51 protein-coding genes (1 of these 51 running past the window's edge) are annotated in these 57,671 nt (G+C 63.2%); 18 read left to right on the top strand and 33 right to left on the bottom strand.

Annotated features, from left to right (window positions below; translation table 11 throughout):
• From OZ411_RS23585 to OZ411_RS23525, 13 genes are all read right to left on the bottom strand, one after another.
• Window positions 1–119: the beginning of a GMC family oxidoreductase gene (locus tag OZ411_RS23585; RefSeq protein ID WP_130581498.1), read on the bottom strand. The gene continues 1,480 nt to the left of window position 1, outside the view; the window shows 119 of its 1,599 coding nt (coding positions 1–119); the start codon lies at window positions 117–119; its stop codon lies beyond the left edge, outside the window.
• Between the two features lie 199 nt (window positions 120–318).
• Window positions 319–714 (bottom strand): hypothetical protein, encoded by a 396-nt coding sequence (locus OZ411_RS23580; RefSeq protein ID WP_282529870.1) that lies wholly within the window; start codon window positions 712–714, stop codon window positions 319–321.
• 152 nt (window positions 715–866) lie between these two features.
• Complete coding sequence (locus tag OZ411_RS23575) at window positions 867–4,178, bottom strand: carboxyl transferase domain-containing protein (protein WP_282529869.1); 3,312 nt, start codon at window positions 4,176–4,178, stop codon at window positions 867–869.
• Window positions 4,179–4,201: 23 nt separating this feature from the next.
• The gene (locus tag OZ411_RS23570; RefSeq protein ID WP_282529868.1) at window positions 4,202–5,086 is read right to left on the bottom strand and encodes an ABC transporter permease; all 885 of its coding nucleotides are present in this window, start codon (window positions 5,084–5,086) and stop codon (window positions 4,202–4,204) included.
• Window positions 5,083–6,039, bottom strand: coding sequence for an ABC transporter permease (locus OZ411_RS23565; RefSeq protein ID WP_282529867.1), 957 nt, complete (start codon window positions 6,037–6,039; stop codon window positions 5,083–5,085). The genes OZ411_RS23570 and OZ411_RS23565 overlap by 4 nt, the downstream gene beginning before the upstream one ends.
• A gap of 5 nt (window positions 6,040–6,044) precedes the next feature.
• Window positions 6,045–7,592: an ABC transporter substrate-binding protein gene (locus tag OZ411_RS23560; protein WP_282529866.1), complete on the bottom strand. Its 1,548-nt coding sequence runs from the start codon at window positions 7,590–7,592 to the stop codon at window positions 6,045–6,047.
• A 24-nt stretch (window positions 7,593–7,616) separates the two neighbouring features.
• Window positions 7,617–8,618 carry an ABC transporter ATP-binding protein gene (locus OZ411_RS23555; RefSeq protein WP_282529865.1) on the bottom strand — a complete coding sequence of 334 codons (1,002 nt, stop codon included), beginning with the start codon at window positions 8,616–8,618 and terminating at the stop codon, window positions 7,617–7,619.
• Complete coding sequence (locus OZ411_RS23550) at window positions 8,618–9,634, bottom strand: ABC transporter ATP-binding protein (RefSeq protein ID WP_282529864.1); 1,017 nt, start codon at window positions 9,632–9,634, stop codon at window positions 8,618–8,620. The genes OZ411_RS23555 and OZ411_RS23550 overlap by 1 nt, the downstream gene beginning before the upstream one ends.
• 62 nt (window positions 9,635–9,696) lie before the next feature.
• Window positions 9,697–12,123, bottom strand: a complete 2,427-nt coding sequence (locus OZ411_RS23545; protein ID WP_282529863.1) for a CoA transferase — start codon at window positions 12,121–12,123, stop codon at window positions 9,697–9,699.
• 141 nt (window positions 12,124–12,264) lie between these two features.
• Window positions 12,265–13,713 (bottom strand): amidohydrolase family protein, encoded by a 1,449-nt coding sequence (locus OZ411_RS23540; protein ID WP_282529862.1) that lies wholly within the window; start codon window positions 13,711–13,713, stop codon window positions 12,265–12,267.
• Window positions 13,714–13,727: 14 nt separating this feature from the next.
• Window positions 13,728–14,753, bottom strand: a complete 1,026-nt coding sequence (locus OZ411_RS23535; RefSeq protein ID WP_282529861.1) for an ABC transporter substrate-binding protein — start codon at window positions 14,751–14,753, stop codon at window positions 13,728–13,730.
• A gap of 36 nt (window positions 14,754–14,789) precedes the next feature.
• A complete protein-coding gene (locus tag OZ411_RS23530) occupies window positions 14,790–15,566 on the bottom strand; it encodes an ABC transporter permease (protein WP_282529860.1) in 777 nt (258 codons plus the stop codon).
• Between the two features lies 1 nt (window position 15,567).
• Window positions 15,568–16,425 (bottom strand): ABC transporter ATP-binding protein, encoded by an 858-nt coding sequence (locus OZ411_RS23525; RefSeq protein WP_282529859.1) that lies wholly within the window; start codon window positions 16,423–16,425, stop codon window positions 15,568–15,570.
• A 198-nt stretch (window positions 16,426–16,623) separates the two neighbouring features.
• Between OZ411_RS23525 and OZ411_RS23520 the strand changes: the two genes are divergently transcribed.
• From OZ411_RS23520 to OZ411_RS23510, 3 genes are all read left to right on the top strand, one after another.
• On the top strand, window positions 16,624–17,382 hold the full coding sequence (locus OZ411_RS23520) for a GntR family transcriptional regulator (protein ID WP_282529858.1): 759 nt from the start codon (window positions 16,624–16,626) through the stop codon (window positions 17,380–17,382).
• A gap of 5 nt (window positions 17,383–17,387) precedes the next feature.
• Window positions 17,388–18,623, top strand: coding sequence for an amidohydrolase family protein (locus OZ411_RS23515; RefSeq protein ID WP_282529857.1), 1,236 nt, complete (start codon window positions 17,388–17,390; stop codon window positions 18,621–18,623).
• Window positions 18,624–18,724: 101 nt separating this feature from the next.
• Window positions 18,725–19,945 (top strand): mandelate racemase/muconate lactonizing enzyme family protein, encoded by a 1,221-nt coding sequence (locus OZ411_RS23510; RefSeq protein WP_282529856.1) that lies wholly within the window; start codon window positions 18,725–18,727, stop codon window positions 19,943–19,945.
• Between the two features lie 130 nt (window positions 19,946–20,075).
• Here the strand turns inward: OZ411_RS23510 and OZ411_RS23505 are convergent, their stop codons facing one another.
• From OZ411_RS23505 to OZ411_RS23495, 3 genes are all read right to left on the bottom strand, one after another.
• Window positions 20,076–21,200: an ABC transporter substrate-binding protein gene (locus OZ411_RS23505; RefSeq protein ID WP_282529884.1), complete on the bottom strand. Its 1,125-nt coding sequence runs from the start codon at window positions 21,198–21,200 to the stop codon at window positions 20,076–20,078.
• A gap of 14 nt (window positions 21,201–21,214) precedes the next feature.
• Window positions 21,215–22,369: a CaiB/BaiF CoA-transferase family protein gene (locus tag OZ411_RS23500; RefSeq protein ID WP_282529855.1), complete on the bottom strand. Its 1,155-nt coding sequence runs from the start codon at window positions 22,367–22,369 to the stop codon at window positions 21,215–21,217.
• Window positions 22,370–22,564: 195 nt separating this feature from the next.
• Window positions 22,565–23,341, bottom strand: a complete 777-nt coding sequence (locus OZ411_RS23495; protein WP_282529854.1) for an IclR family transcriptional regulator — start codon at window positions 23,339–23,341, stop codon at window positions 22,565–22,567.
• 201 nt (window positions 23,342–23,542) lie between these two features.
• On the opposite strand from OZ411_RS23495, the gene OZ411_RS23490 reads away from it, so the two are divergent.
• From OZ411_RS23490 to OZ411_RS23480, 3 genes are all read left to right on the top strand, one after another.
• Window positions 23,543–24,016 carry a MaoC/PaaZ C-terminal domain-containing protein gene (locus OZ411_RS23490; protein WP_207234550.1) on the top strand — a complete coding sequence of 158 codons (474 nt, stop codon included), beginning with the start codon at window positions 23,543–23,545 and terminating at the stop codon, window positions 24,014–24,016.
• Window positions 24,017–24,061: 45 nt separating this feature from the next.
• A complete protein-coding gene (locus OZ411_RS23485) occupies window positions 24,062–25,408 on the top strand; it encodes an MFS transporter (protein ID WP_282529853.1) in 1,347 nt (448 codons plus the stop codon).
• Window positions 25,409–25,588: 180 nt separating this feature from the next.
• Entirely contained in the window at window positions 25,589–26,359 is a 771-nt protein-coding gene (locus tag OZ411_RS23480) for an SDR family oxidoreductase (protein WP_282529852.1), read from the top strand.
• 176 nt (window positions 26,360–26,535) lie between these two features.
• Here the strand turns inward: OZ411_RS23480 and OZ411_RS23475 are convergent, their stop codons facing one another.
• The 10 genes from OZ411_RS23475 to OZ411_RS23430 form a co-directional block, all read right to left on the bottom strand.
• Entirely contained in the window at window positions 26,536–27,771 is a 1,236-nt protein-coding gene (locus OZ411_RS23475; RefSeq protein WP_282529851.1) for an ABC transporter substrate-binding protein, read from the bottom strand.
• Between the two features lie 173 nt (window positions 27,772–27,944).
• Window positions 27,945–29,201: an MFS transporter gene (locus tag OZ411_RS23470; protein ID WP_282529850.1), complete on the bottom strand. Its 1,257-nt coding sequence runs from the start codon at window positions 29,199–29,201 to the stop codon at window positions 27,945–27,947.
• 84 nt (window positions 29,202–29,285) lie between these two features.
• Window positions 29,286–30,131, bottom strand: coding sequence for a CmcJ/NvfI family oxidoreductase (locus OZ411_RS23465; RefSeq protein ID WP_282529849.1), 846 nt, complete (start codon window positions 30,129–30,131; stop codon window positions 29,286–29,288).
• A 331-nt stretch (window positions 30,132–30,462) separates the two neighbouring features.
• Window positions 30,463–31,404 carry an ABC transporter substrate-binding protein gene (locus OZ411_RS23460; RefSeq protein WP_282529848.1) on the bottom strand — a complete coding sequence of 314 codons (942 nt, stop codon included), beginning with the start codon at window positions 31,402–31,404 and terminating at the stop codon, window positions 30,463–30,465.
• Window positions 31,401–32,501 (bottom strand): LLM class flavin-dependent oxidoreductase, encoded by a 1,101-nt coding sequence (locus OZ411_RS23455; RefSeq protein ID WP_282529847.1) that lies wholly within the window; start codon window positions 32,499–32,501, stop codon window positions 31,401–31,403. Before OZ411_RS23455 ends, OZ411_RS23460 begins: the two co-directional genes overlap by 4 nt.
• Before the next feature lie 29 nt (window positions 32,502–32,530).
• Complete coding sequence (locus OZ411_RS23450; protein WP_282529846.1) at window positions 32,531–33,703, bottom strand: acyl-CoA dehydrogenase family protein; 1,173 nt, start codon at window positions 33,701–33,703, stop codon at window positions 32,531–32,533.
• Complete coding sequence (locus tag OZ411_RS23445; RefSeq protein WP_130583165.1) at window positions 33,697–34,494, bottom strand: ABC transporter ATP-binding protein; 798 nt, start codon at window positions 34,492–34,494, stop codon at window positions 33,697–33,699. Before OZ411_RS23445 ends, OZ411_RS23450 begins: the two co-directional genes overlap by 7 nt.
• Entirely contained in the window at window positions 34,488–35,519 is a 1,032-nt protein-coding gene (locus tag OZ411_RS23440; RefSeq protein ID WP_282529845.1) for an ABC transporter permease subunit, read from the bottom strand. Before OZ411_RS23440 ends, OZ411_RS23445 begins: the two co-directional genes overlap by 7 nt.
• Window positions 35,497–36,597 carry an ABC transporter substrate-binding protein gene (locus OZ411_RS23435; RefSeq protein WP_130583167.1) on the bottom strand — a complete coding sequence of 367 codons (1,101 nt, stop codon included), beginning with the start codon at window positions 36,595–36,597 and terminating at the stop codon, window positions 35,497–35,499. Before OZ411_RS23435 ends, OZ411_RS23440 begins: the two co-directional genes overlap by 23 nt.
• Window positions 36,598–37,499: 902 nt before the next feature.
• A complete protein-coding gene (locus OZ411_RS23430) occupies window positions 37,500–37,799 on the bottom strand; it encodes an HU family DNA-binding protein (protein WP_027579467.1) in 300 nt (99 codons plus the stop codon).
• Between the two features lie 426 nt (window positions 37,800–38,225).
• Between OZ411_RS23430 and OZ411_RS23425 the strand changes: the two genes are divergently transcribed.
• The 4 genes from OZ411_RS23425 to OZ411_RS23410 are packed head-to-tail and all read left to right on the top strand — an operon-like array spanning window position 38,226 to window position 43,301.
• A complete protein-coding gene (locus OZ411_RS23425) occupies window positions 38,226–39,842 on the top strand; it encodes an ABC transporter substrate-binding protein (RefSeq protein ID WP_282529844.1) in 1,617 nt (538 codons plus the stop codon).
• A 24-nt stretch (window positions 39,843–39,866) separates the two neighbouring features.
• The gene (locus tag OZ411_RS23420) at window positions 39,867–40,844 is read left to right on the top strand and encodes an ABC transporter permease (protein WP_282529843.1); all 978 of its coding nucleotides are present in this window, start codon (window positions 39,867–39,869) and stop codon (window positions 40,842–40,844) included.
• A 1-nt stretch (window position 40,845) separates the two neighbouring features.
• Entirely contained in the window at window positions 40,846–41,676 is an 831-nt protein-coding gene (locus tag OZ411_RS23415; RefSeq protein ID WP_282529842.1) for an ABC transporter permease, read from the top strand.
• Window positions 41,673–43,301: an ABC transporter ATP-binding protein gene (locus tag OZ411_RS23410; RefSeq protein ID WP_282529841.1), complete on the top strand. Its 1,629-nt coding sequence runs from the start codon at window positions 41,673–41,675 to the stop codon at window positions 43,299–43,301. Before OZ411_RS23415 ends, OZ411_RS23410 begins: the two co-directional genes overlap by 4 nt.
• On the opposite strand, the gene OZ411_RS23405 is transcribed toward OZ411_RS23410, so the two are convergent.
• Both OZ411_RS23405 and OZ411_RS23400 read right to left on the bottom strand, forming a co-directional pair.
• A complete protein-coding gene (locus OZ411_RS23405) occupies window positions 43,298–43,885 on the bottom strand; it encodes a phasin family protein (RefSeq protein ID WP_282529840.1) in 588 nt (195 codons plus the stop codon). The two genes, OZ411_RS23410 and OZ411_RS23405, sit on opposite strands and share 4 nt — an antisense overlap.
• A 416-nt stretch (window positions 43,886–44,301) precedes the next feature.
• Entirely contained in the window at window positions 44,302–45,603 is a 1,302-nt protein-coding gene (locus OZ411_RS23400; RefSeq protein ID WP_282529839.1) for an FAD-dependent oxidoreductase, read from the bottom strand.
• Window positions 45,604–45,723: 120 nt separating this feature from the next.
• On the opposite strand from OZ411_RS23400, the gene OZ411_RS23395 reads away from it, so the two are divergent.
• From OZ411_RS23395 to OZ411_RS23380, 4 genes are all read left to right on the top strand, one after another.
• Window positions 45,724–46,578, top strand: coding sequence for a VOC family protein (locus OZ411_RS23395; protein ID WP_282529838.1), 855 nt, complete (start codon window positions 45,724–45,726; stop codon window positions 46,576–46,578).
• 114 nt (window positions 46,579–46,692) lie between these two features.
• A complete protein-coding gene (locus OZ411_RS23390; RefSeq protein ID WP_282529837.1) occupies window positions 46,693–48,015 on the top strand; it encodes a sugar ABC transporter substrate-binding protein in 1,323 nt (440 codons plus the stop codon).
• Complete coding sequence (locus OZ411_RS23385; RefSeq protein ID WP_282529836.1) at window positions 48,012–48,950, top strand: sugar ABC transporter permease; 939 nt, start codon at window positions 48,012–48,014, stop codon at window positions 48,948–48,950. The genes OZ411_RS23390 and OZ411_RS23385 overlap by 4 nt, the downstream gene beginning before the upstream one ends.
• Complete coding sequence (locus OZ411_RS23380; protein WP_165421174.1) at window positions 48,947–49,771, top strand: carbohydrate ABC transporter permease; 825 nt, start codon at window positions 48,947–48,949, stop codon at window positions 49,769–49,771. Before OZ411_RS23385 ends, OZ411_RS23380 begins: the two co-directional genes overlap by 4 nt.
• A gap of 165 nt (window positions 49,772–49,936) precedes the next feature.
• On the opposite strand, the gene OZ411_RS23375 is transcribed toward OZ411_RS23380, so the two are convergent.
• The 5 genes from OZ411_RS23375 to OZ411_RS23355 form a co-directional block, all read right to left on the bottom strand.
• Window positions 49,937–50,638 carry an isochorismatase family cysteine hydrolase gene (locus OZ411_RS23375; RefSeq protein WP_282529835.1) on the bottom strand — a complete coding sequence of 234 codons (702 nt, stop codon included), beginning with the start codon at window positions 50,636–50,638 and terminating at the stop codon, window positions 49,937–49,939.
• Window positions 50,639–50,733: 95 nt separating this feature from the next.
• Complete coding sequence (locus OZ411_RS23370; protein ID WP_165421173.1) at window positions 50,734–51,792, bottom strand: putative sulfate exporter family transporter; 1,059 nt, start codon at window positions 51,790–51,792, stop codon at window positions 50,734–50,736.
• Window positions 51,793–51,985: 193 nt separating this feature from the next.
• Window positions 51,986–52,204 carry a hypothetical protein gene (locus OZ411_RS23365; protein ID WP_130579654.1) on the bottom strand — a complete coding sequence of 73 codons (219 nt, stop codon included), beginning with the start codon at window positions 52,202–52,204 and terminating at the stop codon, window positions 51,986–51,988.
• A 204-nt stretch (window positions 52,205–52,408) separates the two neighbouring features.
• Window positions 52,409–53,509, bottom strand: coding sequence for a BMP family ABC transporter substrate-binding protein (locus OZ411_RS23360; RefSeq protein ID WP_282529834.1), 1,101 nt, complete (start codon window positions 53,507–53,509; stop codon window positions 52,409–52,411).
• A 70-nt stretch (window positions 53,510–53,579) separates the two neighbouring features.
• Complete coding sequence (locus tag OZ411_RS23355; protein WP_282529833.1) at window positions 53,580–54,332, bottom strand: GntR family transcriptional regulator; 753 nt, start codon at window positions 54,330–54,332, stop codon at window positions 53,580–53,582.
• A 242-nt stretch (window positions 54,333–54,574) separates the two neighbouring features.
• Here OZ411_RS23355 and OZ411_RS23350 point away from each other — a divergent pair, with 242 nt between their 5' ends.
• From OZ411_RS23350 to OZ411_RS23335, 4 genes are all read left to right on the top strand, one after another.
• Entirely contained in the window at window positions 54,575–54,739 is a 165-nt protein-coding gene (locus OZ411_RS23350) for a hypothetical protein (RefSeq protein ID WP_165421172.1), read from the top strand.
• Window positions 54,736–55,668, top strand: a complete 933-nt coding sequence (locus tag OZ411_RS23345; RefSeq protein ID WP_282529832.1) for an urea carboxylase-associated family protein — start codon at window positions 54,736–54,738, stop codon at window positions 55,666–55,668. The genes OZ411_RS23350 and OZ411_RS23345 overlap by 4 nt, the downstream gene beginning before the upstream one ends.
• Before the next feature lie 3 nt (window positions 55,669–55,671).
• Window positions 55,672–56,349: a flavin reductase family protein gene (locus OZ411_RS23340; protein ID WP_130579650.1), complete on the top strand. Its 678-nt coding sequence runs from the start codon at window positions 55,672–55,674 to the stop codon at window positions 56,347–56,349.
• Between the two features lie 76 nt (window positions 56,350–56,425).
• Window positions 56,426–57,439 (top strand): formamidase, encoded by a 1,014-nt coding sequence (locus OZ411_RS23335; protein ID WP_282529831.1) that lies wholly within the window; start codon window positions 56,426–56,428, stop codon window positions 57,437–57,439.
• The last annotated feature ends 232 nt before the right edge of the window (window positions 57,440–57,671 follow it).

The raw sequence follows: 57,671 nt of genomic DNA, 5'->3' as shown, positions 1-57,671 counted from the left end.
TTCATCCAGCCGCCTTGCTCAAGGCAAAGGATGTGCATTTTCGTCTCAGCCAGCGACCATGCCACCGCAGCGCCGGACGCGCCGGCGCCGATGATCAGGACGTCAACGGGATCGTTCATTGGGGTTTCCCCTGGGATTATTTATCCGTCATTGCGAGCCACCGGGTCGGCGCGAAGCGCCGCCCGATGACAGGCTCCGCGAAGCAATCCACGCCTCAGCGGGCGGAGAGATGGATTGCTTCGCCACGCTCGCAATGACGGCGCGTTGTTGGCTAGACGATAGGGGAAAACCGGATGCGGAGTAAAGCGGCGGCAGCGATCACGGCGTGCGCGGCACGATCATGACGTCGAGCCCGCGGATTTCGTCCGGCGTTGCGGATCGTGTCATCGCGCCCGGCGCTTCCACCAGCACCTGCAGCCGAAGCCGCTTGTTGACCACATTCCTCGACTGAACTGGGAAGGTTTCGGAACGGGTGTCATTCGGCCCCGGCACGCCGTAGGTCATAATCGAGCCGATCACGTCGCCCTGCTCGGTCTTCACGACCAGGCGAGCACCGAACGGCAACGGACCGGTTACGACCTTGACCCGGACCGCCTCATTCGGACCGGGATCGCGCGGCGCCAATAGTTCGGTCATCTTGCGGCCCTGTGCCGAGGCCAGGCCTGCGACCGCGAGGCTCGCGAGAAGGAGGGCGATGGAAAATTTGTGTCGCATGTCGGGCCTTGGTACGAGAACGCTGCTTCGGATTGCACTCCGTCTTTTGGGCGCGATCATGGTCGTAGGGTGGGTTAGCGAAGCGTAACCCACCGCTTTCGATCCGCGGGCGATAATGGTGGGTTACGCTTCGCTAACCCACCCTACGAAAGCTACCACGCATCGACGCAGGGGCGCTTGCGGCGGGTGCGCGGCTGAGGCTTCGGCACCGAGCGCAGGCCGGACATGATCCAGTGGCGGGTTTGCGCGGGATCGATCACCTCGTCGATCTCGAGCACGGAAGCGATCGAGACCGCCTTGCCGTTGGCATAGAGCTCGGCGACCTTGGCCTGGTAATATTTTTCGCGTTCGACCGGATCCTCGATCGCTTCCATCTCCTTGCGGAAGCCGAGCCGCACGTAACCTTCCAGGCCCATGCCGCCGAACTCGCCGGTCGGCCACGCCACGGTGAAGAAGGAGGCATGGAAGCCGCCGCCGATCATGGATTGCGCCCCTAAGCCATAGCCTTTGCGCAGCACGATGCCGAACAACGGCACGGTGAGGCTCGCGCCAGTGACGAACATGCGCGAGACGTGACGCACGATCGCGGTCTTCTCGGCTTCAGGTCCCACCATGAAACCGGGCGTGTCGCAGAGCGAGATGATCGGAATGTCGAAGGCATCGCAAAGCTGCATGAAGCGCGCAGCCTTGTCGCCGGCCGGCGCATCGATCGCGCCGCCGAGATGTTTCGGATTGTTGGCGATCAGGCCGAATGGCTTGCCTTCGATGCGGATGAACGCGGTGATCATGCCGACGCCGAAGTCGCGGCGGATTTCGAGCACCGAGCCCTCGTCGGCGAGCAGATCGATCACCTTGCGGATGTCGTAGACACGCAACCGGTTTTCCGGGATCGCGCGGCGGAGCAGCCGCTGGTCCGGCGCCTTCCAGTCGCTGACCGTGCCCTGGAAGTAGGACAGATATTTTTGCGCGGCGACGGTCGCCTCCGCTTCGTCCTCCACGAGGATATCGATGACGCCGTTCGGCGCCTGGAACGAGACCGGGCCGACTTCGGCCGGATGATAGACGCCGAGCCCGCCGCCCTCGATCATCGCCGGGCCGCCCATGCCGATCGAGGCATTCTTGGTGGCTATGATGACATCGCAGCAGCCGAGCATCGCGGCGTTGCCGGCGAAGCAATAGCCGGAGACCACGCCGATGACCGGCACCAGGCCCGAGAGCCGCGCGAACTGCACGAAGGATGGGCCGTCGAGCCCGGTCATGCCGAGCCGGTCGGTATCACCCGGGCGCCCGCCGCCGCCCTCGGCGTAGAACACCAAGGGCAATTGCCACTGCTCGGTCAGCGTGAGCATGCGGTCGATCTTCTTGTGGTTCATATGGCCCTGCGTGCCCGCGAGCACGGTGTAGTCGTAGGCAATCACCATGCAGCGCGCACCCTCCGCGCCGAACTTGTCGGCGTTCACGGTGGCGACGCCGGTGATCAGGCCATCGGCTGGCGTGTTGTGGATGAGATCGTCGATCTTGCGCCGGCGGCGCTGGGCGGCGATGGCGAGCGAGCCATATTCGACGAAGGAACCTTCGTCGACGAGGTGGGCGACGTTCTCGCGCGCGGTGCGCTGGTTGGTTTTGCGGCGGCGCTCGACGGAAGCCGGCCGGTTCTCATCCAGCGTGATCGCATGACGCGCAATTACTTCGGCGAGATCGGGGCGGATGTAGTCGAGGTCGATCTCCGCCTCCTCCGCGACATGGTGGATGTCGACCTCGGCGGGCTCGAGGAACAGGATCGCCTCGCCATGCATCAGCGTGACGCCGACGCCGCCCGCGACCTTGGTCACCCTGCCGCCATGCGGCGCGGTGACGAGATGCTCCATCTTCATGGATTCAAGCACGGCGATCTGCTGGCCGGGACGGACCAGATCGCCCTCGGCGACATCGATCGCGACGATGGTGCCCTGCAGCGGCGCCGGGACGGCGACCGAGCCTTCCGGGCCGGATTCGCTCGTCGACGGTCCAGCAACCGTACCGGCTCCGCCATTCACTTCGACCAGCACCGGTTCATCGGCCTCCTTCGCCGCGGCGACCAGCGAGCCGGCATGCGCGTCAATGAAATTGGTGCTGATCCGGTTGGCGGCAAAATCCGGATGCGCGAGGATCGCGCCGAGGAACGGGATGTTGGTGGCGACGCCGCCGATGCGGAATTCACGCAGAGCGCGTAGCGCCTTCTGTACCACATCGGCCCAGTTCGCGCTCGGCGAATGCACGATGACTTTTGCCAATAGTGAATCGAAAGCGGCGCTGGTCCTGTAGCCGGTGTAGCCGAAGGTATCGACCCGCACACCCGGGCCCGACGGCAGGTCGAACACCGACAGCGTCCCGCCGGTCGGCTCGGTCTCGCCCTTCTCGTTCATCACCTCCATGTTGACGCGGAGCTGCATCGCGTAGCCGCGCGGCGACGGAACCGCAGCCTGCGCGAGACCGAGCGAGGCCAGCGTCGCGCCCGAAGCGACGGCGAGTTGCGCCTTCACGAGATCGATGCCGAGCACCTCCTCGGTGACGGTGTGCTCGACCTGCAATCGCGGATTGGCCTCGATGAAGGCGAAGGCGCCCTCGCCTTCGCGGGCGTCGTCGTCGACAAGGAATTCGAAGGTGCCGAGATTGTCGTAGCGCGCAGCGGCCGCGAGCCTCGCTGCGGCTTCGATGATGCGCGAGCGCAGCGCGTCACTCAGCGACGGGCTTGGTGCCACCTCGATCAGTTTCTGGTTGCGCCGCTGGATCGTGCATTCCCGCTCCCACAGATGGCTGATCTGGCCCGAACGGTCGCCGATGATCTGCACCTCGATGTGACGGGCCTTTCGGATCAGCCGCTCGACATAGACGCCTTCATTGCCGAAGGCAGCCTTGGCCTCGGACTGGCAGCGCGCATAGGCCTGTTCGAGCTTGGCAGCGTCGTCGACGATGCGCATGCCGCGCCCGCCGCCGCCGGCGATCGCCTTGACCATGACCGCGCCGCCGGGGCCGAGCGAGGCGAAGAAGGCCCTGGCCTCCTCCAGGCTGGTCGAGCCGCTGGTGCCGGATACGATCGGCACTCCACAGCTTTTCGCCAGCGCCTTGGCTTTCGCCTTGTCGCCGAACAGCTCCAGCGCTTCCGGCGACGGGCCGACAAACGTGATCCCCTCCTCCGCGCAGCGCCGCGCCAGCGCCGCGTTCTCGCTGAGGAAGCCGTAACCTGGATGCAGCGCGTCGCATGTCGCGGCCCTGGCTGCGCCGATCACCGCTTCGATATCGAGATAGGCGCGCGCGCCGCGGCCCGGAATCTCGTGCGTTTCATCGGCCGCTAGGACATGCCGCGACGTCGCGTCATCGGCGGGATAGATCGCCACAGTGGCAAGCCCGCTTTCGCCTGCGGCGCGGGCGATACGGATGGCAATCTCGCCCCGATTGGCGATCAGCAATTTCTTGAAAGGCATGAACGTTTCCGTCGACAAAAGAGCTAGCGATCCTTCATGGTCGGATCGAGCACGATGCGCAAGGACTCTCCGAGCGCGTTGAATGCCAGGGAGACGACCAGAATGGCGAGCCCCGGCGCGTACATCTGCTCCGGCGCGATCTCCATATATTGATAGGCGCGCGCCAGCATCGCGCCCCAGCTCGGGTTCGGCGGCTGGATGCCGAGGCCGAGAAAGCTGAGGCTGGCTTCCGCCAGCAGCGCCGCGGCCAATAGCAGCGTCACCTGCACGATGACGGGCTGCAGCGTGTTCGGCAGCACGTGCCGCCACAGGATATGCCAGGCCGGCGCGCCGAAACACCTGGAGGCATCGACATAAAGTTCCTGCCGCACCACCAGCGTCCGTGCCCGAACGATGCGGGCCAGCGCCGGGAACATCACGATGCCGACCGCGATCATGCCGTTGGTGAGCCCGATACCGAGCGCACCGGTCACCGCAATCGCCAGCACGATCGCCGGGAACGACAGGAAGGTGTCGATGATCCGGCTGATGATGTCGTCGGTCCAGCCGCCGAAGAAGCCGGCGACAAGCCCGACCGGCAGGCCGATCGCAACTGCGACACACACGGCCAGCACGCTGGCATAGACGGTCGCCGGCGCACCGTAGATTAGGCGGCTGAAGATGTCGCGGCCGAGATCGTCGGTGCCGAGCAGATGCGCCGGACCCGGCGGCGCCAGCATGTTGTTGACGTCCTGCGCGGTCGGCGAATAGGGCGCGATCCAGGGTGCGCCGATCGCGACGATGACGAGCACCAGCAGCACGAGGATCGCGAGCGCGGCCCGAAGATCACCGGCGAGCCAACGGAGGAAGCGCCGCGACCGTGTCGGCTTGGCGGGCAATTGTGGCGACGCCAGCGCGAGGTCGGTCATTGCTCGATCCTCGGATCAATGGCGGCGCAGAGCAGATCGGTGATCAGGTTGACCAGGATGACCACGATCACCATCGTGAACACGACGCCCTGCACGATCGGAAAATCGCGCTGGATCGCGCCGCGCACGATCAGGCTGCCGAGACCGGGAATGGCGAACACCGCCTCGATCACGACAGTCGCCGCCAGCATCCGGTTCACCAGCAGGCTGATGATGGTGAAGAGGTTGACGCTGACATTCTTCAATCCGTGCTGCCAGAGGATGCGGCTCATCGACAATCCCTTGGCGTGCAAGGTCCGCACATATTGCGACGACAGCACTTCCAGGAGCGAGCCGCGAAGCTGCCGCGCCACCTCGGCCATGCCGTAGGCCGCGATCGCAATCCCCGGCAACAGCGCGTGCCTGATCGCCTCGATCGGAGACGCGGCGAAGGATTTGGCGCCGGTCGCCGGCAGCCAGTTCAGCCTGAGCGAGATCTCCGCAACCAGGATCATCGCGAGCCAGAAGCCGGGGATGGCGACGCCGAGCGAGGCGATCATGCTGACGGCCTTGTCGACCCAGCCGTTCGGCTTGATCGCCGCGATCACGCCCATGGGGATGCCGGTCAAGAGCGCGAGAAGCAGCGCGATCACCACGATCAGAAGCGTGTTCGGAAAGGCGCGGCCGATCGAGGTCGCGACCTGTTCGCCTGTCAGGAGAGATTGCGAGAGGTCGCCCTGGATGACGTTGCCGAGCCAGACGCCATATTGCACCAGGAACGGCCGGTCGAGCCCGTAGATGTGGCGGATTTCGGTGATGCGCGCATCCGAGGCGTTGTCGCCCGCCAGCGTCACCGCGATGTCGCCCGGCACGAGCTTCAACAGCGCGAACACCATGAAGGTCGCGAGCACGATCACGGGCAGCGCCTGCAAGAGGCGGCTGCCGACAACCTTGACCGGACTGCGTCGCGCCATCTCCCTCAGCTCTCCAGCCAGACGTCGTCGTATTTCGGCTTGCCGAGAAGGTTCGGGCGATAACCCTGCACCTTCTTGTTCATCGCGACCAGCTCGTACTGGAAAGCGAGCGGCGCGACGAAGGCGCTCTCCATCACCAGCCGCTGCACAGTGGCAAAGGCCTTGCGGCGCTGCTCGATATCTTCCGACGCCCGCGATTCCTTGATCGCGGCCTCGAGCTCCGGCGGCACCGGCGCACGGCCGGCATTGTAATAGGCGTCCTTGGTGAACATCAGCGAATAAGTCAGGCTCGGGTCGGGCCGCCCGGTCCATGCCGACAGCAGGCCGGAGCCGCGCTTCTCGCTGGCGAAGAACGCAGCGGAGGCTTCGGCGATCGGCGCGTTGGCGAAGCGTGCAGTCATGCCCGCCTTCCTGAGCTGCTCGATCAGGATTTCCTGGCGCTGCACCGAGTCCTGATCGGGATAGCCGAGGAGATCGAGCGTGAGACCATCCTTGAACCCGGCTTCCGCCAGCAGCTTGCGCGCCTTGTCGGGATCGTAGGGGTAGAGCCCGGCGACCGATTTGTCGTAGGCCCAATGCGCCTTCGGCAGGTTCATGTAGGCGGGCTCCGCCAGCCCGGCGAGCGCCGCCTTCACGAAGGACTCGCGGTCGATCGCAAAGTTCAGGGCCTGGCGGACCTTTGGATTGTCGAAGGGCGGCTTGGCCCAGTTCAGGAAGATCTGCAGAACATAGAGTGTCGGCCCGTTGGCGACCTTGATGCTGCTGGTGCGCTCGATAATCGCCTTCTGGCGCGGCGGCAGTTGATAGATCAGGTCGTTCTGCCCGGCGGTGACGGAGCGCGCGCCGGTGGTCAGTTCCGGGATGATCGAAAACTCGATGCCGTCGGGAAGAGGACGATTCGCCTTCCAGTATTTCTCGTTGCGCTTGACGACGATGCGCTCGCCATCCGCCCAGCTAATGAACGCATAGGCGCCGGCGCCGACCGGCTGGCGCGCAACGGTGCCGCCTTCGGCCGCCTTCAGCGCTGATGGCGAGACCATCATGCCGGCGCGGTCGGAGAGGATGAGGGGCAGCGCGGTGTCGGGCGTGCTCAGCTTCAGCGTGACCTGCGTGGGACTCGTAACCTCGACCGACGCCACCGAAGCAAGATCGGCCTTGATGTTGGACTTCTGGTCGCTCTTGTTGCGCTCAAGGTTGAATTTCACGGCTTCCGCATCGAGCGGCGTACCATCATGGAAGGTGATGCCGGTACGGATGTTGAGCACCAAGGTGTTCGGGTCGGTGAACTTCCAGCTTTCGGCAAGGCCGGGCTTTGGCGCCAGCGTCTCGAAATCCCATTCGATCAGCGTGTCGTACATCGTGAACAGGAAGGCGTGGTCGGAGCCGGCGCCGCCTGTTGCGGGATCGAGGCTCGACGGATTGGCGGGCGCCGAGATGCGCAAGGTGCCACCCCGCTTCGGCGCGACATCTGCCCATGCGCGGCCACTGAGCGTCACGCCGGCAATCGCGGCCGATGTCAGCGCGATGGCCTCGCGTCGCGTCATCTCTGTCATGTCATCTCCTCCCGGCAATTCTTGTCAGTTTGGTGCAAAGTTTGGATGTTCGGCGAAGTGGCAGGCAACCCAATGGTCCGGTTGAAGCTCGCGCCAATCCGGCGGCTTCTGGGCGCAGAGCGGCTGCGCGTAGGGGCAGCGGGTGCGGAAACGACAGCCCGAGGGCGGATCGATCGGGCTCGGGATCTCGCCCTGCAGCATGATGCGGCTGCCCTCGCGCAAGTGTGACGGCAATGGTCGCGGCTCGGCGGACAGCAACGCCTGCGTATAGGGATGCAGCGGATGCTCGGAGACGCGTTCGGTCGGCCCAAGCTCGACGAAGCGGCCGAGATACATCACGGCAATGCGCTCGCTGATGTGGGAGACCACGGCGAGGTCGTGGGTGATGAAGACATAGGTGAGGCCGAGCTCGCGCTGCAGGTCGGCGAAGAGATTGAGTACGTCGCCACGAATGGACATATCCAGCGCGGCCACCACCTCGTCGCAGACGATCAGCTTCGGCTTCAGGGTCAGGGCGCGGGCGATCACCACGCGCTGCTTCTGCCCGCCGGAAAGCTGGTGTGGGTAGCGCTCGCCGACGTCCTGCGGCAGGCCGACACGGTCGAGCGCCTCCCTCGCCTGCCGCTCCCGCTCGGCACCCGTACCGACGCGCGCGAGGTCGAGCGGTTCCAATACCGACGAGAGGATGGTCATGCGCGGATTAAGCGCCGCATTCGGATCCTGGAAAATGATCTGATAGTCGCGGCGGTGGCTCTGGAATTGCCTGCGCGGCAGCGTGAGCGGATCAATCCCGTCATGCCGGATGGCGCCCGCGCTTGGCTTCAGCAGGAACACCAGCGCGCGGCCGATGGTGGTCTTGCCCGATCCGGATTCGCCGATGATCCCAAAGGTCTCGCCGCGGCGGACGTCGAAATTGACGCCATCAACCGCCTTCACGGTGGCGCGGCGATCGCTGGTCTGAAAGCGCACTTCGAGGTCACGCACCGAGACGATGGTGTTCTGCGCGATATCGGGAGCAAGCGGCATCATGGCGTCCCGGCCATCGCGGCGATCGGCGCCGATGCCGCGTGCTGCAGCGCGCCCGCCAGATCGAGCTCGCGGAAACGCCAGCAGCGGACCTTGCGGCCGCCTCCCGCGTCGCGCAGTTCCTGCTCGGCCTCGCAGCCCTGTGCCGCATGGGCGCAGCGTGCGCGGAAACGGCAGCCGTTCGGCATGTCGACGATCGAGGGCACCCGGCCCGGGATCGACGGCAGCCGGCCGTGGCGCGGGCTCAAGTGCGGCAGCGAACGCAGGAGACCTGAGGTGTAGGGATGCAGCGGCCGCACCAGCGCCTCGTCGACCGGGGCGTCCTCGATCACCTCGCCGGCATACATCGTGATCATTCGCGTGCAGGTCTCGGCGACCACGCCGAGATCGTGGGTGATCAGCATCAGCGCGGTATTCGAGGTCTCGCTGAGCTCGCGCAACAATTCGAGGATCTGCGCCTGCACGGTGACATCGAGCGCCGTGGTCGGCTCGTCCGCGATCAGAAGCTGCGGGCCGCAGATCAAGGCGGCTGCGATCATCACGCGCTGGCGCATGCCGCCGGAAAGCTGGTGCGGGTAGTCGTCGATCCGACGCTCGGGCGAGGCGATGCCGACCCGGCGTAGCATCTCGAGCGTCTTCGCCCTCGCCTCCTCCTTGCCGACGCCGGTATGAACGCGCAGCGTCTCGGCGATCTGGTGGCCGACGGTGAAGACGGGATCGAGCGCGCTCATCGGCTCCTGGAAGATCATGGCGATCCGACGTCCGCGGATCGCGCGCATCGCCCGCGCGCCGCAGGAGACAAGATCTGTGCCATCGAACAGGATCGAGCCGTCGAGGCCAGCGAGATTGCCCGGCAAAAGCCGCAAGATCGAAAGGCCGGTGATGGTCTTGCCGCAGCCGCTCTCGCCGACGATGCCGACGCGCTCGCCGGGCGCGATATCGAAATCGATCTTGCGCGTCGCCTGCCAGACGCCGAGCGAGGTCTTGAAGCGGATGCCGAGGCCGCGCACGGACATCAGCGGCGCAGAACCGCTGGCCGCGGCTTCCGATCGGCACTTTCTTGGTGCAGCCGCCGGCATCAACCCGACGCCTGCTTCTTCTTCACGAGTTCTTCTTCCATCAGCATCTCGGTTCCGATGATGCCGTCGCGCTCAAGCTGGTCGATCTCGGCATCCGACAAGCTGAGCATGCCGGAAAGAATCTCGTAATTGTGCTCGCCGAGCGTCGGCGGTATCCGCCGGATCGGGAACGGGTGTGCGCTTTCACGAAACGGCATCGACGGCTGCGGATGCTTTCCGATGAAAGCGCGGTTGACCTCCTGGATGAAGCCGCGCGCCTGCAGTTGCGGGTCGCGCAGGAGGTCGATCGGCAGCCGCGCGACGCCGGCGGCAACGCCCGCGGTCTGCAGCAGGTTCATTGCGTCTTCCGCATCGCGTCCGGCGGTCCAGGCCGCGATGGCCGCCTCGATCTCGCTTTCGACCCGGCGCCGGGCGGCGGCCGTCTTCAGCGTCTCGTCGCTGGCCCAGTCGGCGCGTCCGAGCAGCGTTGCGAGCCTCAGCCACATCGCATCGCTGGATACCGTGATCACGATCCAGTTGTCTTCGCCCGCAGAGCGGAAGCAGCCATGCGGCACGAAATCCGGATGACGATTGCCGTATTTGGTCGGCGGCTTGCCGTCGATCGAGTGCGCGATGATCCAGGGCGCGGCGAACGGCATCATGCACTCGATCTGCGCGAGATCGATGAACTGGCCCTTGCCGGTCAACTTCGCGTGGATCAAGGCGGTGAGCACGGCGGCGCAACCGTTGAGACCGCCGACGGCGTCGCCAAAGGCGGTATGACTCATGACCGGCGGACCGACGGCATCACCGACCACGCTCGGCAGCCCCGAGCCCTGCTCGAGGGTCGAACCATAGGCGCGGCAATCGCGATGGACGCTGCCCGCGCCGAACGCCGACATCGACATCATCACGAGCTTCGGGTTGAGTTTTTTCAGAACATCATAGCCCAGCCCCAGCTTGGGCAGCACTTCCACGGAGTAATTGTCGACGGCAAGATCGGCGTCGGCGAGCAGCCGTTTTGCAAGATTGAGCCCCTGCGGCCGCGTCAAATCCAGCGTGATGGCGCGCTTGTTGCGGTTCATGATGCAATAGCGCACCGACTTCTCGTACATCTGCTCCAGCACATAGGCCGGCCGCCGGTCGACGCCGCGCCACCAGTCCGGATACTGGATCGCCTCGATCTTGATGACATCGGCGCCGAGATCGGCGAGCGTGCGGGTGCAGATCGGGCCGGCCCAGCCCATGGAGAAGTCGATAACGCGGATGCCTTCGAGCGGCAGGCGATTCGGTCCGCTCTGCTCCGGCAGCGGCACGCGCAGCGGGCCCTCGATCTGTTGCTGCTCACCGATGGCGGGAACCTTGCCGCCACGGCGCGGCGGCGTGCTGGTCAATCGCTGCATGCAGCCGGCGGAAAATCCGCGCTCCTCGCCGACGGCGACGGGAACGATCGCGCCGCGCGCCTGCTTCTCCTCATCGGCGATCAGTTCGGCGATTTCGGGCGCCGGAACGATCGGGATCTTTCGCTTCAGCCCTTCGGCAAACCATTCCCGCGCGGTGCGCTGCTTCAGGCGCGGCAGGACTTTGGCTTCGATCGCCTCGACATGCTGCAGCCGGTCGACGCCGAGGAACAGCTTTGGATCGTCGCGCAGCTCGAACAGTCCGAGCATCTCGCAGAACGAACGCCATTGCGCTGGTGTCACCGTGGTGACGCCGAGCCAGCCCTGCTTGGTCTCATAGATGCCCACGGGAAAGGTCGGCCAGAACCGGTTGACGCCGATCCGCCGCATGACATCGCCGCGGGAAAACGACTCGAACATGACGTATTCGGTGACCGCGATGGTGGATTCGAAGATGCTGAGGCGGCTCGCGCGCCCGCGCCCGTCCTGCATTCGGCCCAGCACCGAGGATGACGCAGCGATAAAGCCCCAGAGCCCGGCCAGAATGCCGGTCTGGAAATCCGGCGCGTGCATCGGCGGCCCTTCGATCGGCCCCACCAATTTGATCAGGCCGGTCAGCGCGCGAATGGTCGAGTCGGTCGCCGCAAAGCTGGCATAAGGGCCGACATCGCCAAACCAGCCAGCCTCGAGATGGATCAGGCCGGGATGCTTCTCCTTGATGGCGGCGAGATCGAGGGGCGGACAATCCGCCGCATCGATATCGCGGCCGTCGAGCAGGATGTCGCACGACTCGATCAGTTCCGTGAGGCGGGAGGATGCGCTGGTATCCCAACGATCCAGCACAACGCTCGACTTGTTGAAGTTGAGGAACGCAAACCAGGCGCTCTCGCCTTTCGGCGTCAGCGGCGCCGCGCGGCGAAGCGGATCGCCCGCCGGCGGCTCGACCTTCTGCACGGTGGCGCCGAAATCGGCGAACAAACGCGCGCAATAGCTGATCGCAGCCGCGCTCCCGATCTCGACAATCCGCAGATGCGACAACGCGCCCATCACGTTTCCTTAAGACCCCGCGTGGCCGGCGCGAACGATGCACCGGCTCAGTTTTTTGTTGCGAACATCAAACCTTGCGGGCGCGATGATGCAAGCGGAAAATTCTCCCGCGTTGCGGAATTCGCTTTGACGTGCTTGCGTTTAGCGACAGTCGAATTGCGCTTCGAACCAGTTTTCGAGCGAAGTCGAAAGCGGCTGCCACACGCGCTGGAAGTGCGAGAGTTTCGCGGCGCTGCCGCGATAGATCGCGCGCAACTCCTGTTCAATCGCAGGAAGATCGACACCGGTGACACGACCTTCGCCGACGATCGTGCGTCCATCGACAACGACGTCCTTGAGCAGCGACGCATTGCCGCGCGCGAACAAAAGATCGAGCGGATCGACCGGCAGAATCTGGTCGCGATCGAGACGATCGAGATCGAGCGTGACGAAATCGGCCGGCGCACCCGGCTTAAGCTCACCGCTTCCCGGCGCGCCGCTCGCGCGGCGGCCGTTGCGGATGGCAAGCGCGAAGAACTCGGCCGGCGTCCAGGTCCGCTTGAAGCCTATGCCGCCGTGCATCATCTGCACCAGCCGCATCTCGCGCAGCACGTCGTCGTCCTCATCGAGCGCGAGGCCATCGACACCGACGGTGACCGCGCAGCCGCATTTGTGTGCGGCGGCGATCGGCGCGAGGCCGGAACGCAGATGCATGTTGGAACTGAAATTGGTGACAATGCGCGCGCCGGAGGCTGCGATCATGTCCAGCTCGTCGAGGCGCGCATGGATGCAATGCGCGAGCGTCAAGCGTTCGGAGAGAAAGCCGATCTCGCGGAGATAGCGGACGATGCCATCAGGAAAGTTCTGGTCCGCCCACGCGCGCTGGTAGATCGTCTCCAACAGATGCATGTGAATGCGGCGGCCGGTCAGCGCCGAATTCTCGGCGACGGCCTCCAGCAGCGGTTTGGAGCACCATTGCACGCCGGCCGGGCCAAGCTGCACATCGATCTTGGGGCCGGCAATCGCCGCGGCAATCGCGTCGGTCAGTTCGATGTAGGCGTTCGGCGACATCGGCGCGCGGACGAACAGTTCCTCGATCGTCTTGCGATCGTCGCAGGACAGATTTGAGAGCACCGGCTCGGCATCGCCATAGACGACCGGATTCTGGTCGCGCACGGCGATCGCAAAGGCGATGCGGATGCCGACGTCGGAGGCTGCGCGCGCGACCTCCTTTGCTTCCTCCACCAGCGGCATGGTTCCGCTTGGGCGGGTGTAGTGCACCATCATGGCGGCGCAGCCGGCGCGCGCAGAGCGCGCCAGCGCGGAAGCCGCGGTGAGATAGGGATCGACCGGCGAGCCCAGCGCGGAACGCAACAGCCAGCTCTCCAGGGGCATGCCGAGCGCGCCGAAGGACGATGCGGTCGGCCGCGCATGATCGTGGGCGTTGACGAAGGCAGGAAGCACGAAGGAGCGCGGCCCCGCCGGCGGCGCTCCTTGATCGATTTGATCGATGGAGGTGATGATGCCGTTGTCGTGCCGGAGCACGACGTCATGAAGCACGCCGCGGTCAGAGCCGGCGAATAGGCAGTGGGCCGGAACTTCGTTCGCCATGACCGCAAATTATCTCAGTTGGTGACGTAGACCAACTCCCGCTCGGCGCGCGGCGGCAGGAACTCGCGGGTGAAGATTTCGGACGGCGTCGGCGTGCGCGTGAGCTGATAGCCTTCGACGATGATGCCGATGGCGCGGGCCATGCGGTCATCCTTGACGTCGCCGACGCCGATCTCCTTCATCTCCGGCGAGACGATCAGCTTGTCGAAGGAATATTGCAGGCGGCGCTTCTCGACGTCGACATTGATCAGATTGTCGAAATTCACCGCGGCCTTCATGCCGGCGTTCTGATCCTTGGCGACCGCGATCAGGCCCTTGTTGATGGCGCGGACCAGGCCGGCGACGGCCTTCGGATTGGATGCGAGCAGTTTGCGCGAGACCATCACGCCGTTGGAATAGAGATCCATTCCGTAATCGCCGAACGAGAACCATTTGAAGTCTTTTTCCGGATCCTGGCGGTTCAGCACCAGATTGAAATAGCTGGTGATGTTGAACACCAGCGCGGCGTCGATGTCGCCCTTGATCAGCATCGGCTCTTGCAGGTTCGGCGCCATGTTGGAGATCTTGATCTTCTCGCCATCGAGCCCGTTCTTGTGCACGAACACCGGCAATAGCCGCGTGGTCGGCGTGCCCTGCGCGCCGCCGAGCGTGTGGCCTTCGAGATCCTTGATGGTGTTGATGCCGCTCGACTTCTTCGCGACGATCGCGAACGGCGGCTGATTCCAGATCATGTAGACCATCACAGGCGCATCCTGCGGCTTGGTCGCGGCATTCTGGATGATGGCGTTGACGTCGCCGAAGCCGGCGTCATAGGCGCCGGACATGATGCGCGTTACCGTCGCGCCCGAGCCTTCGCCCTGGTCGATGACGACGTTGAGGCCTTCCTCTTTGAAGAAGCCATGGTCCTTGGCGTAGAAGAAGGCGGCATCCGAGCCTTGCGTCTTCCAGCCGAGCGTGAACTTGATCGTGGTTTCCTCGGCCGACGCTGTCCCTGCGAACAGGGCCAAACCCAACAGCGCGGCGCTCACTTTCTTCAGCATGACGACCTCATGAACGGTGGTTGATGAAACTCTTTCTCAGGTGGCAATCACGTCGTTCTTGCGCGTGGCCCAGCCGGTGACCTGGCCTTCGATCAGCGAGAACACGACGTAGAGCGCGACGCCGAGGCCGGCGAGCACGAACAGCCCGGCGAACACCAGCGGTACGTTGAAATTCGATGACGCCGTCATCATCACATTGCCGATGCCGCGATTGGAGGCGACGGTCTCCGAGAGCACCGCGCCGACGAAGGCGTACGAGATCGCAACCTTCAGCGAGGCGAAGAAGAATGGCATCGTGCGGGGCAAACCGACATTCCAGAGGATGTCGAACTTGTTCGCGCCCAGCGCCTTCAAGACGTCCTCGAGCTCGGGCTCGGTGGTGGCAAGCCCGGTGGCGATGTTGACGACGATCGGAAAGAAGCAGATCGACAGCGCGGTGAGAACCGCCGGCACAGTGCCGGAGCCGAACCAGAGCACGAAGATCGGCACCACCGCGACCTTCGGGATCGAAGAGAAGCCGATCAACAGCGGATAGACTGTGTCATAAGCGGTCTTGGAAACACCAATGAAGGCGCCGAGCACGACGCCCAGCGCGACGCCGAGCACGAAGCCGAACATCGTGGTCGCCAGCGTCTGGATGATGTGCGGCCACAGCACCGGAAAACGCTCGACCAGCGTCACCAGGACCTGCGACGGCCGCGGCAGCACCAGGTCGGACATGCCGGTCATCAGGCAGAACAATTCCCAGGCGACGAAGAACAGCACGATCAGCGCCGCTGACCACGCCTTCTGCCTGATATCGAGTGCAGACATTTCAGGCCGCTCCTTCCTGCACCGCGCTGCGAGCATCGACGATCATCGCGCGCAGCTTCTGGTTCAGCGCGACGAAATCCGGTTCGAAGGTCATCGCCACCGTGCGCGGCCGCGCAAAGCCGACATGGCTGTCGTCGAGGATGCGACCGGGACGCGCGCTCATCACGCAGATGCGGCTGGCGAGAAAGCCGGCCTCGCGCAGATCGTGGGTGACCAGCAGCACCGTCGGCTTGTGCGTCATCCAGAGCCCCTGCAGGATCGACCACAACTCCTCGCGCGTGAACTGGTCGAGCGCGCCGAACGGCTCGTCGAGCAGCAAGAGGCGCGGCTCATGGATGAGCGCCCGGCATAGATTGGCGCGCTGGAGCATGCCACCGGAGAGCTGCCAGGGAAAACGGCCGCCAAAGCCTTTCAGGCCGACCTGCTCCAATAGCGCGTTGGCCTTGTCGCGGAATTCGGTCTTGCGCAGTTTCCGGAATTTTGAGCGGAACGGCTCGACGATCTTGAGCGGCAGCATGATGTTCCGCTCGATCGTCATCCACGGCAGCATGGTCGGATTCTGGAAGGCCATGCCGACCCGCATCGCGCGTGCCGCCACCTCGCGGCCGCCGACGATGACGACACCAGTGGTCGGCTGCACCAGGCCGCTGACCAATCGCAGGATCGTCGATTTGCCGCAGCCGGACGGACCGACCAGCGCGACAAACTCGCCCTCACCGATCCGCAAGGTCGTCTTCGACAGCGCCGGCACCGCGCGGTCGCCGCGACCGAACGTCACCGAGGCATCGGACAGCTCAATGGCAATCGGCGTGCTGCCGGAGGGAACCGGCTCGCCCGAGAAGTCGGAATTTGCTTGCATGCGCATCACGGCAGAAAGTGCATGCAAGCCAGATGCCAGCCGGACTTTTCCGCGGAATCAACGCTGGATCGAGGAAATCGGTACCGCTCAAGCGGATTCAATTTAGGCAATCCGACTATCAAAGTGCATGCAATTCGTGCGCACACTTATTGGACGCCTATGCTACGAATGACATCGAAGCACTTACGGGACCAACCGATGGCGCCGCGCGCGGCCAGCAAGACTGCTGAAACGTCCGACAAGGTCAGCGTGATCTGCCGTGCGCTCCGCCGCGCCATCATCGAGCAGGCGCTGGAGCCGGGCGCGAAATTGCCGGAGGATTCGCTCGGCGAGCGCTTCGGCGTCAGCCGCACGATCGCGCGCCACGCGCTCGGGCAATTGGCGGCCGAGGGGCTGGTCGAATTGCGCCGCAACCGCATCGCGGTGGTGGCGACGCCGAGCTGGCAGGATGCGCGCGACGCCTTCGATGTCCGCATTCAGTTGGAGCGCCTCGTGGTGCGCCAGCTCGCCGGCAAGCTCACCAAGGCGCAGATCGCGGAATTGAATGCCCATGTCGATGCCGAGGACCGCGCCCGCGGCGGCTCGGACCCGGTCTCGATCCGGCTCGCGACCGAATTCCACATCCTGCTCGCGCACATGACGAACAGCCCGATCCTGATCCGTTATGTCAGCGAGATCGCCTATCGCTGCTGCCTGACGCTGTCGCTGTTCAGCCGGCCGCATTCCTCGGAATGCGCGATCAACGAACATCGCGCGATCATCGCGGCGCTGGTCAGGGGCGACGAGAACAAGGTGATGAGCCTGATGCACAGCCATCTGGACTCGGTGGCAGGCCGCGCGCTGGTCGCTCCCGTCCCGCAGCGCGGCCGCGACCTGCTCGACATTCTCGCGCCCTATGCCGAAGAGGCGGAGAGTGGCCGCCTCGTGAAACTGCCGAAGGCGGCGCGCGGACGCTAGCGACGATGCGAACTGCCTTCGATCTCATCTTCCGTAATGCGCGCACGCGAAATGCGAGCACGCCGGTCGATATCGGCATCGCCGGCGGCCGGATCGCGGCAATCGAACCACATCTCGCCTGCGAGACCGCGGAAATCGATATCGGCGGCAAGCTCGTGCTGTCGGGCTTCGTCGACACCCATATTCATCTCGACAAGGCGTGCTTGCTCGGCCGCTGCGCCCATGACCACGGCAGCGTCAGCGAAGCGATCCGCGCGGTGGCGGCGATGAAGCGCGATTTCACCGTCGAGGACATCTATGCCCGCGGCGCGCGTGTGATCGAGCGCGCGATCGCCTTCGGCACGACGCGGATGCGCACGCATGTGGAGATCGATCCGCGCATTGGCCTGCGCGGCTTCGAGGCGATCAAGGCGTTGAAGCGCGATTATGCCTGGGCGATCGATCTGTCGCCGTGCGTGTTCCCGCAGGAAGGGCTGATCAACGATCCCGGCGCCGAGGAATTGCTGATCGCGGCGCTGCGTGACGGCGGCGAGGCGATCGGCGGCTGTCCCTATGTTGACACCGATCCGACCGCGCATATCGAGAAGATCTTCGATCTGGCGCAGGAGTTCGACGTCGACGTCGACCTGCATCTCGACTTCGACCTCGATCCGTCATGGTGGCATATGGAAGAGGTGTGCCGCCAGACCGAGCGCCGCAATTACCAGGGACGCGTTGCCATCGGCCACGCCACGAAGCTCTCGGCGCTGCCACCGGATCGGTTGAAGGCGGCGACCGAACGATTGGCAGGGGCCGGCGTTGCGGTCACCGTGCTGCCCGCGACGGACCTCTATCTGCTGGCACGCGACGCGACGCATAACGCGCCGCGTGGCCTCACCGTCGCGCACAAACTCGTCGCCGACGGCGTGCTGTGTTCGGTCGCGACCAACAACGTGCAAAATCCGTTCACGCCGTTCGGCGATGCTTCGCTGCTGCGGATGGCCAATTTCTACGCCAACATCGCCCATGCCGCCGTCAACGAGTTCGACGCCTGCCTCGATCTGGTGACGGACCTCCCTGCGCGCCTGATGAACCTGCGCGATTACGGCATCAGCGTCGGCAATCCCGCCGACATCATCGTGCTCGATACCGATAGCGGCCGCGGCGCGATCGCGGAATTGCCTGACGTCCTCATGGGTTTCAAGAGCGGACGCCAGACCTTCGCGCGGCAGCGGCCGATGCTGTTTCCGCCAAAGAGCTAGTCGCGACCTGCCGATCTGGATTGCCTCGACCGTGATTGACGCGCCGGCCGTTCCATTGTTGTTATCGATCTCAACGAAACAACAGCGCCGGGCAGGAAACCATGAGCAAATCATCCAACATCAGAAGCATCGAAACGCTCGCCTGCGATGCCGGCTGGCGGAATTACCATTTCGTCAAGATCATGACCGAGGACGGCATCGTCGGCTGGAGCGAGTTCGACGAAGGTTTTGGCGCGCCCGGCGTCACCGCCGCGATCGAGCGGCTGTCGACGCGGATCATCGGCAAGAACGCGCTGCAGCATGAGCGCATCTATGCGGAATTGTTCTCCGCCACCCGACCGGCCGCCGGCGGCGTAGTGGCGCTGGCGCTCGGCGCGATCGAGAACGCGCTGCTCGACGTCAAGGCAAAGGCGCTCAGCGTGCCCTGCTATGAACTGCTCGGCGGCAAGATCCGCGACCGTATCAGGGTCTACTGGTCGCATTGCGCGACCTGGCGCATCAACCATCCCGACTGGTACAAGCCGGCCATCACCGACCTCGACGGCGTCAAGGCGATCGGCCGCGAGGTGCACGAGAAGCGCTTCACCGCGCTGAAGACCAACATCTTCGTCTATACCGACGGCAAGCCGCAGGGCTGGCGGCCGGGCTTCGGAGCGCCGTTCGAGCCCGAGATCAATGTCGACCGCAAGGTGCTGCGCAATCTCTGCATGCATTTGGAGGCGATCCGCGACGGCGCCGGGCCCGATGTCGATCTCCTGCTCGACCTCAACTTCAATGCCAAGACCGAAGGCTATCTCAAGATCCTGCGGGCGATCGAGAAGATGGACATGTTCTGGGTCGAGATCGACACCTTCAACCCGCAGGCGCTCGGCTACATCCGCCGCCAGAGCCCGCATCCGATCTCCTCCTGCGAGACGCTATTGGGCCTGCGAGAGTTCCTGCCCTATTTCACCGAGCAGGCGATGGACGTCGCGATCATCGACACGCCCTGGAACGGCGTCTGGCAATCGATGAAGATCGCGAGCGCCGCCGAACATTTCGAGGTCAACGTCGCCCCGCATAATTTCTACGGCCACCTCTGCACCATGATGAACGCGCATTTCTCCGCGGCAGTGCCGAATTTGCGGATCATGGAAACCGATATCGACCGGCTCGCCTGGGACCATGAGCTGTTCACGCATGTGCCTGAAATCGTCGACGGCCATCTCGTGATTCCGGACCGGCCGGGATGGGGCACCGAGCCGAACGAAGAAGGCCTGCGCGCGCATCCGCCGAAGAGCAAGGGTGGATTGCTGAATTACGGGCAGGCTGGGAAGAAATAGGGGCCGCCGCTCTTCGAGGCCGGAGCAGCGGGCGTCTTAGATCATGATCCGATTGGATGGAATCGGATCATGATCTCATCTCTTTGTTTGAGCATGATCTTTTCGGAAAACCGGTTTCCACTTTTCCGGATCATGCTCTGGGTTCGATCGGAAGATCGGCCTCGAACAGGCGATTGAGGTCATCGATCAATGCAAGACCATTTTCGCGCGCTCTAACCGCTGAATTGATCCGCTCTGACGCAGCCGCCTGGAACGCCATATAGCCATTGTATCGTGGCCGAACATAGGATCCCTCGAGCGTCTCACGTGTGCTCCGATAGAATTCCGCGGTCGCGCTGTTGACAACCGGATCGTCCCAGGCGCTTGCATGTCCGGGCTGGCCGCCGGCAGCGGCGTAAGGCCCGCGCTGGACCTCTGCGCTCGCGACCCAATAGGCAAAATCGATGGCGTGCATTGCGTGCGGCGTCTTGGCGGAAACGGCAATTCCGGTACCGCCAAGCGCGGCGCCAATCGGCTTGCGCGAGCCGATCGTCGGGATGTTGGCGAAACGGATCAGTCGTCGGCGAAAGCCCGTCTGGGCGTAGGATACGTAACCGTAGATGAACGGAACACAGTCGATTTCCGCGGCATCATCGACCATCCTTTCGAACACAGCAATCGGATCGCGGTCGAGGTCCGCGGGATCGATCAATTCGGCAAGTTCGCGAATCCTGCGCCACACTTCGAGGCCTGTCTCTGCATCCACGAAACAGGACCGTTCAACGCCGCATGGCTGGCCGAGATGCGCTGCGAGCGTGTAGAACACCATGAGGGAATGCGGGGGCCGCAGCGGGAGGGCCACTCGCCTGCGCCGCGCCAGTTCCATCACTTCGGTGAATTCCGACGGAGCTTGCGCCAGCCGGTCCGGTCGAAACGCCTGGACCTGGGTGGCCGCGTCGATCGGAAATGCCCATTGTCTTCCATTCCACCTGTACGAAAGGTACGATGGGCCGACAGATGCGGCCTCGAGCACAGTCCGCTCCGTCGCGCGGCCCGTGACATCCAGCGGCAGCAGGCACTTCTCCTCGGTGACTTGCCCGACATGCGGATGATCGATCACAATCAGATCATAGCGGTCGGCGAGCTCCATCACCGGGAAGCTTTCGAAGTCCTGAAGCGAACGCTGCTCCCAGGTGATGTTCACTCCGCTGCGCCGTCGCCATATCTCCGAACACGCGACCAGCGGATCGTAGCCGCGCGGATGGCTCCACGTCATGCCCTTGAGATGGATCACAGCCCGAACTCCCGGCGAAGCGCGGCCGAATGCTCGCCGATCTTCGGCGCCGCCTGACCGCCCTTCGGCCTGAAGCCGTCGAGACGCAGCGGCACGCGCGTGGTCCGGATGCTGACATCCTCGCGCGACACGGTTTGCAGCATATCAAGCGACTTGAAGCCCTCACTCTCCAGCAATTCAGGCCAGGTCAGGACCTTCGCGCACCAGATGTCGGCGGGCTCGAGGATCGAGAGCCAGTCGTCACTGGTTCGCTCGGCCAGCCGATGGGCGATGATGGTCTTGATAGCGTCCCGGTCATTGAACCAACTCGCGGGGTCGTCGCGATAGGGGGCGAGCGCATCCAGGCCGAGCAGGTCGGCGAGTTTCGGGATCGGCGCCATCGCGATCGCCAGGAAACCGTCCTTGGTCGGATACACGCCATATGGCGCGGCCAAATAGGCGTGAGCGCTGCGACGCGCGGAGCGGCTGGGGAGTCGTCCGCCGTCATTCAGATGTACCGTAAGCACCTCGAGCTGGAAGTCGATGAGCGCTTCAAGCAAACTTGTCTCCACATGAGCGCCCTCACCAGTCACGCCGCGTCGGACCAGGGCAGCAAGAACACCCTGGGCTATCGTCGCGCCAGCCATCATGTCGGCAACCGCAAGCCCGAAAGGGACCGGCCCTTGGGCATCGTCGCCATTCAGCCACATCACGCCGGACCGGGACTGTGCCAGCAGGTCCTGGCCCGGGCGTTGCACCCACGGCCCCTCCTTGCCGTAGCCCGTGATGGATGCGTAGACGATGCGCGGATTGAGCGCTCTCACGGCATTGTAGTCGAGCCCAATCCGCTCGATGACACCGGGACGGAAATTCTGAACCACGACGTCCGCGCGCGCGAGGAGCGTGCGCAGCGCTGCCAAATCGTTCGGGTCCTTGAGATCGAGGGCAAGGCTTTCCTTGCCGCGGTTGATCGCGTGGAAGATCGTGGAGTCACCGCCGATCTCTGCGTCGCTGAGATACAGGCGACGGGACAGGTCGCCGCTCTCCGGCCGTTCGACCTTGATCACCCGCGCTCCGAGGTCGAGCAGGCGGAGGCAGCAATAGGGACCGGATAGAAATTGGCTCAAGTCGACGACCAGAAGACCTTCGAGGGGGAGCGTCGTTTCGAACATCGGGCCACCTTCTGTCGGACAAGTTCTCGCTCGCAGCGCCGGACTGCAGAAGCACCCCTGCGGTTGATCCGCTCCGAGGCTATCATTCTTATATGAATATGGTACTTATAAGCAAATGGCAAGCTCCGACGTGACGAATACCGGGTGGGCACCCGCAACCTGAGAATCACTGGCAGGGCACTAGGTCGGCGGACTTCAGGCTACGCCCGCGGCAGCGGAAATCTCGCCTGCCGTCGTGAGCAGCATCGCGAGAATATCGTCTCGTAGTGGCGCATCGTCGCGGTCGAGGCGACGAATATGCGGACAGGTAAGCGCCGCAAGCGGGATTCCGGTCGAGCTGAGAATGGGAACGGAAATATTGGTGACGCCGGCCGTTTGCTGGCTTGGACGAACCTCGTAGCCTCGCTGTCGCACCTTTGCGATGATTTGCTCGAACCTTTCCGGTGAAGTCTCGCCGGGAATAGGCACTCGCTCGTCGAGCATCAGCTTGCGCTCCGTCTCAGTCACGAAGGCGAGCAAGACGTGGCCCGATCCGGTGTTCAGCAGGCTGATATGCGAACCCACCCGTATCGAGAGCCCCCAATATCCCGGAGCATCGGTCTGTGCGATCACCACTCCGCTGCCCCGGTCATAAACCACCATGTGGCAGGCCTGCTCCGCCTTACGCGTGAAGCGGCGCATCGCAGGGAGCGCGAGACTTACGAGGCGCCGCATGGGTGGATGCCGATGAGCCAGCCCAAACAGCTTCAGGGACAGTTCGTAGCGATCTTCGCTGGTCCGCACGACGTAGTACCGCCGCACCAGCCGATCCAGCATCCGGTAGATCTCGTTGGGTGAACGGTCGAGTGCCTTTGCGATTTCGGCCTGCGAGAGCCCCTCATCGGTACTCGACAAGAGTTCGATGATGTCGAGGCCCTTGTCCAGCGCAGGCGCCTTGTAAAGCTCTTCCGTCGTCTCATGTGTCTTTGTCATCGCTCACCCGCGGCCCATGGGCGGCGACAATAGCACACGACCGGATTGCCGCCGGACTGCGCCGCCGACGTTTTCGACGGCTTTTTCGGGACACTTGACATTCTTCCATATATGAAAATACTTTCCATATTTGAATAATGGCGCGCAGGAGCCTTCGCGGCGTCGCTTGCTGCGTCGGGAGGACGTCAAGGAGTTTCACGCATGATCGTGAGCGAGCTTTTTTTCGAGGATTACCAGATCGGCTTCAGCCGCCGCACCCTCGGCCGCACGATCACGGAAGCCGACATTGTGATCCACGCCGGCCAGACTGGCGACAATTTCCCGCATCATATGGACGCCGAGTGGTGCGCCAAGCAGGATTTCAAGCAGCGGATCGCACACGGAACGCTGGTCTTCAGCGTCGGCATCGGCATGACGGCGTCCACGATCAACCCGCATGCAATGTCCTACGGCTACGACCGATTGCGGTTCATTCGCCCGGTCTTCATCGGTGACACCATCACCGTCAACGCAAGCATCACGACCAAGCGCGACCACGCCAAGCGCGCCGATGTGGGTGTGGTCGTCGAAACGGTTGAGATGCTGAATCAGTCCGACGAAACCGTGCTCGTCTGCGAGCACCTCTATCTCGTCAAGCGAAGGCGGCCCGGCGACGAGTGCCGCAAACCGCATTGAGACATTGCGGAAGACAACAAAGCTTAAACAAAGGGAGGTCCGATGATGCTGCAGAATACCCAGGATTCGCCGCTAGAGAGCGCGATCCAGCGATCCGCATGGCGCTTGCTGCCGTTCCTCATGCTGATGCTTGTCCTCGCATTCCTCGATCGGGTCAATATAGGCTTCGTCAGGCTCGCCTATCAGGCCGATACGGGTATCGGGGACGCTGCCTATGCTTTCGGAGCAGGCATTTTCTTTATCGGTTATGCCCTGTTCGAGGTGCCCAGCAATCTCATCATGACGCGTGTCGGCGCACGCACCTGGCTCGCGCGCATCATGGTGAGCTGGGGACTGATCTCCGCCGCGATGATATTCGCGCGTTCGGACACCGTCTTTTATGTCCTGCGCTTTCTCCTCGGAGTCGCGGAGGCTGGCTTTTACCCGGGAGTGCTGCTCTATCTGACCTACTGGTTTCCGGCCAAGCAACGAGCGCGTGCGACCGGCCTGTTCTATCTCGGCGTCCCCCTCTCACTCGTATTCGGGAGCCCGCTCAGCGGTTTGTTGATGCAATTCGATGGGGTGTTGGGTCTAAAGGACTGGCAGTTTGTTCTTGCAGTCGAGGGGATGGCCGCAGTCGTTGTTGGCGTTATTGCCTTCTTCTATCTTTGCGACCGGCCCGCGGAAGCGGCCTGGTTGACGCCGGCAGAGCGCAAGGCGCTGTCCGACGAAATCGCGCGGGAGGAAGCTCTCAAGGCGGGGCAGGTGAAGCATTCGGCCCTCGGTGTGCTCAGGGATGTGCGGGTTATCGCCTTTATCGTGGTCTACTTCTGCTTCCAAATCGGCACCTCGCCGTTCTCTTTCTACTTCCCTTCAAAGCTCGCCTCGGCCATGGGGGGCAAAGTCGACTTTACGATCGGCCTCCTACTGGCACTTCCCTGGCTGTGCTCGGCGATCGTCACGCTGCTTGCGACCGCATACGCCGATCAGCATGAGAATCACCGCCAGGTCGCTGTCGTGCTGATCATCGCCGGCGTTCTGGCATCGGCTGCCGTCGGATTCACCAACAATCCGGTTCTGCTGATGATCGCCTTCTGTATTGCCGTCCCGGGGCTGACCTCGTCGCAGCCGGTCTTTTGGAGTCTGCCGACGCAATATCTGAGCGGCATCGGCGCGGCGAGCGGGATCGCCTTCATCGTATCCCTGGGCAATCTGGGCGGGTTCTTTTCGCCACAGATCAAGACCTATGCCGAGCAGGCCCTTGGCAATAGCAGCGTCGGCTACTTGGTCCTGTCGGTGATTGCCGCCGGTGCCGCAGTCATCCTGCTGGGTCTGCCGCAAAATGAACCGCGCACCCGCTTTGCGCCGCCGCTCGCCAAATTAGACGCCGCAGCCAGGAAGGATCCTGCCTAGAGCATTTTCGGTTCTGATGGAATCAGAACCGAAGCTCTAGATTCTTGTTGTGACGCGTTTTCTTCACGCGAACCGGTGTCCACTTCGCTCGAAAACGCTCTAACCGGTTCGGAGCAATGCGAAGGCAGATCGGGAATCAAAGGATCGGCTGAGAATGCCGGCCGTTCGGAAGAGGGCAAGATGAGCAAACGTCTTGGTGGAAAGACCGCCGTTGTGACCGCGGCCGGAAATGGTATCGGGCGCGCGTCCGCAATGATGCTTGCCGCAGAAGGGGCGATGGTGTGGGCGACGGATATCGACCAAGTCGCGCTCGACGAGCTGAGAAGAGATGCAGATCCCGGCTTGCTTCTCCGAACTCATCGCCTGGATGTGCTCGATCCGGTCGAGGTAAGGCAATTCGCCGAATCGCTCAGACCGATCGACGTTTTGTTCAACTGTGCAGGCTACGTGCACGCAGGAGATATTCTGCATTGCGAGGAGAGCGCTTGGGATCTGAGCTTCGAATTGAACGTGAAAGCGATGTATCGCACCATCCGGGCGTTTCTTCCCGCGATGATCGAAGCTGGCCGCGGCGGCTCCATCATAAACATGGCGTCCGTTGCTTCGAGCGTGAAAGGTGTCTCGAGCCGTTGCGCCTACGGCGCCTCCAAGGCGGCCGTGATCGGTCTGACGAAATCCGTTGCGGCAGACTTCGTATCCCATCAGATTCGTTGCAACGCCATTTGCCCTGGCACTATCGAGTCACCTTCTCTGCAAGCGCGCATAAAGGCACAGGCGCTGAAGGATGGGCTGGACCATGCTGCAGCACGTCAGAGCTTTACGTCGCGGCAGCCGCTCGGGAGACTTGGTCGACCCGACGAGGTCGCGGCTCTCGTCACATATCTTGCTTCGGATGAGTCGGCGTTTACAACAGGAGCGATCCACATCATCGATGGCGGCTGGTCAACTTGAGTAGCTCGACTGGCTCGGTAGTTAGAGCGTTTTCGAGCGAAGTGGACACCGGTTCGCGTGAAGAAAACGCGTCAAAACAAAAACCTAGAGCTTCGGTTCTGATTCCATCAGAACCGAAAATGCTCTAGGCTCTGGCTCCAGACCGGGACGACGGAGCGGCATTTCGTCCCGCGCAATCACTTATCCCCCGGCCCGTTCAAGAATGCGCTTTCGACGACGTCGCCGATCGGTTGCCAGACATTGCCGTCGAACTGCACCAGCCGCATCTGCTTGATCGGGCGGAAATCGGTCGGGCCGGTGTTGATCGCGATGCCCGGCAGCGCGACCGGGTTGAGATAGTTCTTCAAGGACGCAGCCTGGCGCATGATGTTCTCGCGCGACAGATCATCGCCGCACTGGTTCAGCACCTGGACCAGGGTCTCCGCCGCGGCGTAGCCGAAGATGGCGTAGCTGTCCTCCTTGTCGCCGTCGGGATAGTACTTGTCCATGAAGGCCGACCATGCCTTGATCGGCGGGTCTTCCTTCCATGCAGCATCGTCGGCATCCTTCAGGAAGGATGTCGAGATCACGCCGAGCGCATTCTGCAGCCCCGCCGGCCGCAGCGCGCTCGCGATCGAGGCCGAGGCATTGTCGAGGATGAAGACCGGATGCCAATCCAGGTCGGCGGCAATGCGGATGGCGCGGGCGGCGATCGCCGGTGCCCCGTTGAAGACCAATATGTCGGCACCGGAATCCTTCAATATCTTGATCTGCACCTGGATCGAGGTCTCGGACGCATCAAAGGCGAGATCGGCGACGATCATGCCGGCGGTATCCCCGAGCCCTTCCTGCAATCCCCTGAACAGATCGCGCCCGAACTGATCGTTTTGCCAGAGCACGGCGATCTTGCGGTCGGGATAGGACGCCTGGATGTAATTCGCATAGATCTGGCCCTCGGCGCGGAAGGTCGGCTGCCAGCCCATGCTCCACGGATATTTCTTCGGATTTGCCCATTCCTCGTCGCCCGAAGCGACGAACAATTGCGGGATCTTCTTGTCGTTGAGATAGGTCCGGGTCGCGAGATTGCTCGGCGTGCCGAATGAGCCGAACATCAGCAGCACGTTCTCCTTCTCGACCAGGTCGCGCGTCTGCTGAAGTGCAGTGCGCGGATTGGAGCTGTCGTCGACGGAGATGAACTTGATCTTCCGTCCGTTGATGCCGCCGCGCTCGTTGACCATGTCGAAATAGGCGGCCTCTGCCCTGCCGATCGTCGCGAAGGCCGCCAGCGGGCCGGTGTAGGGCATGACGTTGCCGATGCGGATTTCATTGTCCGCGGCGCCTCCCTCGGACGCCTGCTGTGCGCTGGACGACGCCCACGCGAGAAGCAGTGCGGCGACGAGGGACAGCGACAATCTTGCTTTTGTTCGTTGCATCAGCATCGCCTCAAACCTGCTCTGATAGCAGCCTGCTGCGTTTTCCCCACCCACAACAATAGCGCGTAAATATGGGCAGAGAAATGAAATGGTGCGTTGCAGCGATCGAGCGATCATGGACCGCCGGCGCCGAAAGGAACTTCCATCGACGCCAACCAAGCGGAGAACATCGGTTATTTTATCGCCGCCGCCCGGGACGTATAGATCAAAAACACCACCGTGCCGGCCAGCAGGGCCGCGGCCATGAACATCATCACCGCCGGCAATCCGTAGAGCGCCGCCACCGCGCCGGTTATGGACTGCATCAGCGCCGCGCCGAGGAAGAAGGAGAGATTGATCGCCGAAAGCGCTTTGCCGGCGCTCTGGGCGTCAACGAGCTGCCTGGTCATGCCGTAGAGCAGCGGCTGTGCCGACACGGCAAGACCGATCAGGACGAACAGGACGAGATCATATTGCGGCGGCATGACGGCGACGCCAAACAGACCAGATACCGGGTAACCCGGCGCTCCCAGGGCCATCAGGAGAAGCAGCAGTGCCGATACGAAATGGGTTGCCGCAACGACGGTGCGCCGGTGGCCGAGCCTGCGATCGACCATGCCGATGCAGACCGGCCCGACGATCAGCGCCAACGTGAACAGGCCGAGTTGGTTGCCGGCTTCGATCCGCGTCAGCCCCTTGACGTCCATCAGCCACGGCCCGCCCCACAATCCCCTCAGCACCAGCGATGCCGCCAGCGAGACCAGCGACAAGGCGACGAGGCCCCGGAGCTGATGGGACAGGCCAAGGCGCAAGACTTCCATCATTTGCGAAAGCGGCGACGAATCGTCCTTGTGCTCGGCCGGCTGTTTCGGCACCAGCGCGAACACCGCGAGCAGCACCGCAACGCCGCCAATCGCCGATATCCAGAACCCCGCCCGCCAGCCAAAACGGTCGACCACGAAGGCCAACGGGCTCGACGACAGCAGCATGCCGATGTTGCCGATCGACAGGATGGCGCCCGACCACAGGCCAAACTGCATCGGGGAAAGCTGTTTCGCAGCCAGCGTCATCGGGCACATCAGCATGCCTGATGTCGCGATCCCCAGCATGAGCTGGCCAACGAGGAAGCTCCCCGGTCCGGTCGCGAACGCGGATGCCATCGCCCCGAAGATGGTTCCAACGAGCAGGCTGAGCGAGACCGGGCGAACGCCGAAGCGATCCATCGCGGCGCCGACGGGAACCTGCGATGCGGCAAAGGCGAAATGGTAGATCGAGGTCAGACTCGCGAGCGTCTGCGGCGGAGTCGCGAAATCGGCGGCCATCAGGTCGAGGCTGATGGCCGGGATCGTCCGCAGCAGGGTCGATAGCATATGGCCGCAAGCCAAGGCCAACAGAGCAAAAATCAGCGTGCGGGTACTGGACCCCGCATCTTCTTTGGTAACGCCGCCCACGAATCGTCTCGTCTCCGAGGAATTTCGGGACGGCGTATCACCAATAGGCCGGGAACGCCAATCTGTGCCTAGGTATTAGGCAGCTCAGTGTTTGTGGAACACCAACGTCCGCACTTCGATGCTTTCGCGAGGCTCGGCATCAGTCGGGGTTGTGGGGTCGATGAAGGCCGTATGCGGCGCGAAGCGCGTGCGGCCGTCGGTTGCGGAATCGTAGCACTTGAGCAGCAGCGCTTCGTCCGGCGTCATCTCCGGGAAATAGAACCAGCGATGGTTCGCGTTATATTTCACCGAATAGGTCTCGCCCTGGCGGTTCGGATAGATCAGGTCGGAGGCGATCAGATCGCCCGGCGCCACCGACTGGCCGTCGGCCATCGCCAGCGGCGCATCGCGCAACGGCCCGCGGATCGGCCGCCACAGGTTGATCACCTGCACGCGGCCCTTGACGAGTTCATTGGCCTCATCCGGCAGATGTTCGAACACACGGTTGCGGCCGGACAGATCAGTCTGGTCGACATGAACCCGCGTCGCCGGCTGTCGCGGCGTGCCGTCACGCACATCAGGTGCGCCCTCGACGCGCTTGCGCACAGTGTGGTCGAAGATGACGACGCGATCGGCCTTCAACGTCGCCTTCAGGAAGGCTTCGACGGCGGGATAGTAGACGCGCCTGATTTCGTTATCGTCGTAATAGTTCCTCACCGCGGTCGGATGCTTGACCAGCGCGAAGCCTTCGCGGTCGAGCGAAAACTGGTTGGCGATCAGACGGCCGTCGAAGATCGGAACGTTGTGGGGTTCGGGGAGCGCCGTCGACTTGGGCTCGCCGGGTGGCGGATCAAAGGCGTAGGTACGTGGCTTGCCCGCTACCGGGGCGAGATAGTTGAGCTCGGCAGTGACGAAGGGAAGCGACTCGATTTTGGTTTCATGCAGGCCCATGGTGGTCTCCCGGACTCCATTGTTCGTTCTGCTTCATTTTGGCCGGGTGAACCGCCCCGGCAAGGGAGTCCAAGAAATAGCAACGTTGACATTCTTGCGAGGATGAAACGTGAAAAATCCTTTCGGCGCTCTCGACTCACCAAGCGGATTATTTCCGCCGATCACGCTTTCGGGAGGTGCGGCCCACGCGTCATTGCGAGCCACCGCTCTCTCCCCGTCATTGCGAGCGCAGCGAAGCAATCCATTTCTCGGCTTGTGGAGGCATGGATTGCTTCGCTTCGCTCGCAATGACGGCTGGGGCGAGCGGTCGAGGTCGAACACTGACGCGGGCTCACAAGCCCGTGCCCTTGCCGATCGCAGTCGCGAATGAGCGGTCGACGATCTCGGCGGCGTTGAGCTGCTGCTTGATCAAGCCCCAGCGGTGATAGAGATCGATGGTCTTCTGCTCATCGCTCACGACATTGTCATCGATCGGCGTGATCTGGATCTTGGCCCGCGAAAGCCAGTTCAACGGCACCGAGGTCGGGATGTTCATCAGCTTGCCCCAGGTCTCGGCATAGCCGGCCACATTGTTCTGCGACCATGCCCGTGCCGCGGCGAGACGGCGGACGAAATCCTGCAATTGCTCGTGCTTGTCCTTGATCGCGTTTGGCGTTGCGACCTGAAAGCCGAGGCCGGGCGTGATACCCTCCGCGGTGATTACACGGCGCGACTTGAACAGCACCTCTTCCTGGCTGACATAGGGCTCCCAGGTCGACCAGGCATCGACCGATCCTTGCGTGTAGGCGACCTTGGCGTCCGACGGCGCGAGGAAGACGATCTGGACGTCGCTCGCCTGCCAACCCCTGGATTCGAGCGCGGCCAGGATCAACTGGTGACCGATCGAGCCGCGGCCGGTCGCGATCTTCTTGCCGCGCAAATCGTCAAAACTCTTGATCGCGGATTTCTCGGGCACCACGATCGCGAGCCCTTCGCGCGACTGCCGGACGGCAGCGATCGCCTTCACCGGCACGCCTGCCGCGGCGGCAAAGGTGAAGGGCGCATCGCCGACAAGGCCGGTATCGATCGCGCCGGCGCTGAGCGCTTCCAACAGCGGCGCGGCTGCCGCGAACTCCTTCCACTCGATCTTGTAGGGCACATCCTTGAGCACGCCGGCGGCTTCCATCACCGCCTGCGAATTGCCCTTCTGATCGCCGACGCGCAGAGTGGTTTGCGCGGCTGCAGCGGAGATGCCGCCGAGCGCGAGCAGAATAGCGAGAGCGAACCGGATCATTCGGCGGCAATCCCACGCGTCGAATCGCGCGCGGCGATCAGCTTCCGCGTCAGCGGAATCAGCTCGCGGCCATAGTCGATCGCATCGATCAGCGGATCGAAGCCGCGGATCAGGAAGTGGCTGACGCCGAGGTCGTAATAATCGGCGAACACCTCGGCGACCTGCTCAGGCGTGCCGACCAGCGCTGTGGTGTTGCTGTTGGCGCCGGTCAGCTTGGCGATCTCGGTCCACAGCCGCTTGTCGATGCGCGTGCCCTGGTCGGCAAGCGCGAGCAGCCGCTTTGCGCCCGCGGTGGCATGACCGTCGGCCGGCTTGCGGTAGCCGGTCTGATCCTGCAACTCGGTGGCGCGATCGAGGATCGCCTGCGCCTTGGCCCACGCCTTCTCCTCGGTATCGGCGAGGATCGGCCGCACCGAGAGGCTGAAGCGCGGCACCGGTCGGCCATGCCTGGCGGCAGCAGTGCGCACACGCGCGGTGACGTCGCGCACCTGCGCATAAGATTCGCCCCACAGCGCAAACGTGTCGGCGTGCTTGCCCGCGACCTCGACCGCGGCATCCGATCCGCCGCCGATGAAAGTGTAGATGCCACCCTTCTGATGCGGCTTGACCTGCGAAAAGCCCCGCTCGACCTGGTAGTACTTGCCGCGATAATCGAACGGCTTCTCGCTGGTCCATTCCAGTCGGACGATGTCGAGGAATTCGCTGGTGCGCGCGTAGCGCTCGTCCTTGTCGTCGAGCGTATTGCCGTCCTGGCGCAGTTCGGTGGCGTTGCCGCCGGTGATGACGTGCAGCGAGACGCGGTCGGGGTAGAACTGGTCGAGCGTGGCAAGCTGGCGCGCCAAGAGCGTCGGCGCCGTGAAGCCCGGCCGCTGCGCGATCATCACTTTCAACTTCCTGGTGATGCCGAGCACGTGCTGGGCGACCTGCAGCGCATCCGGCGTCGTCGAGTGAAATGCGAGCAGCGCACGGTCGAAGCCGGCAAGCTCATGCGCCTTGGCCACAGTCTCGATATAGGGCGGATCGAGCACAGGACCGGAGCGGACGATGGTCTCCGACGCATTGTTGTTGGTGATGAAGCCGATGAACTCGACGGACATGGGGAAGCTCCGATCTTGTTGGCTGTTGTTCAGATGCCTAGCGCCAGGCGTCCGGCGGCGATGCGGGTGGAGTCATCCTGCGGGGTGTGGACGCGGCCGCACAGCACATCGCGAAAATGCCGCTCCAGCGGATTGTGTCGCGACAGACCGTGATTGCTGGCAAGTGACAGCGCGTCCTCCACCACGGCGACGGCATTGTTGGTCACCGTCAGCTTGACGATATTGGACTCGGTCGCACTGAGCGGCAAGCCGGCATCGAACTCACCGGCAAAACTGTCGATCAGGCGGGCATTAACGACAAGCCGCGCCTCGATGCCGCCAAGGATTTCCTGGGCTCGCGGCAATGTTGCGAGCGGGGCGCCGAGATTGGCCGGAACACGTTCGCGCAGGAACTTGATCAGCCAGTCGCGCGCGGCGCGAGCGACGCCATCATAGATCGCGGCCACGAAGATGGCATGGACGGTCGCCTGGGTGACATCAGGCGCGGTCCACTCCTCCGGCTTGCGGACGTCAACCTCGTAATCGAGCGGGAACACGACGTCCTCGAAGATCACGTCGTGACTGCCGCTGGCGCGCAGGCCGAGGTGGTTCCAGGTTTCTTCGATCCTCGTTCCGGGCAAGCCCGCGGGCACCAGGAACTGGCCGACGCGGGTTTCCGGCTCGTCGGTCTTGGCCCACACCAGATACCATTTCAGGATCGGCGCGCCGGTCGAATAGATCTTGCGGCCGCTCAGCCGCCAGCCGGTATCGGTGCGGCGCGCAATCGTCGCCGGCAATCCACCTCGCGCAGGCGATCCCAGTTCGGGTTCGACACGCAGCGCGTTGATCAACGCGACGCCTTCGACCGTCTCCTTGGCAAGCTTGCGCGACAGACGTGTGGGCCAGCGCGGGCTGCGCGCCATCACCAGATGGTTGATGTAATGCATCGACAGCACCAGCGCGGTCGACGGATCGGCCTTGCCTATGATGGTAAGGATGCGCGCAGCGTCGCGCGCACCCGCCCCTGCCCCGCCAAGCGCGGCCGGGACGGTCAGCGCGAGCAGACCCGCTTTCGCGAGGTCCGCGAAATTCTCGAACGGAAAGCTGGCATCGCGGTCGTGCGCCGCCGCCCGCTCGGCGATGCCCTCGGCAAGCTGCAAGGCGCGCGCGACATGGTCCGGCGCTTCGGACGGCAGCCGCTCTTTCGCCGCCGTCGTCACCATGTCGCGTCGAGCCCAAGCAGGCCGAGAATCTGCCGGCGCAGATCGGCGAGATAGGGATCACCGCGATGACGCGGATACGGCCGATCCACCCTGATGTCGGCCTTGACGCGCGCTGGGCGGTCGCTGAGCACGATGACGCGGTTGGCAAGGAACAGCGCCTCCTCCGCATCATGCGTGACGAGCAGCGTGGTGAAGCCCTTGCGCTGCCAGAGCGAGACGATCTCGGCCTGCATGGTGATCCGCGTCAGCGAATCCAATTTGCCGAGCGGCTCGTCAAGGATGAGCACTTTCGGATCGTTAACCAGCGCACGCGCGAGCGCGACGCGCTGCGCCATGCCGCCGGAAAGCTGGTGCGGATAGGCTTTCCTGAAGGCGGAGAGACCGACCAGATCGATCGCCGCGTCGACACGCTGGCGCTGGCTTTTCAGGATGCCCTGCGCCTCCAGCCCGAGCGCGACATTGTCCCAGACCGAGCGCCAGGGAAACAGCGTCGGGTCCTGAAACACGACAACGCGCGACGGGTGCGGGCCTGCGATGCGGACCTCGTCTTCGCGCAGCACGCCGCTGCGCGGCTTCTCTAGTCCTGCGACCAGCCGGAGCAGCGTGGATTTGCCGCAGCCGGACGGGCCGAGCAGCGCGACGAATTCGCCGGGCTCGATCGCAAGGGTGACGTCATCCAAGACTGGAAGCTCGGCGCCGTCGATATCGAAGGCGTGATTGACGTGCTCGATATCGAGCGCGGCGCCGACCGCGGGAGTGGTGACGGCCTCAGCCAATGCAGCGGCTACCATTTGACGACGCCCTTCTGCCAGACCAGCAGCCGGTCTCGCGTCTTGAACAGTAGCGTGATCGCACCGGAGCAGAGGAGCGACATCACGATCAGCGCGGCATACATGTTGGCGTAGGCCGCCCATCCCTGCGCCCACTGCAGATACCAGCCAAGGCCGGCCTTGACACCGATCATCTCGGCGACGACCAGCACGGCGAACGAAGCCCCGAGCCCCATGAAAAGGCCGACGAAGACATGCGGCAGCGCCGCGGGGATCGCCACTTTCAGCACCAGGAACGACGGCTTTGCTCCCAGCGTCCGCGCGACGTCGTAATAGGCGTTCGGCACGCTGGCAACGCCCGACCAGGTCAGGACCGTCACCGGGAAGCCGGTCGCAAGCGCGATCAGGAAGGTGCTCGCGCTCCAGCTCGAGGGGAAGGTGAAAAACGCAATCGGCAGCCAGGCGGTCGCGGGTAGCGGACCGATGAAGCGCAGCACCGGATGCACCCAATAGCCGACCTTCTGCGACCAGCCGATCGATACGCCGGTCAGGAAGCCGATGGCGGCCCCGATGAAATAGCCGCCAAGCTGCAGCTTCACGGACGCAATGACGCTGTCGAGCAACTTTGGCAGATCATCGGTATAGACTTCCAGGATCGACTGCGGCGGCGGGAAGAACGGCAGCGGCAGCCAGCCGAATTTTGCGGTGGCGATCTCCCACAACGTGAAGAATATCCCGAGCGCCAGCAGCCACGGCGCGCGCCGGCGCAGCGCCACCCCGGCGCCGCCGAGGAAATCGGCGCCAAGCGTGCCAAGCACCGCAAGCGCTGCGATCACGAACGCGCCGATCGCAAGCCCGTGCGTTCGCGACCAGTCACCAAGATCTTCCCAATAGAGGCAGGACGCACCGAACGCCAACCACACGACGCCGGCGGCAAGGCCGGCGCTATAGCCGCCGCTGCGGAGTCTTTCGAGCCAGGCCGGGCCGGCACCTGCTGCCGCCTGTCCGGCTGCGGCCGATGCGTCAGACACTGAATACGTCGACATAGATCCGTTCCGCGAATTTCGCCGTATCGGTGCTCTGCTTGAACACCGAGACGGTCTTCAGATCGTCGGCATAACCCTTCAGCTCGCGCTTCAGGACTTCGCCAACAGGGTGATGGTGATGGGTGTGATAGCGCACCATCGCCTCGAGATCGGCGAGCGAAGCTGCCTTCGGCGCATAGGGCTGGAACGACTTCGCGGCCTTCTCCGGATTCTGCGAGGTGAACATCGCGGCGTCGAGCAGCGCCTGGGTGATCGCGCGTGCGACATGCGGCTCGTTGCGCACGAGAGAGCCGCGCAGCCCGACGATGCAGCAGGTCTTGTCGCGATATTCGCCGTCGAGATTGGAGGCGACTTCCTTGTACTGGCTGTCCTTCAGCCAGAGATAGGCGAGCGGATCGGAGGCGAGGAACGCCTGAACTTCGCCCTTCTCGACCGCGACGTTGAGGAGGTTGCCGGGATAGGCGCGCCAGTCGACGTCCTTGTTCGGATCAAAGCCCTGCTTGGCAAGCTGGATCGAGAAGAAGTTCTTGTCGGGGCCGGCGAGATCGCCGACAGCGACGATCTTGCCCTTGAGGTCGGCGAGCTTGTCGACGCCGGAGCCTACGCGGGTCAGCACGCGCATGCAGCCGCCATGGGTGCCGGCGGCGATCTTGACGTCAAAGCCCTGCTCCAGCGGCTTGAGCCAGCGCAAGGCCATGCCGAGCCCGGCATCGCTCTTGCCGGTGGCGATCGCCTCCAGCAACTGATCGGTCGAGCCGCTGTAATTGACGAGCTCAATGTCGAGGTTCTGCTTCTGGAAGAAGCCGTAGTCGATCGCGACCGGCAGCGGCGCCAGGCACACCGCGCCCGCATTCCATGACAGCTTCAATTTGCGCGGCGCACCGGTCAGCGGCGGCACATCGGATGCCGTCTTGCAGATGGGAAACTCGGAGAAGTCGATCGCCGGTACCACACCACGCGCGGAAAACGCTTGCGCACCAAAGGCCCCGATCGGCGCGGCAAAGGCTGCGGCCGCACCGGCGCGCAACAGCGTCCGCCGATCCATCGCCAATCTATTCTTCTTCTCTTCAATCGACATCTTCACCCCTGCATTCGACGTGGCTCCGCCGTTCGCGCGAGCCACTCGGCGCGCACGCATTTCGTTCAGAGCTATTGCTGTAAAAAGGCGGATTTCTCCGGCGCCATTCGCACTCAAAGCAACGCACAAATGATGCGGTGCGATCGTGTCATCGTCAATGAAATGGAATTTCGAATGTTGCGCGGGCGAAAGGGATTATCTCCACGATCCCAGCGGCAGACGATGAAACGATTTCGTCGTGACACGATTGTCGGCAGCCTGCGCGCTACCCCCAATCGCGTGGGGATTTAGCCGTCTTGCAACGGCGCGCGTAGCGCTTTCTCCGCGGAGGAAACCAACGAGACGTTCTTTGTCGCGCGCCTCGCTAATTCAGATTTCCGTTTCGTTGACTGCGAGAGCTCCGCTCATACACTCGATGGAAAGCCCACGCGTTCTCTACGCAATGGGCGAGCGAAATTAAAAAAAGGGATAGACATGAGCAGACCCACTCGCCTTCGCTCTGTTACGCGCAAGCTATCGAGTCTGAACTAGCTGGGAGTGTCACCTCCCCTTGAAAAGGGGAGGTCGGTTTGCGCTGCAAGCGCAAACCGGGTGGGGATTCTCTCTCCACGAACGCCAGCGCCCGTGGCTGACCCTCACCCCGCCCTCCCCTTGCAGAGGGAGGGAGTCGACGGTCCCGAGCCAATAGAGGAGACGTGCGGTGCCCGGTCCTCTTCATCTCGCGCTCATCGTCGCCGGCCACCTGGCCTGCATGGCCTTGCTCGTGGGGCTTTCGCTTTGATGGCTTGTTCCCACGAGCGCTGATTGCCGCGCCCCGCGTTGCGGAGGATAGAGGGTCAGGCCTCACGCGAACCGGGCGCGCTTCATAGCAAAAAGGCCCCCGCTTCCGGAGGCCTTTTGCCTTAGACCGCGTCCTTGGCGGCCTTGACCGGGCGAGCCCGGACGACCTTGCGGGCCGGCTTGGCCTTGAACACCGTCTCTTCGCCGGTGAAGGGGTTGGTGCCCTTGCGCGCCTTGGTCGCGGGCTTCTTGATCACCACGAACTTCGCGAAGCCGGGGACGAGGAACACGCCGTTCTTCTTCAGCTCCTTATGACCGACGTCCGTGAGGGTATCCATCACGTTCTTGACGTCGCGCTTGGAGAGTTCGGTGGTGGTCGCGATCTTCTCGATCAGTTGCGACTTCGACAATTGGGTAGCCATGGTTGCTCCATTGATTCTGGAAACGGCACGTTATGGCGGAAACTGGCTAAAAAAACAGGGTTTTCAGCATTCTTCACAACTATATCGCCGCTGATACACCGGAATCCTGCGTTTTTCCCGGGTTTTTTCGCTGGTCGAGGCCCTCCGTCGCCTCAAACAGCCCTTTCAGCGGGCCATCCGACATCCCGCCGACCTCTATTTTTCCGCTGCAGATTCGCACTCAGTGATTCGCGGTCCCTGCCGAAGCCTGCCTCATTGAGCCGCAGCCGATAGCGCCCGCCCGGTGTGGGGTCAGGAGAATGATCGTTCAGATTGCGCGGCAATTAAGAAAATGACCTGGGGTTCCCCTCCCCGCATAACATCGGCTAAAGACGGCCTGCGGCCCCCATGCCGTGCGCTGCCCGACGCTACTCCTGGAGACCTTGTATGGATTTCACCCGCCTCGAGATCAACCGCCGCACCGCGCTTCTGACGTCGGCCGCCATCGCCGCCAACGTCATCAACCCGATGCGGGCATTTGCGCAGGAGACCCCGCGCAAGGGCGGCGTGTTCAACGTCCATTACGGCGCCGAGCAGCGCCAGCTCAATCCCAGCCTGCAGGCCTCGACCGGCGTCTACATCATCGGCGGCAAGATCCAGGAGAACCTGGTCGACCTCGACGCCGACGGCAAGCCGGTCGGCGTGCTCGCCGAGAGCTGGGAAGCCACCCCCGACGGCAAGACCGTCACCTTCAAACTGCGCAAGGGCATCACCTGGCACGACGGCAAGCCGTTCACCTCCGACGACGTCGCGTTCACCGCGATGAACATGTGGAAGAAGATCCTGAACTACGGCTCGACGCTGCAACTGTTCCTCACCGCCGTCGACACGCCGGACCCGCAGACCGCGATCTTCCGCTACGAGCGGCCGATGCCGCTCAATCTGCTGCTGCGCGCCCTGCCCGACCTCGGCTACGTCTCCGCCAAGCACCTCTACGAGAATGGCGACATCCGCCAGAACCCGACCAACCTGGCGCCTGTTGGCACCGGCCCGTTCAAGTTCGTCAAATATGAGCGCGGGCAATACATCATCGCCGACCGCAATCCGGACTACTGGCGGCCGAACGCGCCCTATCTCGACCGCATCGTCTGGAAGGTGATCACCGACCGCGCCGCCGCCGCGGCGCAGATGGAAGCCGGCGAGTTGCACTACAGCCCGTTCTCGGGACTCACGATCTCGGACATGGCGCGGCTCGGCAAGGACAAGCGCTTCATCGTCTCCACCAAGGGCAACGAAGGCAACGCCCGCACCAATACGATCGAGTTCAACTTCCGCCGCAAGGAACTTTCCGACATCCGCGTCCGCCGCGCCATCGCGCACGCGATCAACGTGCCGTTCTTCATCGAGAACTTCCTCGGCGATTTCGCCAAGCTCGGCACCGGCCCGATCCCCTCGACCTCCACCGACTTCTATCCCGGCCCGGATACGCCGCAATATCCCTACGACAAGGCCAAGGCGATCGCGCTGCTCAATGAGGCCGGCTTCAAGCCGGGCGCCGGAGGCACGCGCTTCTCGCTCCGGCTGCTGCCTGCGCCGTGGGGCGAGGACATCTCGCTGTGGTCGACCTTCGTCCAGCAATCGCTGCAGGAGATCGGCATTCCCGTCGAGATCGTGCGCAATGACGGCGGCGGGTTCTTGAAGCAGGTCTATGACGACCACGCCTTCGACCTTGCCACCGGCTGGCACCAGTACCGCAACGATCCCGCGGTCTCGACCACGGTCTGGTATCGTTCCGGCCAGCCCAAGGGTGCGCCCTGGACCAACCAGTGGGGCTGGGAAGACAAGACGGTCGACAAGACCATCGACGATGCGGCCACCGAGGTCGATCCGGTCAAGCGCAAGGCGCTCTATGCCGAGTTCGTCAAGGAAGTGAATACAGAACTGCCGGTCTGGATGCCGATCGAACAGATCTTCGTCACCGTCATCACCGCAAAAGCCCGCAACCACTCCAACACGCCCCGCTGGGGCTCGTCGAGCTGGCACGATCTTTGGCTTTCCGCGTGATCCTTAATACGTCAAGATGAGAGCATGCGCATCTTGAGCCTTGCGGGGCGGCGGCTCGCCGCCTCGATCCCGACCCTATTCCTGATTTTGATCGGCGTGTTTCTGCTGTTGCAGATGGCACCGGGCGACACCGTGGATGCGCTGATGGCGCAGATGGGTGGTGGCGACGCCGCGACTGCGCGCGAGCTGCGCCAGTTCTACGGGCTCGACCTGTCGGTCCCGATGCAGCTCGCGAACTATCTCTGGCGCCTGGTGCGGCTCGATCTCGGATTCTCGTCGATCTACGGCAAGCCGGTCGCCTCCGTAATCCTGGAGCGGCTGCCGCCGACGATCCTGTTGATGACGGCGTCGCTGTCGTTCGCGTTCTTCTTCGGCCTCGTGTTCGGCGTGATCGCTGCGCGCGGCGTCAACCGCTGGCCGGATACGCTGATCTCGACGCTCGGATTGATCTTCTATGCGACGCCCTCCTTCTGGTTCGGCCTGATGGCGATCGTGGTGTTCTCGGTCTATCTGCAATGGCTGCCGTCGGGCGGTTTCGAGGATATCGGCACCGTGCAGACCGGCATCTGGCGCGTGCTCGATATCGCAAGACACCTCGTGCTGCCGACCTTCACCCTCGGGCTGATCTTCCTCGCCATTTACTTGCGCATCATGCGCGCCTCGATGCTGGAGGTGCTTAACCTCGATTTCGTCCGCACCGCCCGCGCCAAGGGCCTGGACGAGACCCATGTTGTGACGCGGCATGTGCTGCGCAATGCGCTGCTGCCGATGGTGACGCTGATCGGGCTACAGGCCGGAACCATGCTCGGCGGCTCAGTGGTGGTCGAAAGCGTGTTCTCGCTGCCTGGGCTTGGGCGGTTGGCTTACGAGTCCGTGGTGCAGCGCGACCTCAACACGTTGCTCGGCATCGTCTTCGTCTCGGCCCTGCTCGTGATCGTGGTCAACTTCGTGACCGACCTCCTCTATGCGCGGCTCGATCCGCGGATCGCGGCGGATAGCTGACATGGATGCGCTGAAACGCTATTTCCGCAGCCCCGCCGCGGTGATCGGCCTGATCCTGCTGCTCGTCGTGATCGCGATGGCGATCAGCGCCGGATTCCTCTATCCGCGCGATCCGCTGTCGCTCGCGGGACGTCCGCTGATCTGGCCGTTTTCCAATCCGCGTTTCCTGCTCGGCACCGACAATTCCGGGCGCGACATCGCCGCGCAGATCTTCTACGGCGCGCGGATATCGCTTCTGATCGGCGGCGTCGCGACCGCGATCGCGATCCTGATCGGGATCCTGGTCGGCGCCTTTGCCGGCTACTATGGCGGCTGGGTCGACAATGTCCTGATGCGGATCACGGAGGCATTCCAGACCTTGCCGAATTTCGTGCTGCTGCTGGTGCTGGTCGCGGTGTTCGGCTCGACGCTCACCACCGTCACCATCGCGGTCGGCGTCGTATCCTGGCCGGCGCCAGCGCGATTGACCCGCGCCGAGTTCCTCTCATTGCGCAACCGCGAATTCGTCCAGGCCGGCAAGACGCTGGGGATGCGCGACATCAAGATCATGCTCGGCGAGATCCTGCCCAATGCCCTGCCGCCGGTCATCGTCTATGCCAGCGTCGTGATGGCGGTCGCGATCCTCTTGGAGAGCGCGCTCGCCTTCCTTAGGCTGTCCGATCCCAACGTCGCCTCCTGGGGCAATTTGATCGGGCTCGGCCGCGACGTATTGCGCGTGCAGTGGTACGTCTCGGCGATCCCCGGCATCGCCATTCTCATCACCGTGCTCGCGGTATCGCTGGTCGGCCAGGGGCTCAACGACGCACTCAATCCGAGGCTGAAGAGCCGATGAGCGAGACCATCCTTTCGCTCGAGACGTTGAGCGTGCGCCTGCCTGACGGCGCCGACCGGCCCCATGCGCTGTCGAACGTTTCGCTGTCGATCGCCTCGAACGAGATCCTCTGCGTGGTCGGCGAATCCGGTTCCGGCAAGTCGATGATGGCGAACGCCATCATGCGGCTGTTGCCGAACGAGGTTAAAATCGAGAATGGCCGGATGCTGTTCGAGGGCCGCGATCTCTGCGCCGCGGATACGGCCGAGATGCGCGAGGTGCGCGGCGCGGGCATCGCCATGATCTTCCAGGAGCCGATGACCGCGCTCAATCCGCTGCGCACCATCGGCGACCAGATCGGCGAGATGTTCTCGATCCACACCGAGCTGTCGAAAGCCGAGATCAATGCGCGCGTGCTGGCGCTGCTCGCCGACGTCCGTATTCCAGATCCCAAGCTGGCCGCAAAGGCCTATCCGCATGAGCTCTCCGGCGGCCAGCGCCAGCGCGCCATGATCGCGATGGCGCTGGCGCTCGATCCAAAGCTCCTGATCGCGGACGAGCCGACCACGGCACTCGACGTCACCACGCAGGCGCAGATATTGAAGCTGATCCGCGACCTGCAGCAGCGCAAGAAGACGGCAGTGCTGTTCATCACCCACGATTTCGGCGTCGTCGCCGAGATCGCCGATCGCGTCGTGGTGATGCAGCATGGCAGGATCGTCGAGCAAGGCACGGCTCACCAGGTGCTGAGCCACCCGGCGCACCCCTACACCAAGCAGCTCATCGCCGCCGTACCGCCGCTGAAAGCACCGCCGCCACGGGTGCTGTCGAGCGAGAACATCCTGACGATTGCCAACGTCTCAAAGACCTATCGCACCGGCGGCTTCCTCGGACGTGGCGCGCGCGTCACGGCCGCGGTCAAGGAGACCTCTCTCGATCTGCCCAAGGGCGCAACGCTTGGCATCGTCGGCGAATCCGGCTCGGGCAAGTCGACCTTGGCGCGCTGCATCGTACGCCTGATCGATCCCGACTCCGGATCGATCGTGCTCAATGGCAAGGACTGGGCAAAACTGTCGCGCGAGGAAGTCCGCCGCCAAACCCGGCATATCCAGATGGTGTTCCAGGATCCGTTTGCCTCGCTCAACCCGCGCCGCAAGGCCGCCGAGCTGGTGGCGCAAGGCCCCATAGTCCACGGCACGCCGCGCGCGACGGCGATTGCCGAAGCCAGGAAACTATTCGAGCTTGTCGGGCTTGATCCATCCGCTGGCGACCGCTACCCGCACGAATTCTCCGGCGGCCAACGCCAGCGCATCGGGCTGGCGCGGGCACTGGCGCTGAAGCCCGACGTGCTGGTCGCGGACGAGCCCGTCTCCGCGCTCGACGTTTCCGTGCAGGCGCAGGTGCTGAAGCTCTTGGCCGATCTACGCCAGCGGCTCGGCCTCTCCATTATCTTCATCACCCACGATCTGCGCGTCGCCGCGCAGATCTGCGACCTCGTCGCCGTCATGAAGGATGGCGCGGTCGTCGAGCAGGGATTGGCCGCCGAAGTGTTTGGCAACCCGAAGCATCCCTACACAAAGGCGCTGCTGGATTCGATTCCCGGCGGCGAGTTCGCGCGCGAGCACGAAACAGCGAGTATGCTCTAGGCGGCGCGCCGTTCGATAGTCTGAGCCATGCGCTTTGCGGTATCGTCCGCGGCCTTGAGCGACATGTCGGCCATCCGCCGGCCGCATCCCACAGCATTCTCCACGGTTTCTCGCATGAAGTCAGTTTGGACCGCGACAACATCCTGAGGAGTTCGGCAGCGCCACAATTCGTTCATGCGGTTCATACTGCACTCCATTTGGTGCCGGACGAACGCGAGGTACTCTTGCGACATGCCACTCATCCCTTTGGCAATTGCGGTGGTGGACTGAAGGACGCTGGCGGCGCTGTGAGCCGACCTTTCGGCTGCACGTTGCGCTTCCTCCGATAGTCCTAGTACACCACCAAGTTGATCGGTAGAGCGACCCATGAGCGCCGTCGTCATGTCCAGGCCGAATCGCAGGGCGCTCTGTACCGTCTCGGCGTTTTGCCGCAGCAGATCGGCGCTGGCCCGAGCCATCTCTTGACTGGCCTCAGCCGTGGTTTCTCCGATCCGTCTGGTCTGCTCAGCAGTTCTCTCGCTTACGCGCCGAACTACATCTTCGGCGGCTTGAGTAGACTTATCCTCTTGGCGTGGATTTGCCATCTTTGTTGCCTCCTCGTTATTGATTGTAGTTGAATGATTGTAGTCGGGATTCCTGTGCAACTGGCTCGCTGAATAGAGGTGGAATCCTTCGCAACCAAACGCGGTGACTCTAGAACCGTTCCGGTATTTCTTCAGCTTTCGAGATGCTCAGGCGCTGACTCCAAACTCTGATTTTCCGGCCCGGAACCCGGGGCAGCCAGTCGCACATCAAGCCGGGCGATTGCGGTCTGTTAGGCCAAGGTTTGGAACAGCTTGCGGCGAGCTGCTTGTGTCTTCGAGTGAACCCTGCGCGACATTGGACCACATCCGAGTTAAGTCAGGAATGCTCTCTTAACGGATACCGCTCTCGGCACGGCTTGGTATCTTGGCGAATGCTCTTACTGAACTGATCTCCAATTGCCCCAGCGCTTCATGCTCTAGATCTCGCGGGCATCCCTACGGCGGTAGACCAGCAGCATCAACGGCGCGAGCTTTCGCAGCAGTCCATGCGCAGCAATCGGCTGCGGCTCGGTGAATGGCAGCGCCAATTCCTTCACCGGCACGCCGCGAACCGCCTTTGCAAACTCGGCGCCGATTGCGATCGTCAGCGCCACCGCGCGGCCGTTGCAACCGGTCCAGCCATAGGCGTCGGGACCGAGCTGGTGGAAGCGTGGCAGGAAATCGGTGGTCATGCCGACATAGCCGTTCCAGACGTGGTCGAAGGAGATGTCGCCGATCTGCGGCCACAGACGCTGCAGCCGCTCGGCCACCCTCGCCTTCAGCCGCGCAGCCTTGTCGCCCGGACCGATCACGGCGCCGCCGGTGACGAGGCGGTTGCGCGCGTCGTAGCGCGCGAAATAGAGCTCGCCATGGGTATCCGACATCGCCTGCCGTCCTGGGATGATGGACTTGCGGACATTGTCCGACAATGGCTGCGTCGCCATCTGCCAGGACAGCACCGGCATCACCTCGGTCGCGATCTCCGGGACCAGTGATTTCACGATCTCGCCGCTATAGGCATTGGTGGCGACGACCAGCGCGCGGCCTGAGATCTCGCCTTTGGCGGTCTTCACCACCCAGCGGTTATTCTGCCGTTCAAAACTCTCCACGGGCGAGCGCGCATAAATGCGGCCGTCGAGATCGAGGACTGCGCGTGCGAGCCCCCGCGCCAGCGCCAGCGGATTGATGTGGCCGCCACTCCTGTTCCAGAAACCGCCGTACCACGCATCCGAGCCCAGCATGTCGCGGACCTGATCGCGCGTGAGCAACTCGACGGGCGCGCCGAATTTCGACCACTGCCGCACCCGCCGCTCCGCGATCTTGATGCGGCCGGGCGAATGCACTGGCTGCACCCAACCGGCCTGCTCCTGCTCGGCCTGGATATTGTATCGCCCGGCGACGTCGAACAGCGTTGAAGCGCTGTCGCGCAAGAGGCTGACGAAGCGCTCGCCGGCTGCGCGATGCTTGGCGACGATGTCCTCCGGATCGGGCCTCGACAAGGTCGGGATCACCTGGCCGTTGTTGCGCCCCGAGGCGCCCCAGCCCGGCTCCATCGCCTCGACAATCGCCACGTCGACGCCGGCCTCGCGCAGATGCAGCGCGGTCGACAGCCCCGTGAAACCGCTGCCGATCACGACCACGTCGGCCTGCCGGGTGCCGGTCAATTCGGGCAGATCAGGTCCAGCGGGCGTCACCGCTGCCCATAGGGAATCGGGCCAGCGGACATCTAGTCTTTCCATCATCAATCTCTTCACGATCATTCCTCGGCGGCGCCGCATCCATGGGAACGTCGGCTTGCGGGCGCCGGATCGATCTGTTTAGTGTAGTACGCCACCTATCCATGCCGGGGAAACAACAGAGTGTCACTCAAGAACGTCATCGGAATCGATCACGCTGTGATCATGGTGAAGGATCTCGACCGGGCTGCCGACAACTGGAAGCATCTCGGCTTCACCGTTTCGCCGCGCGGCACCCATAGCGCGCATATGGGGTCCGGCAATTACACCATCATGCTCGACCCCGACTACGTCGAACTGCTCGGCGTGCTCACCCCGACCGAGCACAACGCGCCGGCGCGGGCATTCCTGGAGAAGCGCGGCGAAGGCATCGAGCGCATTGCATTCACCGCGGTCGATTCGGCTGAAGGCGCCGAGGAGATTCGCGCGCGTGGTTACACGCCGATCGGCCCGACGGATTTCGAGCGGCCGGTGACGATGCCTGATGGCACGGTCTCAGCAGCCAAATTCCGCACCTTCCAATGGCCGACCGAGGAGGCGCCGGGCGGCGTGCGCATCTTCGCCTGCCAACACAAGACCCGCGAGACGGTGTGGATTCCCGAATTAATGACGCATGCCAATGGTGCAAGGCGCCTGAGGCAGGTGCTGATCGTGACACCCGAGCCCGCCAAGGATGCTGCGCATCTGTCCAAAATGATTGATGTCGCAGTGAGGAACGAAGCCGACGGCGCCGTCACTGTCCCCTCGGGCTCTGACCGCGCCGACTTCCTGTTCGTGACCACGGATCAACTCGGCAAGCGCTATCCCGGCGTTTCGCTGGCCGCCCTGCCCGAGCGCGGCGGCGCGGGTCTTGTGATCGCGGCCGATCTTGCCGCCGCGGAAAAGGCGCTGGGCTCGATCGGCGTGCACAGTGCGGGCGCGATCTGCGTACCGCCGGCAGCAAGCAACGGGACGCTGCTTGCCTTCGTCAAGGCATAACTCACCACCAGCTCGCGCGACAATTGTAGTGTATTGTCGCGCACATTAGGGCTAGGCAGAGCCCGCGCAGACGCTAGTATCTCTCCCAAACAAAAAACGACCAGGGAGAGATACATGACGGATCACCAGATCTCGCGCCGGCAGCTTTTGGCCGGCACGGCTGCGGCCGGCGCGCTCAGCCTCACCGGATTTCCGGCGCGCGCCGACATCGACTGGAAGAAATATAACGGCACCAAGCTCGAGGTGATCCTCGCCAAGGGACCGCGCGGCGACAATCTGCAAAAATACATCAAGGAATTCACCGCGCTCACCGGCATCCAGGTCGAGTCCGAGCAGATCCCAGAGCAGCAGCAGCGCCAGAAATGCGTCATCGAGCTCGCCTCGGGCAAACCGAGCTTCGACGTCGTCCATCTGAGCTATCATGTGCAGAAGCGGCAGTTCGAGAAGGGCGGCTGGCTCGCCGATATCTCCGGCTACCTGAAGGACCCGAATTTCACGCCGCCTGACCTGGTCGAGAGCGACTTCTCCGCCGCCGGACAGCAATACGCCAAGAACGACAAGGGCCAGATGCTGTCGCTGCCGTGGTCGGTCGACTACTTCATCCTCTATTACAACAAGGAGCTATTCCAGAAGAAAGGCGTCGAGGTGCCGAAGACGCTGGACGAGATGGTGGTCGCCTCCGAGAAGCTTACCGACCCCAAGGAAGGCACTTTTGGTTTTGTCGGGCGCGGCCTGCGCAACGCCAACATGGCGATGTGGACCAACTTCTACCTGAACTATGGCGGCGAATTCCTCGACAGCAAGGGCAACATCCTGACCGACGGCCCCGAGGCGATCGAAGCGACCAAGCTGTACCAGCGGCTGTTGACCAAATCGGCGCCGCCCGGCGTCGCCGGCTTCAACTGGATGGAGTCGATGGCATCATTCACGCAAGGCAGATCGGCGATGTGGATCGACGCCGACGGCTGGGCGCCGCCGCTGGAAGATCCAACCGCCTCGCGCGTCGTCGGCAAGGTCGGCTACACCCTCGTGCCGGCCGGACCGAAGGGCGCGTTTTCCTCGACCTATGGCGACGGCATCGGCATCGCCGCGGCAAGCAAGAACAAGGAAGCCGCTTACCTCCTCTGCCAATGGGTCGTTTCCAGGACGCAAGCCGCACGATTGCTGCAGGCCGGCGGCGGCGTGCCGTTCCGCAATTCGATCGTGAACGACCCGGAAGTCGCCAAGGGCGTGAAGACGCAGGAATGGCTGAAGTCCGTCGTCGACTCCGCCAAGATCAGCAAGCTCGGACTGCCCGTCATCATCCCTGTCGCCGAATTCCGCGACATCGTCGGCGCCGCGCTGACCGCAACGCTCTCGGGCGCCGATCCCGCGACCGAACTGAAGAAAGCACACGAGCAATTCCGGCCCATCCTGGAACGCAGCGAAAAAGCGTGAGCACGATAACGGAAACTAGCCCGGCCGCGGCGGAAACCTCCGCCGCGCCGGAGCAGCAATGGCATCGCCCCACCTACTGGCCTTTCGTGCTGCCGGCGCTGATCGTCGTGCTGGCCGTGATTGTGTTCCCCTGGCTGTTCACGATCTGGATGAGCTTCAACGAGTGGAAAGTCGGTTCGCCCACGACCTTCGTCGGCTTTGCCAACTATCTGCGATTGCCGAACGATCCGCGTTTCGTCGAGGCGGTCGGACACACCATCTTCTACACCGCGCTGTCAGTGATATTGCCGCTGATCTTCGGCACGCTCGCAGCAGTCGTCTTTCACCAGCGCTTTGCCGGACGCGGCTTCCTGCGCGGCGTCTTCATCATGCCGATGATGGCCACGCCCGTGGCGATCGCGCTGGTCTGGACCATGATGTTCCACCCGCAGCTCGGCGTACTCAACTACCTCTTGTCGCTGGTCGGCCTGCCGCCGCAGCTCTGGGTGTTCAATCCCGCGAGCGTCATTCCATCGCTGGTGCTGGTCGAGACCTGGCAATGGACGCCGCTGGTCATGCTGATCGTGCTCGGCGGCCTCGCCGCGATTCCGACCGAACCCTACGAGAGCGCGGAGATCGACGGCGCCGGCTTCTGGCAGATGTTCCGCTACATCACGCTGCCGTTGATCATGCCGTTCCTGTTCATCGCCGGCATGATCCGCATGATCGATGCGGTGAAGAGTTTCGACATCATCTTCGCGATCACGCAAGGCGGGCCCGGCTCGGCGTCGGAGACCATCAACCTCTATCTCTACAGCGTCGCCTTCGTCTATTACGACCTCGGCTACGGCTCGGCGATTGCGGTCGTGTTCTTCCTGCTGATCGTCCTGCTCGCCGCGGTGCTGCTCTACTTGCGCAAGCGGATGCTGTGGACCGAGATCGGAGGCGGCGCATGAGCCCGCGTCAACTGCTGGGCCGGATCGGCCTCTGGTTCTCGGTGTTCATCATCGTGTCGCCGGCGATCCTGTTCTTCCTCTGGATGATCTCGCTGTCGCTGAAGTACGAGATCGACAACGCCGCCTATCCGCCGGTGTTCATCCCCGAGCAGTTCGCCTGGAAGAACTATACCGACGTGCTCGCCTCCAACCGCTTCCTGACCTATTTCGTCAACAGCCTCGTCGTCACCGGCAGCGCGACATTGCTCGCGATGCTGGTCGGCGTGCCGGCCGGCTACGGCATCGCGCGGATGGCGGCGCATAAATCCGCGATCGTGATCCTGATCGCGCGAATCACGCCGGGGTTGTCGTATCTGATTCCGCTGTTCCTGCTGTTCCAATGGCTGGGGCTGCTCGGCACGCTGGTGCCGCAGATCATCATCCATCTCGTGGTCACCGTGCCGATCGTGATCTGGATCATGATCGGCTATTTCGAGACCACGCCGCTGGAATTGGAGGAAGCCGCACGGATCGATGGCGCCACGCGGTGGCAGGTGTTCCGTCACGTCGCGCTGCCGATCGCACGCCCGGGACTCGCGGTCGCCTTCATCCTCGCGGTGATCTTCTCCTGGAACAACTTCGTGTTCGGCATCGTGCTGGCGGGACGCGAGACGCGGACGTTACCTGTCGCCGTCTACAACATGATCTCGTTCGACCAGTTGAGCTGGGGGCCGCTGGCTGCGGCGGCGTTGCTCGTGACCTTCCCGGTGCTGCTGCTCACGGTGTTCGCCCAGCGCCAGATCGTCGCTGGACTCACCGCAGGTGCAGTCAAGGGCGGGTAGCGTCTTTCCACGTCATTGCGAGCGAAGCGAAGCAATCCATAGAGCCACTTGCGGAGACATGGATTGCTTCGTCGCTTGCGCTCTTCGCAATGACGGCTGAGAGCTCACTCCGCCGATGCCGCGATCGGCATCTCCAGGTGTGACTCGTACCCTCATGCAATGTCCCTAAGCTAATGTCTTCGAAGTCTCCAACGCCTCCAGTACAGCGGCTGAGCTGGCGACCCAGCCGAAGATGCCGCCCTGGGCCTTGATCATCTTCAGACCCATCTCGTGAAATTCGGGAAAGTAGGATGCGCAGCCGTCGGAGATGACGACGCAGCGATAGCCGCGGTCATTGGCCTCGCGCACGGTCGTGTTGACGCACACTTCGGTGGTGACGCCGCACACCAGCAGATTCTCGATGCCGTATTTCTGCAGCACATCCCCCATCTCGGTCGCGTAGAACGCGCCCTTGCCGGGCTTGTCGATCACGATCTCGCTGTCGAGCGGATAGAGCTCGGGAATGATGTCGTGGCCCGCCTCGCCGCGGATCAGGATGCGCCCCATCGGACCGGGATCGCCGATGCGCAAGGATGGAGCGCCGCGTTCGACCTTGGCGGGCGGCGCGTCGGAAAGATCGGGCAGATGTCCTTCGCGGGTATGGATGACCAGCATGCCGGTGCCGCGCGCCGCCGACAGCACCGCGCCGATCGGCTTCACGGCGCGCGCAAGCTGGCTGACGTCATTGCCGAGCGTTTCGCCGAAGCCGCCGGGCTCCATGAAATCGCGCTGCATGTCGATGATGACGAGCGCGGTCTTGGTCCAGTCGAGCTCGATCGGCTCCGGCTCCGCGACGATCTTCCCCAATGGATCGCTTGAGTTCGCCATGACGTGCTCACCCCAAACAAGAGAATTCTTGATCAGGGGTTAAGCAAACGCCGTGCCATTGTGTACAATTCGAGATCGTGCGCTGCCGGACGCTCTCATCTGAAGAGATGGACGAGCCCGATGCTGATGGCGAGCAGCACCAATAGCGAGAGCGTGACCGCGGCTGTCACGCGTCCTCCCACGGTGGCGATGACGCGGATATCAACGCCAAGCCCAAGGGCCGCCATCGACAGCACGGTGAGCAAAACCGCCGTCTTCGTCACCAGGGGGACCACCGCATCCGGAACGAGCTCGAACGATCGCAGCGCGGCAAGGACCAGAAAGCCGATGATGAACCAGGGCACCAGTTTGAACGGACTGATCGCCGCCGCCTTCTCGTGCTTGCGGCGGCTGGCGACGAACAAAGAGAGGCCGATCACGATCGGTCCCAGCATCAGCACGCGCACCAGTTTCACGAGCGTCCCGATCTGCGTGCTGACGATGCCGGCAGGCACGGTCGCCGCAAGCACCTGGGGAACGGCATAGACCGTAAGTCCGGCCAGGATGCCGTATTGCGTCGCCGTCAATCCCAGGAGCGGGATCAGCAAGGGCAATCCCAGCACCATCAGCACGCCGAGAATGGCGGTAAATGAGATCGACGAGGCGATGTCGTCGCTGTGGGCGTCGATCACGGGGGCAACGGCCGCGATGGCCGAATTCCCGCAGATGGAATTACCGCAGGCGATCAGGATCGACAGCTTGGGCGGCAGGCCGAGCATGCGGCTGACCCCAAAACTAAGCGCCAGCATGATCGCAACCGTCCCCGCGATCGCACCGATCAGCGCCAGGCCGGACGCCGCAATCGCGGCGAAGCTGATCGAGGCCCCCAGCAGCACGACCGCGACTTCGAGCAGTTGCTTGGCGCTGAAGGCGATCCCGGAGCGCCATCGCTCGGATGGATTCCAGGCGGTACGGATCGCCATCCCCAGGAGGATCGCGATCACCAGGGCTTCGACATAGGGATGGTCGAAGGCCCGTTCCTCCAGATGCTGGACGCCGACCGCGACGAGCGTGATCGCGCCGCACAGCAGGATGCCAGGAAAAAGGCTAAAGGTGCGGGCGATGGCACTCGGGCGCCGCGCTGTTTCCTTGATGCTATTGGTATTGTCCGCCACGGTGGCACTCCCTATCGGGAATAATTTATGCGCCTACCGTGATGTTTTGGCTAATATATTCTCCGATTTCCCCAGTAACGAGAAGTTATGTTCTGGAGCCTGAGGCGCACGTCCGATTCAAGCGGGCCAATGGCCCGCAAGCCAGCCGATTTCGGCTGGAACCCTATCTATAATGAGAGTGCAGGATGGAACGTCAAAGGGCTGCGAACAGGCCCTGCGCCCAGGCAACGGCGCGGTCGAAATTGAAGACGCCAGCCTCAAAATAGGCGGCGCGGGCGATCACGATGCCAGCGACGAGCAGCCAGAACGCGCCGGTGCCGGCGCGCAGCAGCCACGAGGACGCACGCCCAGGGGCGCGAACGCTCTCGGCCGTCATCGGCTCGCCAAACGCATCAAATCCGGGATTGCTCATGGCCGCTTCCATTGAAACCGTCCCTAAATGTCGTCAATTGCGGCCAGGAAGCAATGGTAGCGAAATGTCTTTTGCGGCAGCGACTTGGAAGCACGTTCCCCGGTGCCCCCACGGGGAAGAATTTTTATCCCCGTCCCTCCAAATCGCCGGAAATAGCCCCCGATACTATCGAGTTAGCGCCGGCGCCGCCGGCCTCTGGGCTCCTTAGACTGTGCCGATGACACCCTCGACCAGATAGTCCGTCGTCTCCAATGAGGGATCATAGAGGCTGGTGTCCTTGGAGGTGATGACCTTGCCGGTATTGCTCTTCACTCCAGCGATGAAGATCGGCTTGCCCGCCTTCAACTCGGCGATCGCGGCGGTGGCGGCATTACGGCCGGCTTCGCTGCAGCCGGCGCCGAACGGCGAGCTCACCACCATGTCCTTGTCGTAGCCGCCGATCACCATGTTTGGCAGCTTCTCACCCTTGGCGATCATGCCGGCAAAGCCCTTGTAGACCGTCTCCCACTTCAGCTCCGCGCCTGTGATGAAGCCCTTGGGCGCGAGATCCGCCTGGTTGGCGTTATGGCCGCAGCTCTTCACGCCGCGCTTCTCCGCGGTCTCGATCACGACCTTCGGGCTGTCGATGTGACAGGCGATGATATCGCAGCCGGCATCGACCAGCGCGTTCGCGGCTTCCGCCTCGCGCACCGGCAGGGCCCAATCGCCGGTGATGATGAGCTGCACCGTGACGTTTGGATTAACTTTGCGCGCGCCGAGCATGAACGAATTGACGTTGCGCAACACCAGCGGGATCGGCTTAGCAGCGATATAGCCGATCTTGTTCGCTTTGGTGGATAGGCCCGCGGCAATGCCGTTCACATAATGGCCCTGGTCGAGATAGCAGAAATAGCCACCCGCGTTGGCCGGATGCTTGTCGGCCTGCCAGAGCGAGGTCGGATGGCGGAATTCGACCTTGGGATATTTCTTCGCCGCATCGACCATGAACGGGTTGAAGTAGCCAAAGGAGGTCGGAAACAGCAGCGTCGCACCGTCGATGTTGATCATCGACTCCATGGTTTTTGCAACCGCCACGGTCTCCGGCACGTTCTCTTCTTCGACGACCTTCACGCCCGGCACATCCTTGAGCGCCTTGGCGGCGACGGCATGGGCCTGGTTCCAGCCATAGTCCTGGCGAGAGCCGACATAGATGATGCCCACCGTGAGATCGGCGGCGTGCGCCGGCTGGCCGAGGGCGGAAAGAACGAAGGGACTTGCGGCGGCTCCAGCGAGAAAGGTTCGGCGGGAAAGCGGAGGCGTGGTCATTGATACTCTCCTTGATCGCCGAACCTTTGGCGCGGCTTGGGTGACACTGGTGATGAAATCCTGTCCCCGCTCATTTCGCGGCCCGTGTCTTCCGCCGCGGCAGCCGCGCGATCTTTGATCCGTTGCCGGTGTCCGTCGTCTCCGTGTAGCGGGACAGCACCGCGCCGAGATCGAATTGCGCTTCGCGATCCTGATCGAGCAGCGCCCGGTGCTCGACCGCACCGAGGTGATGGTCCATCAGCTCGATCGCGGCCTCGGCATTGCGGCTGCGCAGCGCGGCCACAATCTCGCGGTGTTCGTTGACGGCGCAGTCTGCGGAATGCGGCCGGCCGTAGAGCGCGAGGATCAGCGAGCAGCGCGACACCACTTCGCCGAGATAGCGGCGGAGCAGATTGTTGCCTGCGAGCTCGCCGAGCTTGATATGGAATTCGCCGGCGAGACGGATAGAGACTCTCGCTTCGCCAGCCTTGCGCGCAGCTTCTTCCTTGCGAACATGCCCCTCGAGCTCGGCGCCGAATTCCGGTCGCCAGCGCGCGATCACCAGCCGCACCACCTCGCGCTCGAGCGTGCGGCGGACCTCGAAGACTTCCCTCGCCTCTTCCAGCGTCGGTTTGGCAGTGGTGGCGGTGCGGCGCGGCGGCGCATCGACCAGGCCTTCCGATTGAAGTTGCGCTAGCGCCGCGCGCACCAGCGTGCGGCTCATGCGAAACTGGGCGCCGAGTTCGTCCTCCGGCAGCTTCGTGCCCGGCGGCAACGCCTGCTCGATGATCGCCTGGCGCAGCGCCTGGCAGGCAACATCAACCCGGGTCGATTTCTTGCTCATCCGAAATCCGCATGCGCCGTCGGACGAGAATGCGTCCGCGATTGCGCATACGATAGGTCGGGATTTCGTACACAGGATGAGGCAATTTTGGTCGGTGCGCTCGAATAAATGGCAGCACAACGCTTAAAGTTTGCGCTTCGAATGCACGGCGAAACCGGGAATAACTAACACCGGATGTCTCCTGGAGCGCAACTCTCTGTATACAGGATTTTGCCTTCTCGGATCGCTGCGGAGGGAATGCCATGAACGAAACGATCGTCAAACTGCGATTGAACCAGCAACAGCTTGAACTGATGGACCGCACCATCGCGCAGGGTGTGGCCCCCGATCGTGCGGCGTTGGTCCGTCTCGCATTGCGCGAATACGCCGCCAGCCGGAAGGCCGAGACCGCAGGAAGCTCGCGATGACCACGCGCAAGATCACATCGGAATGGATCCTCGAGCCGGGGACCGGCAAGGCAATCGAATTGTTGAAGGGACAGGTCCTGCGCATCGAGCAGGTCGAAGGCGGCCAGTGCGCCGACTTCAACTGCTTCAACCTGCATGACTACAAGGAGTTCATGCATTGCGGCCGCACCCGCACCGTGCACGGCTTCCATCCGACCAAAGGCACCTTCATGTGGTCGGCGCCGCCGCGCGAGCGAGCGATGCTCTACATTCTGGAAGATACCGTCGGCCGCAACGACGTGCTGTTCCCGCGCTGCAGCGCCTATGTCTATGAGGCCGCCTACGGCTTTTCCGTGCACACCAATTGCCACGACATCCAGGCGGAGGCGCAGCGCGAATACGGGCTGACGCCTGACGACGTCCACGATTCCTTCAATCTGTTCATGTGCACCGGCGTCGACGCCGACGGCCATGCCTACATGACCCGTCAGACCACCAAGCCCGGCGATCATGTCGACCTGCTGGCGTTGATGGACGTGCTGGCGATCCCCAATGTCTGCGGCGCCGACGTGATGAAGACCAGCAACTTTGCGCTGAAGCCGCTGAAGCTCACGGTGTTCGAGGCGACAGAGGCCGATCTCGCCAGCGTGCCGACGACGCCGGTGCTTGCCAGCCAGCGGACGCCGAAGGATTTCAAGAACCCGGTCATCAAGAGCGACCGCGCCTTGCGGCGGGACCCCGACTACAGGCCGGAGTTTCCGAACACGCCGATCGTGCTTACCGAACTGCCGGTCGTGCTGACGGCGGAGGAAACGGCGATGTTCAATGCGGTCAAACTCACCGACATCTACGGTGACGACGATGCGGCGGCGCTGCGCGACATCCTGTTCTCCTGGTGGGAGGAGCGCTTTCTGCAAGCCCATGCCGGCGCACCGGCGATCGAGGCCTGAGCGATGGACGCGATCCCTGCCCAGAAACCAACTCAAGACGAGGTCACCTTCGACTTCCGCAAGCTGTCGGCGCGCGAGCGCTACAAATTGATGATCGGCACCGTGGTGCCGCGGCCGATCGCGCTGGTGACGACGGTCGATCCGACGGGGCGCATCAATGCCGCCCCGTTCAGCTTCTTCAACTGCCTCTCCGCCGACCCGCCGATCCTCGCGCTCGGGGTGGAGAACCATCCCGACATGTCGTTCAAGGACACCGCGCTCAACATCCGCCTGACCGAGGTCTTCACCGTCAACATCGTATCGCACGCGATTGCGGAAGCGATGCATGTCTGCGCGGTGCCGTTTGCCGCCAGCCGCGACGAACTTGCCGCCGCGGGCCTGACGGCGATGCCCGGAACCGAAGTGGCCTCGCCCTGGATCAAGGAGGCTCCCGCCGCCTTCGAATGCCGCCGCCATGTCACGCTGGAACTGGGAAAGTCTCGCCAGATCATCCTCGGCGAGATCGTGTTTGCGCACTATCAGCGCGACGTGGTCGATGCCGAGCGGCTGCACATCGATCCGGCCAAGCTCGACGCGGTCGCACGTCTTGGCGGCAACACCTGTGCCACCATCCGCGACCGCTTTGAGATGCTGACGCCGACGCTCGAAGAATTCGAGGCAATGACGGCGCCTGAAAAATAGTCTTTCGATGCAAGCCAAAATCGGATTTGCTTCTCTCAATCCCGGAAACGACCAGCACTGAAACAAGGAGTTCGACATGAACGGACTTGGCGGCCTCAACAAATCCCCCAACGGCGTCGTGATCGGGCTGGTTCAACTGCAATTGCCCGTGGTGGTGACCAAAGCCGATCTGGCGAAGCAGACCGAGAAGATCGTCTGGATGGTCGGCAAGGCGCGGCGCAATCTATCCACGATGGATCTCGTTGTGTTTCCCGAATATTCGCTGCACGGTCTGTCGATGGACACCCATCCCGAGATCATGTGCCGGCTCGACGGGCCGGAGGTTGGAGCGTTCAAGCAGGCCTGCATCGACAACAATATCTGGGGTTGCTTCTCCATCATGGAGTACAACCCCGACGGCAACCCTTACAATTCAGGCCTGATTATCGACGACCACGGCGAGATCAAGCTCTACTATCGCAAATTCCATCCCTGGATTCCGGTCGAGCCGTGGGAGCCCGGCGACATCGGCATTCCCGTGATCGAGGGACCGAAGGGCGCCAAGATCGCATTGATCATTTGCCATGACGGCATGTTCCCGGAGATGGCGCGCGAATGCGCCTACAAGGGCGCAGAGATCATGATCCGCACCGCCGGCTACACCGCGCCGATCCGCGAGAGCTGGCGCTTCACCAACCAGGCCAACGCGTTCCAGAATCTGATGGTAACAGCCAATGTCTGCATGTGCGGCTCCGACGGCTCGTTCGATTCCATGGGCGAAGGCATGATCGTCAATTTCGACGGTACCATCATCGCGCATGGCACGAGCGGGCGTGCGGATGAGATCATCACCGCCGAGGTACGGCCCGACCTGGTGCGCGAGGCACGGATCAACTGGGGCGTCGAGAACAACATCTACCAGCTCTGGCACCGCGGCTATGTCGCGGTGAAGGGCGGCGCGATGGATTGTCCCTACACCTACATGCAGGACATGGTCGCCGGTACTTTCCGCCTTCCGTGGGAAGACCAGGTCAAGATCACCGACGGCACCTCCTGCGGCTTCCCCGCGCCGACGCGGATGTTCGGCAAGACCGCGAAAGCGGCGGAGTGATGGATTTGTAGGATGGGTAAAGCGAAGCGAAACCCATCACCTTCGCCGCGGTCGCAAATATTGATGGGTTTCGCTTCGAGACTGGGTAAGAATTTTTTCCGCCCGGATTACAGGGCCCAGGCGAATGCCGGGCGGATTTTGGCTCGGAGACGCGGCCTGCGGGTTTGGAGCCGGTCGACGATGACGGCGAGGACGGTGACAAGCAAGATCGTCCAGTTTGGACGGCGCTTGG

The sequence above is a fragment of the Bradyrhizobium sp. Arg237L genome (genome assembly GCF_029990105.1).
In the GTDB taxonomy this organism is placed as follows: domain Bacteria; phylum Pseudomonadota; class Alphaproteobacteria; order Rhizobiales; family Xanthobacteraceae; genus Bradyrhizobium.
Note: the sequence above shows the minus strand (reverse complement) of the source record. Positions and strands in the feature narration are given on the sequence as shown.

Coding starts and splice junctions, on each gene's coding strand:
- OZ411_RS23435 (WP_130583167.1), bottom strand. CDS start 36,597: ATGTCGATTGAAGAGAAGAAGAATAGATTGGCGATGGATCGGCGGACG.
- OZ411_RS23425 (WP_282529844.1), top strand. CDS start 38,226: ATGGATTTCACCCGCCTCGAGATCAACCGCCGCACCGCGCTTCTGACG.
- OZ411_RS23500 (WP_282529855.1), bottom strand. CDS start 22,369: ATGTTCGAAACGACGCTCCCCCTCGAAGGTCTTCTGGTCGTCGACTTG.
- OZ411_RS23335 (WP_282529831.1), top strand. CDS start 56,426: ATGAACGGACTTGGCGGCCTCAACAAATCCCCCAACGGCGTCGTGATC.
- OZ411_RS23580 (WP_282529870.1), bottom strand. CDS start 714: ATGCGACACAAATTTTCCATCGCCCTCCTTCTCGCGAGCCTCGCGGTC.
- OZ411_RS23430 (WP_027579467.1), bottom strand. CDS start 37,799: ATGGCTACCCAATTGTCGAAGTCGCAACTGATCGAGAAGATCGCGACC.
- OZ411_RS23355 (WP_282529833.1), bottom strand. CDS start 54,332: ATGAGCAAGAAATCGACCCGGGTTGATGTTGCCTGCCAGGCGCTGCGC.
- OZ411_RS23455 (WP_282529847.1), bottom strand. CDS start 32,501: ATGTCCGTCGAGTTCATCGGCTTCATCACCAACAACAATGCGTCGGAG.
- OZ411_RS23505 (WP_282529884.1), bottom strand. CDS start 21,200: ATGACGTGGAGCCATCCGCGCGGCTACGATCCGCTGGTCGCGTGTTCG.
- OZ411_RS23530 (WP_282529860.1), bottom strand. CDS start 15,566: ATGTCTGCACTCGATATCAGGCAGAAGGCGTGGTCAGCGGCGCTGATC.
- OZ411_RS23575 (WP_282529869.1), bottom strand. CDS start 4,178: ATGCCTTTCAAGAAATTGCTGATCGCCAATCGGGGCGAGATTGCCATC.
- OZ411_RS23405 (WP_282529840.1), bottom strand. CDS start 43,885: ATGGCAAATCCACGCCAAGAGGATAAGTCTACTCAAGCCGCCGAAGAT.
- OZ411_RS23390 (WP_282529837.1), top strand. CDS start 46,693: ATGACGGATCACCAGATCTCGCGCCGGCAGCTTTTGGCCGGCACGGCT.
- OZ411_RS23495 (WP_282529854.1), bottom strand. CDS start 23,341: ATGACAAAGACACATGAGACGACGGAAGAGCTTTACAAGGCGCCTGCG.
- OZ411_RS23490 (WP_207234550.1), top strand. CDS start 23,543: ATGATCGTGAGCGAGCTTTTTTTCGAGGATTACCAGATCGGCTTCAGC.
- OZ411_RS23540 (WP_282529862.1), bottom strand. CDS start 13,713: ATGGCGAACGAAGTTCCGGCCCACTGCCTATTCGCCGGCTCTGACCGC.
- OZ411_RS23400 (WP_282529839.1), bottom strand. CDS start 45,603: ATGGAAAGACTAGATGTCCGCTGGCCCGATTCCCTATGGGCAGCGGTG.
- OZ411_RS23565 (WP_282529867.1), bottom strand. CDS start 6,039: ATGGCGCGACGCAGTCCGGTCAAGGTTGTCGGCAGCCGCCTCTTGCAG.
- OZ411_RS23415 (WP_282529842.1), top strand. CDS start 40,846: ATGGATGCGCTGAAACGCTATTTCCGCAGCCCCGCCGCGGTGATCGGC.
- OZ411_RS23460 (WP_282529848.1), bottom strand. CDS start 31,404: ATGATCCGGTTCGCTCTCGCTATTCTGCTCGCGCTCGGCGGCATCTCC.
- OZ411_RS23450 (WP_282529846.1), bottom strand. CDS start 33,703: ATGGTGACGACGGCGGCGAAAGAGCGGCTGCCGTCCGAAGCGCCGGAC.
- OZ411_RS23360 (WP_282529834.1), bottom strand. CDS start 53,509: ATGACCACGCCTCCGCTTTCCCGCCGAACCTTTCTCGCTGGAGCCGCC.
- OZ411_RS23515 (WP_282529857.1), top strand. CDS start 17,388: ATGCGAACTGCCTTCGATCTCATCTTCCGTAATGCGCGCACGCGAAAT.
- OZ411_RS23375 (WP_282529835.1), bottom strand. CDS start 50,638: ATGGCGAACTCAAGCGATCCATTGGGGAAGATCGTCGCGGAGCCGGAG.
- OZ411_RS23410 (WP_282529841.1), top strand. CDS start 41,673: ATGAGCGAGACCATCCTTTCGCTCGAGACGTTGAGCGTGCGCCTGCCT.
- OZ411_RS23350 (WP_165421172.1), top strand. CDS start 54,575: ATGAACGAAACGATCGTCAAACTGCGATTGAACCAGCAACAGCTTGAA.
- OZ411_RS23525 (WP_282529859.1), bottom strand. CDS start 16,425: ATGCAAGCAAATTCCGACTTCTCGGGCGAGCCGGTTCCCTCCGGCAGC.
- OZ411_RS23420 (WP_282529843.1), top strand. CDS start 39,867: ATGCGCATCTTGAGCCTTGCGGGGCGGCGGCTCGCCGCCTCGATCCCG.
- OZ411_RS23485 (WP_282529853.1), top strand. CDS start 24,062: ATGCTGCAGAATACCCAGGATTCGCCGCTAGAGAGCGCGATCCAGCGA.
- OZ411_RS23560 (WP_282529866.1), bottom strand. CDS start 7,592: ATGACAGAGATGACGCGACGCGAGGCCATCGCGCTGACATCGGCCGCG.
- OZ411_RS23545 (WP_282529863.1), bottom strand. CDS start 12,123: ATGGGCGCGTTGTCGCATCTGCGGATTGTCGAGATCGGGAGCGCGGCT.
- OZ411_RS23480 (WP_282529852.1), top strand. CDS start 25,589: ATGAGCAAACGTCTTGGTGGAAAGACCGCCGTTGTGACCGCGGCCGGA.
- OZ411_RS23365 (WP_130579654.1), bottom strand. CDS start 52,204: ATGAGCAATCCCGGATTTGATGCGTTTGGCGAGCCGATGACGGCCGAG.
- OZ411_RS23440 (WP_282529845.1), bottom strand. CDS start 35,519: ATGTCGACGTATTCAGTGTCTGACGCATCGGCCGCAGCCGGACAGGCG.
- OZ411_RS23445 (WP_130583165.1), bottom strand. CDS start 34,494: ATGGTAGCCGCTGCATTGGCTGAGGCCGTCACCACTCCCGCGGTCGGC.
- OZ411_RS23535 (WP_282529861.1), bottom strand. CDS start 14,753: ATGCTGAAGAAAGTGAGCGCCGCGCTGTTGGGTTTGGCCCTGTTCGCA.
- OZ411_RS23550 (WP_282529864.1), bottom strand. CDS start 9,634: ATGTCCGTGCGCGGCCTCGGCATCCGCTTCAAGACCTCGCTCGGCGTC.
- OZ411_RS23475 (WP_282529851.1), bottom strand. CDS start 27,771: ATGCAACGAACAAAAGCAAGATTGTCGCTGTCCCTCGTCGCCGCACTG.
- OZ411_RS23555 (WP_282529865.1), bottom strand. CDS start 8,618: ATGCCGCTTGCTCCCGATATCGCGCAGAACACCATCGTCTCGGTGCGT.
- OZ411_RS23340 (WP_130579650.1), top strand. CDS start 55,672: ATGGACGCGATCCCTGCCCAGAAACCAACTCAAGACGAGGTCACCTTC.
- OZ411_RS23345 (WP_282529832.1), top strand. CDS start 54,736: ATGACCACGCGCAAGATCACATCGGAATGGATCCTCGAGCCGGGGACC.
- OZ411_RS23520 (WP_282529858.1), top strand. CDS start 16,624: ATGGCGCCGCGCGCGGCCAGCAAGACTGCTGAAACGTCCGACAAGGTC.
- OZ411_RS23380 (WP_165421174.1), top strand. CDS start 48,947: ATGAGCCCGCGTCAACTGCTGGGCCGGATCGGCCTCTGGTTCTCGGTG.
- OZ411_RS23510 (WP_282529856.1), top strand. CDS start 18,725: ATGAGCAAATCATCCAACATCAGAAGCATCGAAACGCTCGCCTGCGAT.
- OZ411_RS23465 (WP_282529849.1), bottom strand. CDS start 30,131: ATGGGCCTGCATGAAACCAAAATCGAGTCGCTTCCCTTCGTCACTGCC.
- OZ411_RS23570 (WP_282529868.1), bottom strand. CDS start 5,086: ATGACCGACCTCGCGCTGGCGTCGCCACAATTGCCCGCCAAGCCGACA.